The 57,424-nt window shown below is 60.3% G+C and carries 52 protein-coding genes and 1 pseudogene (1 of these 53 only partly in view); 28 read left to right on the forward strand and 25 right to left on the reverse strand.

Going from position 1 to position 57,424, the window contains the following annotated elements:
- Positions 1-69 precede the first annotated feature (69 nt).
- The 6 genes from RTCIAT899_RS30245 to RTCIAT899_RS30270 form a co-directional block, all read right to left on the reverse strand.
- Positions 70-774 carry a TfuA-like protein gene (locus RTCIAT899_RS30245; RefSeq protein ID WP_015343653.1) on the reverse strand — a complete coding sequence of 235 codons (705 nt, stop codon included), beginning with the start codon at positions 772-774 and terminating at the stop codon, positions 70-72.
- Entirely contained in the window at positions 771-1,943 is a 1,173-nt protein-coding gene (locus tag RTCIAT899_RS30250) for a YcaO-like family protein (RefSeq protein WP_015343654.1), read from the reverse strand. The genes RTCIAT899_RS30245 and RTCIAT899_RS30250 overlap by 4 nt, the downstream gene beginning before the upstream one ends.
- A gap of 14 nt (positions 1,944-1,957) precedes the next feature.
- A complete protein-coding gene (locus tag RTCIAT899_RS30255; RefSeq protein ID WP_015343655.1) occupies positions 1,958-2,176 on the reverse strand; it encodes a hypothetical protein in 219 nt (72 codons plus the stop codon).
- A 12-nt stretch (positions 2,177-2,188) separates the two neighbouring features.
- Positions 2,189-3,997, reverse strand: a complete 1,809-nt coding sequence (locus tag RTCIAT899_RS30260) for a tetratricopeptide repeat protein (protein ID WP_041678267.1) — start codon at positions 3,995-3,997, stop codon at positions 2,189-2,191.
- A gap of 9 nt (positions 3,998-4,006) precedes the next feature.
- Positions 4,007-4,447: a helix-turn-helix domain-containing protein gene (locus RTCIAT899_RS30265; RefSeq protein ID WP_135488172.1), complete on the reverse strand. Its 441-nt coding sequence runs from the start codon at positions 4,445-4,447 to the stop codon at positions 4,007-4,009.
- Positions 4,448-4,626: 179 nt separating this feature from the next.
- Positions 4,627-5,526 (reverse strand): GNAT family N-acetyltransferase, encoded by a 900-nt coding sequence (locus RTCIAT899_RS30270; protein WP_041678268.1) that lies wholly within the window; start codon positions 5,524-5,526, stop codon positions 4,627-4,629.
- A gap of 234 nt (positions 5,527-5,760) precedes the next feature.
- Between RTCIAT899_RS30270 and argE the strand changes: the two genes are divergently transcribed.
- From argE to RTCIAT899_RS30300, 6 genes are all read left to right on the forward strand, one after another.
- The gene (argE, locus tag RTCIAT899_RS30275; protein WP_015343659.1) at positions 5,761-6,885 is read left to right on the forward strand and encodes an acetylornithine deacetylase; all 1,125 of its coding nucleotides are present in this window, start codon (positions 5,761-5,763) and stop codon (positions 6,883-6,885) included.
- A gap of 27 nt (positions 6,886-6,912) precedes the next feature.
- Positions 6,913-7,836, forward strand: a complete 924-nt coding sequence (locus RTCIAT899_RS30280; RefSeq protein ID WP_015343660.1) for a 2-hydroxyacid dehydrogenase — start codon at positions 6,913-6,915, stop codon at positions 7,834-7,836.
- Between the two features lie 22 nt (positions 7,837-7,858).
- Positions 7,859-8,215, forward strand: coding sequence for a cupin domain-containing protein (locus tag RTCIAT899_RS30285; RefSeq protein ID WP_015343661.1), 357 nt, complete (start codon positions 7,859-7,861; stop codon positions 8,213-8,215).
- A 170-nt stretch (positions 8,216-8,385) separates the two neighbouring features.
- The gene (locus tag RTCIAT899_RS30290) at positions 8,386-9,849 is read left to right on the forward strand and encodes an aldehyde dehydrogenase family protein (protein ID WP_015343662.1); all 1,464 of its coding nucleotides are present in this window, start codon (positions 8,386-8,388) and stop codon (positions 9,847-9,849) included.
- Positions 9,850-9,860: 11 nt separating this feature from the next.
- Positions 9,861-10,901, forward strand: a complete 1,041-nt coding sequence (locus tag RTCIAT899_RS30295; RefSeq protein WP_041678269.1) for a tartrate dehydrogenase — start codon at positions 9,861-9,863, stop codon at positions 10,899-10,901.
- Positions 10,902-10,921: 20 nt separating this feature from the next.
- Complete coding sequence (locus RTCIAT899_RS30300; RefSeq protein WP_015343664.1) at positions 10,922-12,379, forward strand: NAD-dependent succinate-semialdehyde dehydrogenase; 1,458 nt, start codon at positions 10,922-10,924, stop codon at positions 12,377-12,379.
- Positions 12,380-12,468: 89 nt separating this feature from the next.
- On the opposite strand, the gene RTCIAT899_RS30305 is transcribed toward RTCIAT899_RS30300, so the two are convergent.
- Together RTCIAT899_RS30305 and RTCIAT899_RS30310 are read right to left on the reverse strand one after the other, a co-directional pair.
- Positions 12,469-13,743: an NAD(P)/FAD-dependent oxidoreductase gene (locus RTCIAT899_RS30305; protein ID WP_015343665.1), complete on the reverse strand. Its 1,275-nt coding sequence runs from the start codon at positions 13,741-13,743 to the stop codon at positions 12,469-12,471.
- 14 nt (positions 13,744-13,757) lie between these two features.
- The gene (locus tag RTCIAT899_RS30310; RefSeq protein ID WP_041678487.1) at positions 13,758-14,426 is read right to left on the reverse strand and encodes a haloacid dehalogenase type II; all 669 of its coding nucleotides are present in this window, start codon (positions 14,424-14,426) and stop codon (positions 13,758-13,760) included.
- A 323-nt stretch (positions 14,427-14,749) separates the two neighbouring features.
- On the opposite strand from RTCIAT899_RS30310, the gene RTCIAT899_RS30315 reads away from it, so the two are divergent.
- From RTCIAT899_RS30315 to RTCIAT899_RS30345, 7 genes are all read left to right on the forward strand, one after another.
- On the forward strand, positions 14,750-15,589 hold the full coding sequence (locus RTCIAT899_RS30315) for a GNAT family N-acetyltransferase (protein WP_015343667.1): 840 nt from the start codon (positions 14,750-14,752) through the stop codon (positions 15,587-15,589).
- A gap of 13 nt (positions 15,590-15,602) precedes the next feature.
- Positions 15,603-16,979 carry an aspartate aminotransferase family protein gene (locus tag RTCIAT899_RS30320; protein ID WP_015343668.1) on the forward strand — a complete coding sequence of 459 codons (1,377 nt, stop codon included), beginning with the start codon at positions 15,603-15,605 and terminating at the stop codon, positions 16,977-16,979.
- A gap of 231 nt (positions 16,980-17,210) precedes the next feature.
- Positions 17,211-17,927: an HAD-IA family hydrolase gene (locus RTCIAT899_RS30325; protein WP_015343669.1), complete on the forward strand. Its 717-nt coding sequence runs from the start codon at positions 17,211-17,213 to the stop codon at positions 17,925-17,927.
- A gap of 64 nt (positions 17,928-17,991) precedes the next feature.
- On the forward strand, positions 17,992-19,602 hold the full coding sequence (locus RTCIAT899_RS30330; protein ID WP_015343670.1) for an ABC transporter substrate-binding protein: 1,611 nt from the start codon (positions 17,992-17,994) through the stop codon (positions 19,600-19,602).
- A gap of 94 nt (positions 19,603-19,696) precedes the next feature.
- Entirely contained in the window at positions 19,697-20,647 is a 951-nt protein-coding gene (locus RTCIAT899_RS30335) for an ABC transporter permease (protein ID WP_015343671.1), read from the forward strand.
- Complete coding sequence (locus RTCIAT899_RS30340; RefSeq protein ID WP_015343672.1) at positions 20,644-21,495, forward strand: ABC transporter permease; 852 nt, start codon at positions 20,644-20,646, stop codon at positions 21,493-21,495. Before RTCIAT899_RS30335 ends, RTCIAT899_RS30340 begins: the two co-directional genes overlap by 4 nt.
- Positions 21,496-21,497: 2 nt before the next feature.
- Positions 21,498-23,153 carry an ABC transporter ATP-binding protein gene (locus RTCIAT899_RS30345; RefSeq protein WP_015343673.1) on the forward strand — a complete coding sequence of 552 codons (1,656 nt, stop codon included), beginning with the start codon at positions 21,498-21,500 and terminating at the stop codon, positions 23,151-23,153.
- 30 nt (positions 23,154-23,183) lie between these two features.
- Here RTCIAT899_RS30345 and RTCIAT899_RS30350 read toward each other — a convergent pair whose 3' ends face one another.
- Entirely contained in the window at positions 23,184-23,660 is a 477-nt protein-coding gene (locus RTCIAT899_RS30350; protein WP_015343674.1) for an Lrp/AsnC family transcriptional regulator, read from the reverse strand.
- A 225-nt stretch (positions 23,661-23,885) separates the two neighbouring features.
- Here RTCIAT899_RS30350 and RTCIAT899_RS30355 point away from each other — a divergent pair, with 225 nt between their 5' ends.
- Complete coding sequence (locus RTCIAT899_RS30355) at positions 23,886-25,211, forward strand: NAD(P)/FAD-dependent oxidoreductase (RefSeq protein WP_015343675.1); 1,326 nt, start codon at positions 23,886-23,888, stop codon at positions 25,209-25,211.
- A 59-nt stretch (positions 25,212-25,270) separates the two neighbouring features.
- On the forward strand, positions 25,271-26,170 hold the full coding sequence (locus RTCIAT899_RS30360; RefSeq protein ID WP_015343676.1) for a LysR family transcriptional regulator: 900 nt from the start codon (positions 25,271-25,273) through the stop codon (positions 26,168-26,170).
- 31 nt (positions 26,171-26,201) lie between these two features.
- Here the strand turns inward: RTCIAT899_RS30360 and RTCIAT899_RS30365 are convergent, their stop codons facing one another.
- Genes RTCIAT899_RS30365 through RTCIAT899_RS30380 form a run of 4 tightly spaced genes read right to left on the reverse strand, consistent with a single transcriptional unit; the run spans position 26,202 to position 31,965 of the window.
- Positions 26,202-27,572 (reverse strand): FAD/NAD(P)-dependent oxidoreductase, encoded by a 1,371-nt coding sequence (locus RTCIAT899_RS30365; RefSeq protein ID WP_015343677.1) that lies wholly within the window; start codon positions 27,570-27,572, stop codon positions 26,202-26,204.
- Positions 27,569-27,892: a (2Fe-2S)-binding protein gene (locus tag RTCIAT899_RS30370; RefSeq protein WP_015343678.1), complete on the reverse strand. Its 324-nt coding sequence runs from the start codon at positions 27,890-27,892 to the stop codon at positions 27,569-27,571. The genes RTCIAT899_RS30365 and RTCIAT899_RS30370 overlap by 4 nt, the downstream gene beginning before the upstream one ends.
- On the reverse strand, positions 27,889-29,877 hold the full coding sequence (locus tag RTCIAT899_RS30375; protein ID WP_015343679.1) for a hydantoinase B/oxoprolinase family protein: 1,989 nt from the start codon (positions 29,875-29,877) through the stop codon (positions 27,889-27,891). The genes RTCIAT899_RS30370 and RTCIAT899_RS30375 overlap by 4 nt, the downstream gene beginning before the upstream one ends.
- Positions 29,878-29,883: 6 nt before the next feature.
- On the reverse strand, positions 29,884-31,965 hold the full coding sequence (locus tag RTCIAT899_RS30380) for a hydantoinase/oxoprolinase family protein (RefSeq protein WP_015343680.1): 2,082 nt from the start codon (positions 31,963-31,965) through the stop codon (positions 29,884-29,886).
- A gap of 211 nt (positions 31,966-32,176) precedes the next feature.
- Between RTCIAT899_RS30380 and RTCIAT899_RS30385 the strand changes: the two genes are divergently transcribed.
- Positions 32,177-33,292 (forward strand): NAD(P)/FAD-dependent oxidoreductase, encoded by a 1,116-nt coding sequence (locus RTCIAT899_RS30385; protein ID WP_015343681.1) that lies wholly within the window; start codon positions 32,177-32,179, stop codon positions 33,290-33,292.
- Between the two features lie 44 nt (positions 33,293-33,336).
- On the opposite strand, the gene RTCIAT899_RS33610 is transcribed toward RTCIAT899_RS30385, so the two are convergent.
- Complete coding sequence (locus RTCIAT899_RS33610) at positions 33,337-33,522, reverse strand: hypothetical protein (RefSeq protein ID WP_154660814.1); 186 nt, start codon at positions 33,520-33,522, stop codon at positions 33,337-33,339.
- Positions 33,523-33,576: 54 nt separating this feature from the next.
- On the opposite strand from RTCIAT899_RS33610, the gene RTCIAT899_RS30390 reads away from it, so the two are divergent.
- Positions 33,577-34,773 (forward strand): IS256 family transposase, encoded by a 1,197-nt coding sequence (locus RTCIAT899_RS30390; protein ID WP_004110519.1) that lies wholly within the window; start codon positions 33,577-33,579, stop codon positions 34,771-34,773.
- A gap of 20 nt (positions 34,774-34,793) precedes the next feature.
- Positions 34,794-36,743, forward strand: a complete 1,950-nt coding sequence (locus RTCIAT899_RS30395) for a LysR family transcriptional regulator (RefSeq protein ID WP_244441524.1) — start codon at positions 34,794-34,796, stop codon at positions 36,741-36,743.
- A gap of 16 nt (positions 36,744-36,759) precedes the next feature.
- On the opposite strand, the gene RTCIAT899_RS30400 is transcribed toward RTCIAT899_RS30395, so the two are convergent.
- Genes RTCIAT899_RS30400 through RTCIAT899_RS30410 form a run of 3 tightly spaced genes read right to left on the reverse strand, consistent with a single transcriptional unit; the run spans position 36,760 to position 39,041 of the window.
- Positions 36,760-37,344: a UbiX family flavin prenyltransferase gene (locus RTCIAT899_RS30400; protein WP_015343683.1), complete on the reverse strand. Its 585-nt coding sequence runs from the start codon at positions 37,342-37,344 to the stop codon at positions 36,760-36,762.
- 27 nt (positions 37,345-37,371) lie between these two features.
- Positions 37,372-38,733, reverse strand: a complete 1,362-nt coding sequence (locus RTCIAT899_RS30405; RefSeq protein ID WP_015343684.1) for a UbiD family decarboxylase — start codon at positions 38,731-38,733, stop codon at positions 37,372-37,374.
- 11 nt (positions 38,734-38,744) lie between these two features.
- A complete protein-coding gene (locus tag RTCIAT899_RS30410; RefSeq protein WP_015343685.1) occupies positions 38,745-39,041 on the reverse strand; it encodes a M20/M25/M40 family metallo-hydrolase in 297 nt (98 codons plus the stop codon).
- Between the two features lie 189 nt (positions 39,042-39,230).
- Here RTCIAT899_RS30410 and RTCIAT899_RS30415 point away from each other — a divergent pair, with 189 nt between their 5' ends.
- Positions 39,231-40,679, forward strand: a complete 1,449-nt coding sequence (locus tag RTCIAT899_RS30415) for an aromatic amino acid lyase (RefSeq protein WP_015343686.1) — start codon at positions 39,231-39,233, stop codon at positions 40,677-40,679.
- A gap of 22 nt (positions 40,680-40,701) precedes the next feature.
- Here the strand turns inward: RTCIAT899_RS30415 and RTCIAT899_RS32775 are convergent.
- The 8 genes and pseudogenes from RTCIAT899_RS32775 to RTCIAT899_RS30455 all read right to left on the reverse strand — a co-directional run.
- Positions 40,702-40,779 (reverse strand): annotated as a pseudogene (locus RTCIAT899_RS32775) (short-chain reductase); the annotation flags it as partial.
- 116 nt (positions 40,780-40,895) lie between these two features.
- Entirely contained in the window at positions 40,896-42,257 is a 1,362-nt protein-coding gene (locus tag RTCIAT899_RS30420; RefSeq protein WP_015343688.1) for an LLM class flavin-dependent oxidoreductase, read from the reverse strand.
- Positions 42,258-42,274: 17 nt separating this feature from the next.
- The gene (locus RTCIAT899_RS30425) at positions 42,275-43,534 is read right to left on the reverse strand and encodes an SfnB family sulfur acquisition oxidoreductase (RefSeq protein ID WP_081598464.1); all 1,260 of its coding nucleotides are present in this window, start codon (positions 43,532-43,534) and stop codon (positions 42,275-42,277) included.
- Complete coding sequence (locus tag RTCIAT899_RS30430; protein WP_015343690.1) at positions 43,525-44,784, reverse strand: SfnB family sulfur acquisition oxidoreductase; 1,260 nt, start codon at positions 44,782-44,784, stop codon at positions 43,525-43,527. Before RTCIAT899_RS30430 ends, RTCIAT899_RS30425 begins: the two co-directional genes overlap by 10 nt.
- A 28-nt stretch (positions 44,785-44,812) precedes the next feature.
- On the reverse strand, positions 44,813-45,466 hold the full coding sequence (locus RTCIAT899_RS30435; RefSeq protein WP_015343691.1) for a methionine ABC transporter permease: 654 nt from the start codon (positions 45,464-45,466) through the stop codon (positions 44,813-44,815).
- Positions 45,447-46,604 (reverse strand): methionine ABC transporter ATP-binding protein, encoded by a 1,158-nt coding sequence (locus RTCIAT899_RS30440; RefSeq protein WP_015343692.1) that lies wholly within the window; start codon positions 46,602-46,604, stop codon positions 45,447-45,449. Before RTCIAT899_RS30440 ends, RTCIAT899_RS30435 begins: the two co-directional genes overlap by 20 nt.
- Positions 46,592-47,395 (reverse strand): MetQ/NlpA family ABC transporter substrate-binding protein, encoded by an 804-nt coding sequence (locus RTCIAT899_RS30445; protein WP_041678271.1) that lies wholly within the window; start codon positions 47,393-47,395, stop codon positions 46,592-46,594. The genes RTCIAT899_RS30440 and RTCIAT899_RS30445 overlap by 13 nt, the downstream gene beginning before the upstream one ends.
- A 335-nt stretch (positions 47,396-47,730) precedes the next feature.
- Positions 47,731-48,402 carry a GntR family transcriptional regulator gene (locus RTCIAT899_RS30455; RefSeq protein ID WP_015343694.1) on the reverse strand — a complete coding sequence of 224 codons (672 nt, stop codon included), beginning with the start codon at positions 48,400-48,402 and terminating at the stop codon, positions 47,731-47,733.
- Between the two features lie 338 nt (positions 48,403-48,740).
- Here RTCIAT899_RS30455 and RTCIAT899_RS30460 point away from each other — a divergent pair, with 338 nt between their 5' ends.
- The 9 genes in view from RTCIAT899_RS30460 to atzF are tightly spaced (at most 19 nt apart) and all read left to right on the forward strand, a layout consistent with a single transcriptional unit that may run on beyond the window.
- Complete coding sequence (locus tag RTCIAT899_RS30460; RefSeq protein WP_015343695.1) at positions 48,741-49,868, forward strand: BMP family ABC transporter substrate-binding protein; 1,128 nt, start codon at positions 48,741-48,743, stop codon at positions 49,866-49,868.
- 19 nt (positions 49,869-49,887) lie between these two features.
- Entirely contained in the window at positions 49,888-51,018 is a 1,131-nt protein-coding gene (locus RTCIAT899_RS30465) for an ABC transporter permease (RefSeq protein WP_015343696.1), read from the forward strand.
- The gene (locus tag RTCIAT899_RS30470; protein ID WP_041678488.1) at positions 51,018-51,944 is read left to right on the forward strand and encodes an ABC transporter permease; all 927 of its coding nucleotides are present in this window, start codon (positions 51,018-51,020) and stop codon (positions 51,942-51,944) included. Before RTCIAT899_RS30465 ends, RTCIAT899_RS30470 begins: the two co-directional genes overlap by 1 nt.
- An 11-nt stretch (positions 51,945-51,955) precedes the next feature.
- Positions 51,956-52,669: a biuret amidohydrolase gene (gene biuH / locus RTCIAT899_RS30475; protein ID WP_015343698.1), complete on the forward strand. Its 714-nt coding sequence runs from the start codon at positions 51,956-51,958 to the stop codon at positions 52,667-52,669.
- Complete coding sequence (atzD, locus tag RTCIAT899_RS30480) at positions 52,669-53,715, forward strand: cyanuric acid amidohydrolase (protein ID WP_015343699.1); 1,047 nt, start codon at positions 52,669-52,671, stop codon at positions 53,713-53,715. The genes biuH and atzD overlap by 1 nt, the downstream gene beginning before the upstream one ends.
- A gap of 1 nt (position 53,716) precedes the next feature.
- Positions 53,717-55,267, forward strand: a complete 1,551-nt coding sequence (locus RTCIAT899_RS30485) for an ABC transporter ATP-binding protein (RefSeq protein WP_015343700.1) — start codon at positions 53,717-53,719, stop codon at positions 55,265-55,267.
- Complete coding sequence (locus tag RTCIAT899_RS30490; protein ID WP_015343701.1) at positions 55,267-55,935, forward strand: cysteine hydrolase family protein; 669 nt, start codon at positions 55,267-55,269, stop codon at positions 55,933-55,935. The genes RTCIAT899_RS30485 and RTCIAT899_RS30490 overlap by 1 nt, the downstream gene beginning before the upstream one ends.
- Entirely contained in the window at positions 55,928-56,281 is a 354-nt protein-coding gene (locus tag RTCIAT899_RS30495; protein WP_015343702.1) for a cupin domain-containing protein, read from the forward strand. The genes RTCIAT899_RS30490 and RTCIAT899_RS30495 overlap by 8 nt, the downstream gene beginning before the upstream one ends.
- Positions 56,278-57,424 carry the 5' portion of an allophanate hydrolase gene (atzF, locus tag RTCIAT899_RS30500; protein ID WP_015343703.1) on the forward strand. 656 nt of this gene lie beyond the right edge of the window, so only the first 1,147 of its 1,803 coding nucleotides appear in the window; the start codon lies at positions 56,278-56,280; the stop codon falls past the right edge of the window. The genes RTCIAT899_RS30495 and atzF overlap by 4 nt, the downstream gene beginning before the upstream one ends.

A 57,424-nucleotide genomic window follows, 5' to 3' on the forward strand; every position in this document is an offset into this window, starting at 1 on the left:
TGGCATATTTCAAGTGGTGAGGTGCGTTGCAAAAGCGTTGCACACGCAAAGCCTGCATTAGAGAATCCGCTACATACGGCAAAATTGTGGGAAGAGTTCGCGCCACAGTGGAGTTGCATTGAAGGACCAGCCCGCCTTAGGTGCCGATGATGGTATCTCCACTATTGCGCGCATCAGCTCTATCGCATCCTGGCGCTTCCGATCACTCCACGCAGTTGCGACGAGAGCCCTAACCTGCCCTGTGTCCATATTGCTGGTTTCGGCAACACGCCTCCAGGTCCGGTCCTTGAAAAATACACGACGGGCTGCTTGAGAGAGCCGCAGAGCGACTTCTCCACCGATAACGCCTTGGTCAATTGCGGCTTCGATCGTCGCATCAACATTGACCAGCGGGACTGACAAGGCCGGATAACCCAGTTCCGCCGGGCCATGAAGGAGGGCGACATCCGCATCATCCACCCGGCGTCCGGAAGCATAGTCATCGAAGATCCTGCCAACGCCGACCATGCCGTAAGCCTGGCACTCCACTGCGCGGAGCGCTCCCATACTGGCTGCCCCGAACACTGGAACACCTCTGGATAAGGCAAAGAGCAACTCCTTATGCCAGACCGGCGCGACAAACTCGAACTGGCCGTCGACAAGGCCGATGGCCGTCGCCCCGTCCTCGAGGGCTCTGACGACGTCGCCCTGACGCGCCGGGGGCCGTATAATCATCGTGTCGTCTGCGAAAGCGTCGGCATCGGGCAGGCTCGGGCCTACAAAGATCACTTTCATAAGAGGCTCGCCGAGAATGCGCGACTGCCAAAACGAGTTCGGCGGTTCCCATCCGGATGTTCGAGTTGGGGCGCGAAAACCTTTGCGACCGATGCCGGCAGCCATTCAGGTGCGAGCTCGATTGCATAAAGCCGGTCGATACCGCGCTCCGACAGAGCCTCGACAAGATGGTCGAGCCCATCTTGCGCAGACCCGATAGGCGTCGATGGCAGTTCGTCGAGGTGCGTCGTATATCGCGCCCGGAACGACAGCAGGTGGGCTGGATCAGCGCGGCGTGAGAACAATTCCGGGACAAGATCATCTCTGGCACCGGCGATGAAGGTCATCCGCGACTGCACGGCCTCGGAAATTGCCCGGGCTGCGGCCACATAGGGGGACAAGGATGCGCCTGCCCCCATCGTCAAGTCGACATATCTGAGCGAACCGTCATCGCCTTTCGGCCGCAGCAACGCGACGACGGCGGCAACGGCCAGATCGCTCGTCACATCGAAAAGGGAGAGATCGAAATCGGCAGAGAAAACCTTCTCCAGCATCTCGCGAATATCGTTATCTTCGATGCTGCATGGATCTATCCGACGTGCATACCTCCGCGCCGGGTCGACAACGTTCCAGAGGACGCAGGCATCCCGCTCCAGCCTCTCCAGTAACCCGTGCAGGACCGCCTCATGCCAAGTATTGCCGGACGCCAACCCATCCGACGATATCCAAAAGCGCGGACTGACCTGGGTTCGGTCAAGATGAATGGCGTCGAAAGGTAGGAATATCGCTGCATTCTTCACCAAATCACGAGCCTGGGACCATCTGATCTGTTCGGCAGCCTCTATCGGCTGAGCACCCACCGCAAGTAGACCGTTTAAACAATCCGTTGCATGGCCGCTCGAGGTAAGATCGTTTTGAGTTGCCATCAGCGTTGAACAGTAAGGCTGGGTAGCCACCGAACGCTCGATCGCTTCCATCACCGCGGATGTCTTCGCGGAAACGTCGTCCCGACCTTTGCCCTGAGCTATGACGATCGCCCGGGAATTCGGGGCGTAAGCACACCAGACCGGAATACCTATTCGGTCGAGCTCGGTCTGGCGGCCGACACGGGTTATGCCAAGTCGTCCCAGATGAGGCGAAACCCTCGACAGGGTTTCGCCGGGAGAGCAAGCTCTAAAGTTGTTTGACACCAACCAACGAACGCCTAGCCTTCAAAAAGGCCTGACGCTACGCCGCTCGCTGATATCAAAGCCACAGCGAAATCGACATTTTTCTCCACTCTGATCCCTTTCGCCCGCCAGGATTCCGCCGCCGCCAGGTCGCCCGTCAGCGGCTGCGTGTATCGAACGACGGTCCCCTGTTGGAGGTCAGCCAACCAAAGACCCTCTTCGCCCTTAATCCCAATCAAAACTGCGCCTGCCATAATCTCTTCCTTTCAAAAGCCGGCCTTCAGCAGGCCTTCCCTGTAACGCTCCGTCTGCCACTTTTCCTTGATCGGAATCATGGCAAGCCATGCCTCAAGATCAAAATTCGGGTTATCGCGCAGTGCGCGCTGTCGATACATCTTCGCCTTGGCAAGGTTCCCCAGCATCGCCCAACTTGCCGCCGCAAGCCTGCTTGCCGGTCCTGGCTCTCTCATTCTGTCCAGATAGGCCAACGTTTCGGTATACTCCCCAAGGAAATAGCTGGCTCCCGCTGCGGTCCAGTAATAATAGTCCGGAGCAAGCGGATTAAGATCAAGGGCGGTGACAACCTTCTCCAATGCCGCTTTTGGATTGGCGCCATGGGTAAGACTGTCGGCATGACTACAAATGACATCCGCGTAGTGCGGACTTAGATCCTCGGCATTCGACAAGGCCTCCAGGCTACCGTCGATATTTCCGCGATAAAGCCGAGCGACCCCAATTTCCTTGAAACCTCCGGCAAACCGACTGTCATCGCGGATCGCATCCGCTGCCATTTTTTCCGCCTGACTCAACAGATCGCTATCGCCCCGGGCCGTCAAAACCCATTCCATGGTCAAGGTTCTGGCGATGCCCGCAAGTGCCGCCGCGAAACCGCGCTCGTGCTCAAGAGCTTCCCTGAAGTGCTTGCGCGCGCGGCGGACATTCTGAAGGCCCAGACGGGACAGGCATTGCACGCCCTCAAGATAGGCAAAATAGGCCTGAGGCTTGCAGCTGAAATCAGAAACTATGTGGTGGAAGGCGCCCACACGCTCGATGATGGAGTGCTGGATCGCAGTGGCGATCTCGTTGCGATGCTCCGTTATGGCCGCGCTATCCAATTGAACGCGCGTTGCCCAGACAATCTCGTCGCGCGGCATGAAAATCAGCTGCGCGAAAAGACTGTCGCCAGTCCTCTTCGTATCGAGCGCGTAGACCACATTATGTTGCCTGAGAAGCCCCGCCTTGTCGTTGGAAGACCGGATCTGCTCGGCCGTGTAGGGAGCGACCACGGAGACGCTTCGATCGACGCAAAGGCTGATCGTGAGGTCTTCGATGACCGCATTGGCAACCGAGCCGGCTCGCTCTGCTGCCTCCAGCGTCTCGGGAGGAAGCAGGGCGATACGGGGTACTCTGCTGTCGGCGGAGAGCGGAATCGTGTCTTCAGCCGGGTGGCTTGAAGTCGGATCTTTCGTTTCGCCGATCACCTGAATGTAAGAGGTGATTTTCTCGCCAAGCGCTATCCTGACCTCATCATCGGAGTGATCCCGGTCCAGCAGAAGCGTGGCTGCACGCTTCAATTCACCGCGATATTGAGGCGACGAGGGTTCATTCAGCACCTTGAAGAATTCGGTTCGCAGCTCTCCCGCGAGCCGCGCACGCACGTCGCGTACCCAAACGGCCACAGCTGCAGAGCCGCTGCCGTAAATGGGTAGAAAATTCTTGGCGACGGCATCGCTAAGGGCGCCAAGCTTGGCAACGCCGGACGTATTTTCGATGGTATCCAGATCGCAGCGCAGCGCGTCGAAATTCAAAGCGATGTTCGCAGCGACGCCGCTGGTCAGCGGCTTGGGGGATTTGGACGTCGCAATCGCCAAACGCAGCAGGGTCGATCTCAAGTTGACGCCGGCCGCTTGAAGATTGCCGGACCAGAGAAATGCTGCCAACTCCTTGCGTGGTATCGATTGCCGGCAATCATAAAGATAGGCAAGCATGAGCAGCGCCTGTTTCGGCACATTCACACGATCGCCCTTTTCATCGTAAAGGGCACAGCTACCGAGGGTCGTTAAATGAAATGTCATTTTACCAGATCAGCGCTCACTGCCAGATTCGCTTGATTGCACGAAGGCGAGGATCTTCGCCCGCAACCGCTTGTCCACGATCGCCGATAAGGCTGTTCGCAGAACGGCTTTATGATGCTTCCCAAATCGAAAACCAGCTAGCACCTCCTTGGAGGGAAGCGCCTCGTCCGATCCGCTTTCGAAGAAAAACATGATTGGGACATCGAGAATTTCTGAAATATGCAGAAGGCGACTGGCGCTGATTTTCTGAAAGCCGCATTCGTATTTCTCGAGCTCTTGGGGCCTTATGCGAAGCTTCTCGGCCAATACATCCTGCGTAATTGACAATTCCTCGCGGCGCAGCCGGATGCGCAATCCAAGTTCAACGTCGATTACATCCGGTTTTTTGTCCATAAAGAAACCATCAGAAGAAAAACTGCCTTCATGTTCGCAGGTTTCCCTCGAATTCACAATCTTCCAGCAAGGCACCCAAGATCAATTTTACACAACGTCAGGAGTTTCCAATCCGCTATATTATGCGGCTGCGAATTCGGAGACCAACCTTGGGCTATCGTTAAACCGACATCACCGGGAAAGCAGCTTCAGCTTCCACCGGCAGGGCTATTTAAAACTGAGGGGATCCCTTGCAATTAGCCGAAAGACTGCGACGCAAGTGCAAATACGATCGGAGAACCTGTGTTCGGGGCTCCATAGGAGGCCCTCTCAGAGGAAACCATGGTGGTCACGGTGTCAAAGACAGACATTCCGCTTTGCTGGATAAAACTGGCAAACAGTCCGGCACCAGAATGGGTGTCGAGGCGCAAAAAACTGCCGACATGGGCTACGACATGCGGATGAACGACAGCAATCGCGTCTTCCTCGCAATAAGCGACGACAGGACCGACGACGTGACCGCGGCCAAACCGGCGCCGCATGGAATAAGCCATTAGCTTGCCACCGTCATAAAGACCGTAGCAGATGGAGCTTTCAAACAATCGCTTGAGATGTTGATAGCGCAGCGTACCGAAAGCCGGCTCGTCCAGGGCCGCAACCGCATCCAGATCGCTGCGTTCGAGCCGCCTGAGATCAAGCCCCGGCCTGATATCGCCCACGTGAGGCACGGATAGAATTTCCCCCTGACACTGAAAGACTGTCTGTTTCGGCATAAATCCAAAAGTTGCACACATGCGGCGTGCCGCTCTTGTCGCATTCAACCGTATCCGTTCATGGTGGCATTCCTCCAACATCCGCTTAACCAGCCACTCCGCCGTACCATTCGTCTGCAGACGCGGTGCGGTTATCAGCATTCCGAATGTGGCGAAGCTCTCCTCGTGCGGGAACCACATGGTCGAGCCGGAAACCCTGCCGATTTCGTCAAGCGCCACGAAGCCGCGGCCGACATCCCGCAGGTGCTGCCAGTCCTGCGATCGATGCGGCCACCCGACCGACATCGAGAGAGCCTGAAGCTGCGACAAAGGGACCTCTGAGATGTCGGCAAAGCGCAGTTCGAATGCATCGACATGCAGTTTTTCGGGTATTTTTGTGTCCATTGGTGATCCAGACGCCATCCGATCCTCCCGGCTGCATATTCGCTCACGCCGGCATCTTTGGCGAGCTTAGCCGAGACTCAACGAAACATTTCACTGCCTATGCAAACGGCGGCGCAAGAATTCACCGTATGATCCATACTTTCGGCAGGTATTCTACTGATTGAGGCTTAACCTTCCTTTGATCAAGACGTCGCTTGCACAGACGAGGACGGCAATCGGAGATTGGCAACACCAATGCAGGCATCGGACATTCTGGCAAAACTGGTCGGCTTCGATTCCGTCGTTGGAACGCCCAATGCCGAGATTGTCGCGTGGATCGGCGCCTACCTGAAGTCCTTCGGCGCCACGGTTGATATCCTTGCTGGCCCCGAGGGCGACCGGTCCAATCTCTTTGCTACGATCGGCCCCCGCGATATACGCGGTTACGTCCTCTCCGGTCACATGGATGTCGTGCCGGCCAACGAGACGGGATGGGCGAGCAACCCCTTCGTGCTGCGGGCCGATGGAGATAGACTCTATGGCCGCGGCACCAGCGATATGAAGGGCTTTCTGGCTGCGTCTCTGGCGGCCGTACCAATGCTCGCTGCAAGCCCTCTGATGCGGCCGATCCATCTAGCCTTCTCCTATGACGAGGAAGCAGGTTGCCGTGGCGTACCGCATCTCATTGCGCGCCTGCCGGAGCTTTGCGAGGCGCCGCTCGGCGTCATTGTCGGAGAACCCAGCAACATGCGGGCCATCCTCGCACATAAGGGGAAATCAGCCGCCCGCCTCACCCTGAAGGGACGCTCCGGTCATTCGTCGCGGCCCGACCTCGGCCTCAACGCAATCCATGCCGCCGCCGAGGTTTTGCAGGCCGCAGTTTCGGCCGCGCATTCTCTGGCTCAAGGGCCATTCGAAACGGAGTTCGAGCCGCCTTATTCATCGATCTCGGTCGGCACCATTTACGGCGGGCAAGCCCTCAATATCATTCCGGATCTCTGCACCCTCGAAGTCGAAGCGCGGGCAATTTCCGGTGCGGATCCGGCAGCACTGCTCCTACCGGTGCACGAGGCCGCTGTCGCACTTGAGCGTCGGGGCTTTCAGGTGCAATGGGAGGAGCTGAGTTCCTACCCCGCCCTCTCCCTTCCGCGGACAGCGCATCTTGCCGGTCTGCTGGCCGAGCTGACTGGCATCGAACCGCTGGCAGCGGTTAGCTATGGCACTGAAGCCGGGCTCTACCAGCGTGCCGGCCTTGAGGCGATCATTTGCGGTCCGGGCGATATCGCTCGCGCACACAAGCCGAACGAATTCATCCTCACGCACGAACTCGACGCATGCCAGGCCATGATCGAGGCTCTAGGCCGTCGTTGCCTGTCGTGATGGCGTAAGACCGAAGGATAGAAGCCTATGACGTTCCTTTTCAATTCGGATGCCCGCCGCGGCCATATCTTCCACGAAGCCTTCGCCCGCGAGCTGCCGGATCTCCCCTTCTCCATGGATCCGACGTCCGTCGACCCGGATGCCGTACGTTATCTGATCACCTGGACGGTTCCGGACGACTTGCCGCGCTACCGCAATCTCGAAGTTCTGTTTTCAATCGGTGCCGGCATCGATCAGTTCGATGCGACACATGTCCCCGATCACGTAAAAGTCGTGCGTATGGTCGAAGACGGTATCACCCGCATGATGCAGGAATATGTGACGCTTGGCGTCCTCGCGCTCCACCGCAATCTGCCCTCCTATCTCAGCCAGCAGCACCGTCAGGTCTGGAATGCCTTGCCACAGGTTCAGGCCGCCGAACGCCGCATCGGCGTGCTGGGACTCGGGAACCTTGGTCAGGCTGTGCTCGAAAGATTGAAGCCGTTCGGCTTTGTGCTTTCCGGCTGGAGCCGCAATCAACGCGAACTGGAGGGCATTACCTGTTTTGCCGGCGAAGCTGGACTCCACGCCATGCTTTCCACGACCGATATCGTGATCTGCCTCCTGCCGCTGACCGACGAAACTCGCGGTTTTCTCAACGCCGATCTCTTCGAAAAACTGCCGCGGGGTGCAAGCCTTGTGCATGTCGGCCGCGGACCGCAGCTTGTTTCGGAAGACCTGCTGGCCGCGCTCGATTGTGGTCGACTTGCCGGCGCCGTGATCGATGTCACCGATCCCGAACCGCTGCCGACCGGACATCCGTTCTGGAACCACGACCGCATCCTGCTGACGCCGCATATTGCGAGCGTCACCCAGCCCCATAGCGCTGCACGCGCCGTCATCGACAACATCAAGCGGATCCGGGCGGACTTGGACCCGTTCGGCCTCGTCGACCGCCGCCGCGGCTATTGATCGCCAACCCGAAAGGAACCCCATGTCTCTCCTCAAGACGATTGACCCCAACCCATCCTTCGCACCGCGCGAAAACGTCGTCGCTGCGGAGCGACTGATCTCGGGCGATCCGAAGCTCAAGACCTGGGCACAGGACGTTGCCCGCAACGAGACTGTGCACACCGGCGTATGGGAAGCCACACCCGGTGTCAGCCGTTCGATCAAGGGTGAAACCTTCGAATTCTGCCATATTCTCTCCGGCGTCGTCGAATTGACACCGGAAGGCGGCGAGCCCGTCGTCTATAAGGCGGGCGACAGCTTCGTCATGAAACCGGGCTTCGTCGGAATCTGGAAGACGATCGAAACGGTCCGGAAGATCTACGTGACCGTCACCCCTTAAGCTTTGCTACCTCGGCGCGGCCTCTGAGCCCGCACCGCCTCTGACCTGACCAAAGAATACACTGCGGGACCTCCTCAAAACGGCTTTTTCCGCCGTGACAGCCGACGCGATCGGATCAAGCTACTTCGCCGATCCTATAGCATCTCGGTAAATTGACCGGAGGTATCATTATGGACCTGAGCTTCGATCCCGATAGTCTTTCGCTCCCCGTCGGGCATTTCATCGGCGAGCATTTCAGCGCCGCGAGCGGCGTCATTCCGATGCACCGTCCCTCCGACGGGAAAGCCTATGCCGAATGCCCGGTCGCGGACGCCTCCATTGTCGACCAGGCCGTTCAGACGGCCAAGGCCGCGCTGAAGCAAAGCAATTGGGGCGGCGTCCGCCCGCGCGAGCGCCTGAATGTCCTGCACCGTTGGGCCGACCTCATCGAGGAGGAAGCCGAAACGCTTGCCCGACTGGAGGCTGTCGCTTCGACACGACCCGTAGGCCAGCTTGTCGAGGGCGATATCGCGATTTCGGCAGAGCAGATCCGCTTCTTCGCCGAATTCGCCGACAAGGAAGGCAGCGATCTCGTGCCGACCGACGATGGCAATATCGGCATGATCATGACGGAGCCCTATGGGGTGGTGGGCGCCATCACGCCCTGGAACTTTCCGATCAACATGGCCGCCTGGAAACTTGGCCCGGCGCTGGCCGCCGGAAACGCCGTCGTCCTGAAGCCGTCCGAAATGACGCCGTTTTCATCCATCTATCTGGCAGAGCTCGCCGTGCGCGCCGGCCTTCCGTCCGGCCTGATCAATGTGGTGCTGGGTGATGGCATGACGACCGGCCAGGCGATCACCGGCCACCCCGACATCGCCAAGATCAGCTTTACCGGCTCGACCCGGGCTGGATCGGCCATCATGGAGAACATCGCCCGCACGGGGGTAAAGCCGATGACGCTGGAACTCGGCGGCAAGAGCCCCCAGATCGTCTTTGCCGATGCGGACCTCGACAAGGCCGCCGCTGCCGTAACGACCAGTATCGTCGGCAATGCCGGCCAGGCCTGCGTAGCCGGATCGCGGCTGATCGTCGAGAAAAAGATAGCGGCCGAACTGATCGACGCCATCCGAAATCGGATGAAGGGCGTCGCTCCTGGTCCCACCTGGGATGCCGCAAGCCGGTACTCCCCCATCATCTCGGAAAAGCAGAGACAGCGCATCGATACGATCGTCTCTGCCACCGTCGCGGTCGGCGGAGAATGCCTTGCCGGCGGCGCGATCATGGACGCACCGGGCTATTTCTACGCCCCGACACTGATGGCCGGAGTCGATCAGAATTCTCCAGCCATCATCGAAGAGATCTTCGGTCCGGTGCTGACACTCCAGACATTCGAGGACGAAGAGGAAGCCCTGCAGCTTGCCGACCATCCGAGCTACGGGCTCGCCGCAGGCCTCTTTACCCGCGACCTCTCACGCGCCATCCGGCTGACTCGCCGTCTGCAGGCTGGTACCATCTGGGTCAACCGCTATAACCGCTCACGTGACCACATCCTGCCGACCGGCGGCTACAAGCAGTCCGGTATCGGCAAGGATCTCGGCCGCGAGGCATTCCAGGCCAATCGCAAGAGCAAGAGCGTTTTGATCAGTCTTTAAGGACAGTGAACATGAAAACCTACAAGATCGCATTGATCCCGGGTGATGGCATCGGGCGCGACATGACCGCCGCCGCCTGGTCGGTTTTGCAAAAGGCCGCAGGCAACCGCGGTTTCATGCTCGACGGCACCGAATTTCCCTGGTCCTGCGCCTTCTACAAGGAAACCGGCACCATGATGCCCGCCGACGGCATCGCAACGCTGCGCGGTTTCGATGCCATCCTGCTCGGAGCCGTCGGCTGGCCGGCCGAAGTGCCGGATGCGGTATCCCTGCACGGGCTGCTGCTGCCGATCCGCAAGAACTTCGTGCAATATGCCAATATTCGCCCGCACAGGCTGCTGCCGGGTGTCCAGGGACCACTCAAGGCATCGGCCTTCGACATTCTCTGCATCCGTGAAAATACCGAGGGCGAATATTCCGGCGCAGGCGGCCGCATCCATCAGGGCACATCCGACGAAGTCGCGGTCGAGACGTCGATCTTCACCCGAAAGGGTGTCGAGCGCATTCTGCGTTTCGCCTTCGAGCAGGCAAGGACACGCCGCGGCAAGCTCGCCTCGGTGACGAAATCCAACGCCCAGAAGCATTCGATGGTCTTCTGGGATGAAATTACCCGGCAGCTTGCCCAGGATTATCCTGACGTCGAGGTCACGAGCTATCACATCGACGCCATGGCAGCCCGCATGGTGATGGCGCCGGAAACCCTCGACGTCGTCGTCGCATCCAACCTCTTCGGCGACATCCTCACGGATCTCGGCGCAGCAATCCAGGGCGGCCTCGGTTTTGCGGCATCGGCCAATATCAATCCGGAACGGAGCGCTCCATCGATGTTCGAGCCTGTGCATGGGTCCGCGCCCGATATCGCCCATCTCGGCATCGCCAACCCGATCGCAACTGTGTGGTCCGGCGCCATGATGCTCGAACATCTGGGCGAGCAGGATGCGGCAAATGCCGTCATGGCGGCGATCGAGGCGACAACCGCAAGCGGCATCGGCACGGTTCCGGGCAAGGACCGGACCGAGGCAATCACCACAGCACTGCTCGCCGCAATCTGAAGTCTTATCGAGGTTTGAACATGCAAAATCTGAAAGTGCCATCCCTGTTCCGTGAGCAGGCGCTGATCGGTGGCAGCTGGCTTTCCGCCCGCTCGGGCAAGACCGTTGCCGTGATCGATCCGGCAACGCAGGCTGTCATCGGAACGGTGCCGGATATGGGCGGTGATGAAACCCGGGCAGCGATCGAGGCCGCCGAGGCGGCTTATGGCTCCTGGAAGAAGCGGACCCATGCCGAGCGTGCGGCGCGGCTGGAAGCCTGGCATGATCTAATGCTCGAGCATATCGATGATCTCGCGCTGATCCTCACGATCGAACAGGGCAAGCCGCTCGACGAGGCCCGTGGCGAAATCCGCTACGGTGCCTCCTTCGTCAAATGGTTCGCCGAGGAAGCCCGCCGCATCGGCGGCCAAACCATTCCATCGCCGACGCCCGACCGCCGCATTCTCGTGCTGAAAGAGCCGGTCGGCGTTTGCGGCATCATCACGCCCTGGAACTTCCCGAATGCGATGATCACGCGCAAGCTTGCGCCAGCGCTCGCAGCCGGCTGCACGGTCGTGGTGAAGCCTTCCGAATTCACCCCATACTCTGCGCTGGCGCTCGGCGTGCTTGCAGAAATGGCCGGCATTCCGGCAGGCGTCATCAATATCGTCACCGGCATGCCCTCCGAGATCGGCGCCGAGATCCTCGCCAATGCAACCGTGCGCAAGATTTCCTTCACCGGCTCCACGCCCGTCGGCTCATTGCTGATGCGCGGAGCAGCTGCCAGCATCAAGCGGCTTTCCCTCGAGCTCGGCGGCAATGCCCCCTTCATCATCTTCAATGACGCGGATCTCGACCTTGCGGTGGAAGGAGCTATCGTCTCCAAATTCCGCAACGGCGGACAGACCTGCGTCTGCGCCAACCGCATCCTGGTCCAGGCCGGTGTCTATGATACTTTCGCCAAAAAGCTCGCCGCCCGCGTCGACGCCATGAAGGTTGGCCCGGGCACCGAAGCCGGCGTTGCGATCGGTCCGATGATCAACGAAGCGGCGATCGCCAAGATCAACCGGCATGTCGAAGACGCGCTCTCGAAAGGCGCAACGATCGTCACAGCCAAGCGGGAACTGCCGGCTGGCCCGCAATATACGACGCCGATCGTCCTGACCGGGGCCACCACCGCCATGCAGCTCGCCGCCGAGGAGACGTTCGGACCGGTCGCGCCGCTCTTCCGCTTCGAGACGGAAGATGAGGCGATCACTATTGCCAATGGCACGCCCTACGGGCTTGCAGCCTATTTCTATACCGAGAGCCTGAAGCGCGCATGGCGGGTGGGCGAAGCGCTCGAATTCGGCATGGTCGGCCTCAATACCGGCTTGATCTCCACGGAGGTCGCGCCGTTTGGCGGTGTCAAGCAATCAGGCCTCGGGCGCGAAGGCTCGCAGCTCGGAATCGAAGAATATCTGGAAACAAAGGCCTTCCATATCGGTGGCCTTAACTGAGTTGTCACGTCTCAGACTGGAAAAGGGGTCGCAAGCGGGACCCCTCTTTTTATGCTGCTGATTTCGTTGAGGCCTGGCACCGGCTGATATCACTGAAATCTGTCGAGCGTTTTGTAATACAAGCCGACCAAGGGCAGGAACCAGGGCTTGCCGAAATGGCCGGGGACGGCCGGCCAATCGAGCCCCTTGAGCGGGTTGCGGTCGGGCCTTCCCAGAATCGCATCGGCAATGGTCATGCCGAGATGTGTGGAAAGTTGCGCGCCATGGCCCGAATAGCCCATGGCGTACCAGATGCCGTCGTGATAGCCAGCACGCGGATAGCGATCCTTGGTGATATCGACCAGACCGCCCCAGCAATAGTCGATCTCAACCTTGGCGAGCTGGGGAAATATATGGGCGAGGCTTTCGTGCAGGATCTCGCCGCTTCTGGCGTCGGAGCGCTGGTCCGATGTTGCGGAGAAGCGGGCCCGCCCTCCGAAGATCAGCCGGTTATCCGGTGACAGGCGCCAGTAGTTGCCGATGTTCATCGTGTTCACGCAGGTGCGATTGCCGGGCATTGCCGAGGCGACTTCAGCGTCGGTCAAAGGCCGGGTCGCGACGATGAAACTGCCGACCGCCATGATGCGGCGGCGGAAGTAACTGAAATTGGCTGTCGTATAGGCGCCGGTGGCGATCATGACATGGTCCGCCGTGACGGTGCCCTTGGTGGTCTTGAGAACGTGCCTGCCGCCAGCTTGGCTGCGCTCCGTCACGGCAGCGCCTTCCACGATGACCGCTCCGCGTCGCTTGGCCGCCTCGGCCAATCCGGCGACATAGCGGCCCATATGCATCATGGCGCTCTTCTTCGACAGCATCGCGCCATGAAACGGCGAACCGACCTCATTCTTGAGATCGGCGGCGGACAGCAGCGCGGTGTCGCGATCGACCTCGGCATGCACTGCCTCGAAATTCCTGGCCAGGCCTTCGAAATGCTGTGGCTTGGAGGCAAGCTTCAGCTTGCCCGCGCGGCGGAAATTGCAGTCGATCCCCTCTTCCGCGATAATCGCTTCGAGCGTGTCGATCGAGGCGTCCAGCGCATGGTAGAGGGCGATTGCCCGCTCCTTGCCCAATTCCGCCTTGGCCGCGATGTAACTATGCGCCAGGCCGTTGTTCAGATGACCACCATTGCGACCGGACGCGCCGAAGCCGACGGTCTCAGCCTCCAGAACGAGGACCTTCGCCCCCGCCATGGCAAGCTGCCGGGCGGCGCCAAGCCCGGTGAAGCCGCCGCCCACGACGACGACGTCATAATGCCCTTCGACGGGGCCGGCGGCGGCACCCGCAAAGCGGGGCGCCGTGTCGTGCCAATAAGAGGAATATTTCATCTGGCTGCCCTTTCTCAGAGCCCCACAACACCGGGCAGACCGGAAATATCGGCGATTTCGACATAGCCATAATAAGGATTGGCCGGCTCGTGACCACGGTTGACCCAGACCTTGTTCTTGATGCCGAGATCATGGGCCGACATGAGGTCGTAGCGGAAGGAGGACGAGCAGTGCAGGATGTCTTCCGGGCCGCAACCGAGCATGTCGAACATGTATTCAAAGGCCTGGAAGCGCGGCTTATAGGCATTGGCCTGCTCGGCCGTATAGACGGCATGGAAGGGTGCGCCGAGCTTTGCGACATTCGACATGATCTGGCTATTCATCGCATTCGAGAGGATGACAAGCGGAATTTCCTTCGCCACCTTGGCAAGGCCTGCCGGAACGTCGGCATGCGGCCCCCAGGTGGGGACGCGTTCATAAACCACCCTGGCATCTTCCTCTTTGAAGGCAACGCCGTTGCGCTTGCAGGCCCGCTCGAGCGAATTGTGCACCACCTCTGCATAAGGCTTCCAGTCGCCCATGATTTCATCGAGCCGGTAGGCAGCGAAATTTCTGATGAACTGCAGCATGGCCGGCTCGTCGAGGCGATCGCCATAGAGGTCACGGGCAGCTTCCGCCATCTGAAAATTGGTCAGCGTGCCGTAACAATCGAAGGTGATATATTTCGGGCGGAAGGTGGTCATGCGCTTCATCCTTACATTCTGCCCCTCGAGGCGATTGGTGGAGAACACAATAATAGGATTGCTTTCGGCGCGTGAGCCCACTGATTTTGCGAGGTTCGGAGCAGAAAGTTTCGTATAGCGGCGTTCGTTTGGCATTTGCTTGCAAGAACGGACGATGAAGACGCCTTTCGCTTACACTTTCGCGACTGCCGTCAGTGGCGTGACGGCATAAGATGCGGCGAGGGCGAGCAGCTACGGCGAAAGATACCGTCAACGACATCGCCTTCAGATAATCTTCCGGCCCCGACGCTCCGACACTCGAACAAAGAAATGCGAGGAGTGCCATGCAGGAGCGACAGATAGAAATCAGGCCTTTCGGTCCCGACCATTTGGACGCCGCGGTCCGCCTGTCGCAGGAGGCCGGCTGGCCTCATCGCCTGGAGGACTGGAAAGTCGCCCTCGGCCTAAGTAACGGTGTCGTTGCGATCACCGCTGATGACGAGGTTGTCGGTACCACGCTCCTCACACCTTACAAAACGGACTGCGCGACGATCAACATGGTGATCGTCGCTGCAAGCATGCGCGGACGCGGGCTGGGACGCCGTCTCATGGAGGCTGCCTTGGCTCTCGCGGATGACCGCCCCCTGCGCCTCACCGCGACCTCCGATGGCCTGCCCCTCTATGAAAAGCTGGGATTTTGCCAGACCGGCGCCGTCGTTCAGCACCAAGGCCTGGTCGCGGCAGTTGCGAAACCGGCAAACACCGAAGCGGCGACCAAAGCCGATATCTCGGCAATTACAGCTCTCGACCGCGAAGCGTTTGGCGCCGACCGTTCCGCCCTGATTGAACGATTAGCGGATCTGGGTGAATTTGCGATCATCCGCCATAACGGCAAGGTCGCCGCCTTCGCCTGCCTTCGTCCCTTCGGCCGAGGCGAGGTCGTAGGGCCGGTCGTCGCCCCAGACATTGAAGATGCGAAATCGCTTCTATCCCACTTCATGAGCCGGAAAACCGGTGCGTTCCTGCGTGTCGACACCGGTGCGGAAACCGGCCTTGGACCATGGCTGGCCAGCCACTCGCTTGTCCATGTCGGCGGCGGCATCACCATGGCGAACCCCGTTATCAAGCGCAGCAATTCCTCGACAGTCACTACTTTCGCCCTCGCCAACCAGGCGCTCGGCTGATCCGGAGAAGACCATGTACAGCAATTCCCTCATCGAGCTCGATCGCGCCCATCTGGTGCATCCGGTCGCCTCCTATCGCGGCCATGAGCAACAAGGCGTGCGGGTGCTCTCATCCGCCAAGGGAGCAACGATCACCGATGCTCAAGGCCGCCAGTTGATCGATGGCTTCGCGGGGCTTTGGTGCGTCAACGCCGGCTACGGTCACGAAACGATCGTGGAGGCGGCGGCTCGCCAGATGCGCGAGCTTCCCTATGCGACAGCTTATTTCGGCCTCGGCAGTGAATCGGCCATCCGCCTTGCCGCCGAGCTCGCCGAACGCGCGCCCGGCGACCTCAACCACATCTATTTCACGCTAGGCGGCTCTGACGCCATCGACAGTACCGTCCGCTTCATCCGGTACTACTGGTTTGCCCGCGGCCAACCGCAGCGCGATCAGTTCATCTCGATCGAGCAGGGTTATCACGGCTCTTCCACGGTCGGCGCGGGACTGACCGCCCTGCCCAACTTCCATGCCGGCTTCGGCGTTCCGCTCGACTGGCAGCACAAAATTCCGTCGCCCTACCCCTATCGCAATCCCGTCGGGCAGGATGCGAACGCCATCATCCAAGCGTCTCTCGCAGCACTCAGAGCGAAGGTCGACGCGATCGGAGCAGACCGGGTTGCCGCCTTCTACGCCGAACCGATCCAGGGCTCCGGAGGCGTGATTGTCCCACCGAAGGGATGGATGAAGGCCATGCGGGAACTCTGCAAGGAACTCGACATTCTCTTCGTCGCCGACGAAGTGATTACCGGCTTCGGCCGGACAGGCCCGCTTTTTGCCTGTTCCGAAGACGAGATCGTTCCCGATTTCATCACCACGGCGAAAGGGCTCACCTCCGGTTACGTTCCGATGGGCGCGGTCTTCATGGCGGATCACGTCTATCAGGTCATTGCCGATGGAGCCGGAGCCTCTGCCGTGGGTCACGGTTACACCTATTCCGCCCACCCCGTCAGCGCGGCCGTTGGGCTGGAAGTCTTGAAACTCTACGAGGGCGGACTGCTCGAAAACGGCAGAAGAGCCGGCGCGAGGCTGATGGCGGGCCTCGAGAGCCTGAGAAATCATCCCCTGGTGGGCGATGTCCGCGGGCGCGGCATGCTGGCTGCGATCGAGCTGGTCGTGGATAAGGTCGCAAAAACGCCGCTGCCGGCGGAAGCCCAGCCCTCACGCCGGATTTTCGACCGGGCTTGGGAAAACGGCCTGGTGGTCCGCGCGTTCGCCAATGGCGTGCTGGGGTATGCTCCGCCGCTTTGCTGCACGGACGCCGATATCGATGCGATCATCGAACGAACGGAAAAGACGCTTGATCAGACGCTCGAAGATCCCAACGTCCGCCGGGCGCTGAAGGACTGAACCGGCCGAGGGCCAGGATCGATATACCGCGCGCAGGCGTTTTTCAGAATTTTGTGCCGCATCGCTAGTCCGATTCGGCGCAAACGGCGCGGTCGAAGTGCCAAACTTATCCTTAATGAAGGTCCATCCCGGCAAATTCGGGAGCGTCAGAAAACTAAGTGGACCTGGGAACAGCATAATCTTCCGCAAGGCGGCCGCCCGGCGCCGCCAGCAAGCAGACTGGGGTAAGATATGACTAAGTCGTTGGCAGAATTCAAATATATGAGCTTCGACGTTGTCGGAACTCTGATCGACTTTGAAGGCGGCCTCAAAACCTGCCTCAACGAAATTGCAGCTGAAGCGAAGGTGACGATCGACGGCGAGGAGGCGCTCGCGCTCTATCGAGCCGCACGCTACGCCGATGATGCCGATCTGTTTCCCGACGATCTCGTACGTGTCTATCTCGCCATCGCCCCAAAACTCGGTTTGCCGGCCGAAGAGGCCTATGGTCGGCGCCTGCGCGATTCCGCCAGACTATGGAAAGCCTTTCCCGACAGTGCCGAAACCCTGGCGCAGCTTGCCCGCAAATATCGGTTGATTGCCATGACGAACGCCCGCCGCTGGGCCTTCGAACATTTCTCGGCGGAACTTGGGCACCCGTTCCACGCTGCCTTCACCGCCGACGACACCGGCACCGAGAAGCCCGATCCGGCCTTCTTTCACAAGGTCTTCGACTTCGTGGCAGGCGAGAATGCCAGCAAGGACGATATTCTCCACGTAGCGCAGAGCCAGTACCACGATATCGGGGTCTCCCGGCAATTGGGGATGACGAATTGCTGGATCCAGCGCCGTCACGCACAGGCCGGTTACGGCGGCACGATCGAACCGGCCGAATTCACCACGCCGGACTACCACTTCAAATCCATGGCTGAGCTTGCCGAAGCCGTGAGGGCGCTGGAGGCGGCCTGACCAGCCGTCATCATCGTCGCATGCAATAAAAAGCAGACTGCCAACCAGAAAAAAGGGGAATGACATGAACGACAAGATCATGAACTGGACCGCCTCGGATGACGCGATGGTCGAGAACGCCATTCGTCGAGGCGCCACCCGCCGCGAACTTCTCACCATGCTTCTGGCAGGCGGTGTCGCCATGTCGGCGGGCGGCCTGGTGCTCGGCCGGGCATCGAATGCCGTCGCGGCCACGCCCAAATCCGGAGGCAATCTGAAAGCGGCCGGCTGGTCGTCCTCGACCGCCGACACGCTTGACCCTGCCAAGGCATCGCTGTCGACGGACTATGTACGCTGCTGTTCGCTCTATAATCGCCTGACCTTCATCGACAAGGCCGGCGTGACGCAGATGGAGCTCGCCGAAAGCATCGAAAGCAAGGACGCCAAGACCTGGACTATCAAGCTGCGCAAGGGCGTGACATTCCATGACGGCAAGGAGCTGACGGCCGATGATGTCGTCTTCTCGCTCAAACGCCATCTCGATCCCGGCGTTGGCTCGAAAGTCGCCAAGATCGCTGCGCAGATGACCGGCTTCACGGCCGTCGACAAGTCGACGGTCGAAATCACCCTGGCCAACCCGAATGCCGACTTGCCGACCATTCTCGCCCTGCATCACTTCATGATCGTCGCCAACGGCACGACGGACTTCTCGAAGGGCAATGGCACCGGAGCCTTCGTTCTCGAAACCTTCGATCCGGGCAATCGCTCAGTCGTGGTGAAGAACAAGAACTACTGGAAGTCCGGCCAGCCCTACCTCGAGTCGTTTGAGTTCTTTGCGATCAGCGATGACAATGCCCGGGTCAATGCGCTGCTTTCGGGCGACATTCACTACGCCGCTTCGATCAATCCCCGCGCCATGAAGCTGATCGACGGACAGTCGGGCTTTACGCTGTCGAAAACGACGAGCGGCAATTATACCAATCTGAACATGCGCCTCGACATGACACCAGGCAACAAGAAGGACTTCATCGATGGCATGAAGTCGCTGGTCAATCGCGAGCAGATCGTCAAGTCGGCCCTGCGCGGCCTTGGCGAAGTTGCCAATGATCAGCCCGTTTCCCCCGCCAACATCTATCACAACAACGATCTGAAGCCGAAGACCTTCGATCCGGACAAGGCGAAGTTCCATTTCCAGAAGGCCGGCGTGCTCGGACAATCCATTCCGGTGATAGCCTCCGACGCTGCAACTTCGTCGATCGACATGGCGATGATCATCCAGGCGGCCGGCGCAAACATCGGCCTGAAGCTCGATGTCCAGCGTGTTCCTTCCGATGGTTATTGGGATAATTACTGGCTCAAGGCACCGATCCATTTCGGCAACATCAATCCGCGCCCGACGCCGGACATCCTGTTTTCACTTCTCTACGCTTCGAATGCACCGTGGAACGAAAGCCAGTACAAGTCGGAAAAGTTCGACAAGATGCTGATCGAAGCCCGCGGCTTGCTCGATCAGGCCAAGCGCAAGCAGATCTACGCCGAAATGCAGGTGATGATCGCTGAAGAAGCCGGCACCATCATCCCGGCTTACATCTCGAATGTGGATGCACTTTCGGGCAAGGTGCACGGATTGGAAGCCAACCCGCTCGGTGGCATGATGGGTTATGCAATGGCGGAGTATCTGTGGCTCGATGCCTAGCGGCAGCTGAGCCCCCCGGACGGCGCAAACCCGTCCGGGAACCTCCGTTTCGCGAACGCCGTTCGTGTCGTAGATCGCCGCAGGAGCATTGCCATTGAGATCCGAGGTCTCCAATCTCATCCTAAACCGGCTCTTCATCGCGCTCATCACCTTGCTGATCGTGTCATTCGCCGTCTTCTTCGCAACCAGCATGCTGCCGGGAGACACGGCGTCCATCCTGCTCGGCCAGGCAGCGACGCCAGAAGCGGTTGCGGGCCTGCGCAAGGCAATGCATCTCGACGAGCCTGCGATCCTGCGGTTCCTGGAATGGCTTCTGGGCCTGATCAGGGGTGACCTCGGTACGTCCTATGCAAACAATATGCCCGTCGCGGAACTGATCGGCCGCCGCCTGGTTGCGACGTTGGAGCTTGCCGCCATTACGACGTTCGTCTCAGTCCCGCTTGCACTCCTGCTTGGTATTACTTCGGCCATGCTTCGCGGCTCTTATTACGATCGGATTGTCACGATCATTTCCATCGGCGTCATATCGGTGCCGGAATTCATGGTCGCAACGCTTGCGGTGCTGCTGTTCGCCGTCTATCTGCGCTGGCTGCCGGCACTGTCCTCCATCAGCCAGGTGCATACGGTCTTCGATCTTCTGAAGATCTACGCCATGCCCGTCATCACGCTCACCTTCGTCATCTCAGCCCAGATGATCCGCATGACCAGGGCAGCCCTGATCGAGACGCTGAAGACGCCCTATGTGGAAATGGCCCTGCTCAAGGGCGCCTCGCGCGGCCGCATGGTGTTCAGGCACGCATTGCCCAACGCGCTGGGGCCGATCGTCAACGCGGTCGCACTGTCGCTCTCCTATCTCGTCGGCGGCGTGATCATCGTCGAGACCATCTTCAACTATCCGGGTATCGCCAAATTGATGGTGGACGCCGTAGCGACCCGCGATCTCCCGCTCATCCAGAGCTGCGCGATGATCTTCTGCCTCGGTTATCTCCTGCTGATCACCATGGCCGATATCATCGCAATCCTGTCAAATCCGAGGCTGCGATGACCATGAACAGCTTGGCTTCCCGCACCCCTTCCCTTCTCGGCTATAATGTCAGCCTTGTTGGCGTTGTGGCCTTTGCCATAATCCTTGGCTGGACGATCGTCGCATTGTTCGCGCCCTACATGCTCCCCTATTCCGTCGGCGATATCGTCGATACCGACTATTTCGGCCCTATAAGCCGGCAATTGTGGCTCGGCTCGGACTATCTCGGCCGTGACATGTTCTCGCGCGTTTTGATGGGCGCGCGCTATACGGTCGGCATTTCATTGGCTGCGGTCACGCTCTGCTGCTTTTGCGGCGTGACGCTCGGCATGACCGCCGCAGTTGTCGGTGGATGGTTCGACACGATCCTGAGCCGGTTTCTCGATGCTTTGAACTCCATTCCAAGCAAGCTTTTCGGCCTGGTCGTCGTCGCCGCCGTCGGCTCGTCCATTCCGGTGCTGATCATCACGCTTGCCGTCATCTATACGCCCGGCGCCTATCGCTTTGCCCGCGCGCTCGCGGTCAATATCAACACGATGGATTTCATCACGGTTGCCCGCACCCGCGGCGAGCGGGTCGGCTACATTATCGGTTCGGAAATTCTGCCGAACATCATCCGTCCCGTTCTGGCGGATTTCGGTTTGCGCTTCGTCTTCGTCGTTCTCCTGCTGTCCGGTCTATCCTTTCTCGGCCTCGGCTTGCAGCCGCCCTACGCCGACTGGGGAGCCCTGGTCCGCGAAAATATCGGCGGACTGCCCTTCGCAGCACCGGCCGTGATCGTGCCCTCCTTTGCCATTGCCAGCCTCACCATCAGCGTCAACCTGCTGATCGACAACCTGCCGCGCAGGATCAGAGACAGGAGCGCATGACGATGGCCAATCTCGTTGAAATCAAGAATCTGAAAGTCGAGGCGACGACCGATTCCGGGCGTATCGTTGAAATCATCAAGGGCGTCAGTTTCAATATCGCCAAAGGCGAGATTGTCGCGCTCATCGGCGAAAGCGGCTCGGGCAAGACGACGATCGCGCTGACGCTCATGGGGCATGCGCGCGAGAGCTGTCGCATCTCCGGCGGGGAGATCCAAGTCGATGGGCGGGACATGGCCGCCCTTTCCGAAAACGAGCGTTCGAAGGTCCGCGGCACCACGGTTGCCTATATTCCTCAAAGTGCAGCGGCAGCCTTCAACCCGGCAACGAAGATCATGGAGCAGGTGATCGAGGTCACTCGTATTCACGGGTTGATGCCGCCCGAACAAGCGCGCCGGCGCGCGATCGAGCTATTCCGAGCGCTGTCGCTGCCGAACCCCGAAACAATCGGCGAACGATATCCGCATCAGGTCTCGGGAGGCCAGTTGCAGCGGTTGGCCGCAGCCATGGCTCTGATCGGCGAACCCAAGCTGGTCATTTTCGACGAACCGACGACCGCGCTCGATGTGACGACGCAGATCGATGTGCTGAAGGCATTCAAGTCCGTCATCCGTGCCGGCGACATTGCCGGCGTCTATGTTTCACACGATCTGGCGGTCGTCGCCCAGATCGCCGATCGCATCGCCGTGCTCAAGGGCGGCGAAATCCAGGAAATCGCGGAGACGGAGACGATCCTAAGACGGCCGAGCCATCCCTATACGCGCGAGCTGCTCGCCGCCGTCGAGCCGAAACAGGCCTTCCGCAGCAGCGGCGTGGGTGGCTCGATCGCACCGGTGCTTAGCATCGACGGCCTGATAGCGGGCTATGGCGATATCCAGGCCAACGGGCTGCCGGCGGTGTGCGCGGTTCAATCCGTAAGCCTTCAGGTGGAGAAGGGCAGAAATCTCGGCATTATCGGCGAATCCGGATGTGGAAAATCCACACTGGCGCGCGCAATCGCCGGCATATTGCCGGCCATATCAGGCACCATCGGCTTCAATGGCAGCGAGATGAATCGCGCCGCGAAATTGCGCTCGCGCGATCAATTGCGGGAAATGCAGATCGTCTTTCAATATGCCGATACGGCGCTCAATCCGGCAAAGTCTATTGCCGATATTCTCGAGCGGCCCCTGGCCTTCTATCACGGGATGGACCGCAGAGCTCGGGAGGCCAGGGTCGACGAATTGCTCGACATGGTGCGATTGCCGCGTACGCTTCGCTATCGCTATCCGTCGGAATTGTCAGGCGGACAGAAGCAGCGCGTGAATTTTGCGCGCGCGCTTGCGGCAGAGCCACGGCTGATCATTTGCGATGAGATCACATCCGCGCTCGACACGGTGGTTGCGGCGGCGATTATCGACCTTCTTAAGGAACTGCAGCGGGAGCTGCATCTGTCCTACATCTTCATCAGCCACGATCTGTCGGTGGTCGAAGCGATCTGTGATGAGATCGTTGTGATGTATGGCGGCAAGAAAGTTGAACAGATCACACGCGAAGCCGCAGATGCGCCGCGCCACCCCTATTCCCAGTTACTGTTCGGATCCGTTCCCAAGCTCGATCCGGCTTGGCTCGACAATCTCGTTCAGGACCCGGAACTCAAGCGCGAGTATGGCCACGGTTAGCCGGACGCAGCCCGGAAATGCCATTGGACGCTACATGGGAAACAGGCTGGTCAAGGGCATGTGCGCCTTGACGATCGGCGACTTGAGCACCACGAAGCTGAAATACTTGTCGATGCCGATATCCAGGTCGGTCAGGCGTTCCATGATCGTCTGATATTCTCCGATCCCAGCCGTCACGAACTTCAGCATATAGTCGTAGCCACCCGAAACGAGGTGGCATTCGATGACCTGATCGACCTTTTCGACTGCCGACAGGAAACGGGCGAAGTCGATCTGTCGATGGTTCTTGAGTGTGACTTCCGTAAACACGGTCAGCGTCTGGCCGAGTTTCCCGATATTGATCTGGGCCGAGTATCCCTCGATATAGCCTTCCTGCTGCAGTTTCTTGACCCGCATCAGACAGGGGCTCGGCGACAGGTTGACCAGCTCTGCCAATTCGACATTGGTGATGCGGCCGTTCTTCTGAAGTTCGTACAGGATCTTGATGTCGATACGGTCGAGCTTCATCGGCAGATCTTCCCATTTTAAGGCGGCATTTTATGCTGCGAATTCTCGAAGATCGAGCATAACACCATGGCTCATCTTGTCTATTTCATTCTGCAGGAATCGAACCGGCACAATCAGCCGCTTGGTTCCCTATGAGCAGAATCTTATGCTGCATGGCGCGGTTGTGCGGCAGCTTCATGTCCGATCGTTTCGCTATGCTGTCGGCTCGATAGGAGACCCGCATCCATGCCCGCACCGCTTGCCCTTGTCGAAAACTCTCCCGAATTGCCGACGTCCGCCGATGTCGTCGTCATCGGGGCTGGGATTGTCGGCGTTTTTACCGCCTATTATCTGGCAAAGCGGGGTCTCAAGGTCGTTCTCCTCGAAAAGGGTCGCGTCGGCGCCGAGCAGTCCAGCCGCAACTGGGGTTGGTGCAGGCAACAGAACCGCGACGCCCGCGAGCTGCCGATGGCAACGAAGAGTCTCGAGCTCTGGGACCAATTCGCCGCAGAAACGGGAAAGGACACCGGCTTTCGCCGCTGCGGCCTCTTCTATCTGAGCAATAGCGAGGAAGAGCTTGCAGGATGGGCCCGCTGGCGCGATTTTGCCCGCGGCGTCGGTGTGACCACGCATATGCTCGATAGCATTCAGGCCAGCGAGCGCGGCAAGGCGACTGCTCGCATCTGGAAGGGCGGCGTCTTTTCCCCGACCGATGGCATTGCCGATCCGGCCAACGCTGCACCGGCGGTCGCTCGCGCCCTGATGAAACTGGGCGGCTGCCTGCGCCAGAATTGCGCGGCGCGCGGCATAGAAACCGAAGGCGGGAAGCTCTCCGCCGTCGTGACCGAGGAAGGCACGATCAGGACGAGGATTGCCATCCTGTCCGGCGGTGCCTGGGCTTCGTCCTTCTGCCGCCAGCTCGGTATCCGCTTCCCGCAGGCGTCGATCCGCTCGTCGATCCTTTCCGTCAGCGCCGGCGACGGCGAACTCCCGGATGCTCTTCATACTGCGTATGTTTCGGTGACGCGCAGAGGCGACGGCGGCCATACGCTCGCCATCAGCGGCCGTGGCCGCGTCGATCCCACGCCACAGAACATGCGGTTCGGGGCACAGTTTCTCCCGATGTTCGTTCGCCGCTGGCGCGCGCTCTCTCTCGGCGGCTTCGAGGGCTTTCGCAGCGGCCACGAAAGCCTGTCGCGCTGGCGTCTGGACCAGCCGACGCCGATGGAGCGGATGCGTATCCTCGATCCAGTCGTCGATAGAGGCACGATCCAGCTTACCTACGACCGTGCGCGCGAATTGCTGCCTGCCATCGCAAACCGCCGCATCACCGCAAGTTGGGCTGGCTACATCGATTCGACCCCTGACGGCGTGCCCGGCATCGGCGAGATCGCATCCATACCGGGCTTTGTGCTGGCGGCCGGTTTCAGCGGTCACGGCTTCGGCATCGGACCGGGTGCCGGCCACCTGATCGCCGATATCGTCACCGGTGCCACGCCGATGGTCGACCCGAAACCCTATCACCCCGACCGTTTCCTGCAATCCGCATGGGGCAAGGTAGCCGACTTCTGAAATGGCTCGTCCGTGCTAGACTTCGCCGGCAACCGAACCAGACCAAATGGATTTTCCTGATGCAGGCCCGTCAGCTCGAAGTCTTCTGCATGCTGATGCGATCCGGAACGGTGACCGGCGCTGCCGCCATGCTCAACATCACGCAGCCGGCGCTGAGCCAGATATTGCTGCATGCCGAAGACCAGCTGGGGTTCAAACTCTTCAACCGCGTGCGTGGCAAGCTGGTCCCGACGAGAGAGGCTGAAGAACTGTATCCGGAGGCCGAGCGCATCTTTTCCGAGCTCGGAGCGCTGCGGCGCCGAACGACCGACATGCGCTTCGGGCGGACCGGCTTGATCAGGATCGCGGCCACGACACCACCGGCCATGTCGATCGTACCCAAGGCGCTTCTCGCCTTCAGGACGACCTATCCGGATATCGTCGTCCGCTCGCTGATCGCGCCGCTGATCAATGTCGTGGATATGATCCGCAATGGCGATGCCCCGCTCGGCATCGTCATGAACAACATTGCGCGGCCCGGCATCGATGTCGAAACGCTCGGATATGCCGAACTCATCTGCATCGTGCCGGAAGGGCACCATCTTGCCGCGCGCGATTGCATCACCTTCGCCGATCTTCAGAACGAGACGTTGATTTCCTACCGCGCCGATACCTTCCCCGGCCAGCTGCTTGCCAATGCCGCAGCTTCGGAAAACCAGGCGTTCAATCCCGCGATCGAGATCGATATCTCCATTACCGCCTTGCCTTTTGTCCGCAATGGTTTCGGTGTCGCGATCGTGGATGGTCTGCTGCCGTGGGAGCAGTTTCCCGGCCTCGTGCGCCGGCCGCTGTTGCCACGAAAGACAGTTCCGATCGCGCTGCTGACCAGCCGGGACCGCCCCCTGACGGGCAGCCACCTTATGATGCGCGATTATTTGCGCCAGGCCTGTGCCGGCGCGCTGAAGGATGGCGCGGAGTAAAATCGCGCCCATACGGTCAAAGCTAACATGGTCAGCTCTCGTTTATCCAGGCTCCGATCGGCAGCGGACGAACAGGCGCCTGCTCACGCAGGCTGCCGACCTCGCGGACGGGGATTCCCGCACGCTCCGCAATCAGTTCGGCGCCGGCGAGCTGACAAAACCGCCCCTGGCATCGTCCCATGCCCACCCGCACCACTGACTTCACCCGGTTTGCCTCACCTCCGGTATAGTCGACACTTCCACGCAGATCGCCGGCGCTGATGCCCTCGCAACGGCAAACCATCGTTTCATCGGGAACGGATCGGACCATGCCGGCAGGCCAGGGGAAAGCGCGGGCGATTGCGCGAGCAAAGCGTTCGTAGCGGGCGAGCCGACGGAGGTCCCGTGCCGGATTTGGATAAGGCAATCCCATATCGGCAAGGCAGGCGCTCGCGGCAAGCCGCCCCGCAACTTCCGCGCCATCGGCGCCAAGAATCCGCAGGCCGTCGCCGGCGAGATAGACACCATCTGCGGAGCGGCCCATCCGGTCCGCCTGCGGCAGCCATTGAGCCCAGCCCGGATCGTAATCGAAGCTGCATTGGGCCAGGCCGGCAAGCTGCGTTTCGGCTCTCAGGTGCCAGCCAATGCCGACCATATCGCATTCGGTATGACGGTCGCGCCCGTCGGCATCCCGCCAGCGAACGGCCGTCGGGCCGCTCTCGTCGCTGACGATATCGGTCAGTGTCACGCCTGCATGATATATCAGGCCGAGTTTCAGTCGCATTGCCAGGCCCCGCAGAACCAGGACCGGTCTTGCCATCATGTCCGGAAGGGCAAGGATCTGGTTTCGAACCGAGGAGGTATCGAGAACGGCTGCGACATTCGCTCCTGCCTTCACGAGCTGGATCGCAACGAGGGTCAGCAGGGGGCCGGAGCCCGCGAGAACGATCCTTCGCCCCAAGGCGACGCCCTGCGCCTTCAGGGCGATCTGCGCGGCCCCGAGACTGTAGACGCCAGGCGCCTGCCAGCCAGGCAGCGGCACCAGCCGGTCGGTCGCACCGGTCGCCAGGATCAGCCTGTTATAGGCGACCTCCCGGCGGCCGGCTGATGTCAGCACCTGCAGCACATTGGCGGCGAGCGCCATCGCTGAGCTTTGAGGATGGTATTCGACCTCGCCGCGAGCGACCATACGATCGAAGAGGGAATGAAGGGCAAGGGCTTTGCCGGCCTCCGAACCATAGAGCTGCTGGGCTGACCGCGTAAAACCCTCCGGGGGGCGACGATATATCTGGCCGCCGGCCCTCATCCCCTCGTCGATGACGACGGGCCGGATACCGGCGGCCACCAGAAGCTCGGCTGCGCGGATGCCCGCCGGACCGGCACCGACAATCACTATTGCCTTCCGGTCATTCGCCACCGTCATGGCCAATCTCCCGGCGCCTGGGTCGTCAGGGACATGCCGTTGCCGACGAGGGTCGAACAGGCGCGCAGTCGGGTTCCATTCTGCTGCCAGACCCAGCAATCCTGGCAGGCGCCCATCAGGCAGAAGCCCGCGCGTCCCTCCGGCCCGAATTCGGATCGCCGAAGAACCGGTGAGAATGTCAGCATGGCCGTCAGTACCGTGTCGCCGGCCAAGGCTTCCCGTTCGATGCCGTCGAGCAGGAAGCGAACGGGTGCCCGGCCTTGCTCGGCGAGACGGACGATGCGCCCCGCTTCTCCGGCCAGACGCGGACCTTTGCTCATTCCGCCGCCTCTTTGATTTGAAGACGAACCTCGGGCATTTCCGGGAACCGGGCGCGGACATCGGCAAAAGCCGCGGCAACGCCCTCATGTCCCGCACGTCCCTTCATTCGGCGGAAAATCTCCGTCTTGGTGAAGAAGCGCCAATGGATCGGGAGACAGGCGAGAATATCCGTGAGCAGGTTATAGGCCGCGGGTGTCCATTGCGCCTCGTAGCCTTCACGCTCGTCACCGTAGTGAAAGTGGGCCGCTGGACTCGTACGCGATGCCCTGAGACGGGATGTTTCGGCTTCGTCCACCTTGCCGTTGCGAATGACTACACCATAATCGCGCTCGGCCACTTCCACGGAAACATAGCCGCGCTCCACATCCTGCAGCACGCGCCAGGCCTCGCGCTCAAGCGGATTTCCGCGACCGCCGCCTCCGGCCGAACGAATCTCGAGGACATCACCCGGCTGCAGGACGGCGGTATCGATATTGCCGAGCCGGTGATAATCCTCGCGCCCGGGGTTCAATACCATGTCGGAAAGCCCTGCAGCCTTGCCGCCGAGCAGTCCCCAGGGACGGAAGAAACTGCGGTCGCGGTTGCGGGCGGTGATACGGCTCCCTGGCGCGAAAACGCGGAACGCCATTTCGGTCGCCAGGCCTCCACGCCAGCGGCCGGCGCCGCCACTGTCTCTGGCAAGCCCGTATTTGACGAACTCGATCGGCACTTCGGTTTCCGTGATTTCGATCGGCGTATTCTTCAGATAGGCAGCATCGGCACCCGAACCGTTGGTTCCGTCACGATGCGGCATCCCGCCGCCGCCGCCGACCACCGGGTTGACGGCGGCGATTACGCTGCGGCCCGTCCGCTCGTCCGTGGTCATGACGTTGACGATGCAATTGTTGCCGGCCGGCGCGGCGGGCAGCAATTCGGGAACCGCCTGGCAGAAGGCGCCGAAGATCACGGACCGCAAGCGCGCGCAGGTGAGCGAACGCATACCGACAGCCGCCGGCGATACCGGATTGAGAACGCTCCCCTGGGGTGCAATGCAGGTAAAGGGGCGGGTCAGCCCGGTGTTGAGCAGGGTCTTGGGGTTCAGCGTGTAGAGAATGTAATAGACGCCGACCAGCAGCATGGTGTGGCGCGGATCGCCGCCCGAGGGAACGTTGAGCGACGAGCCAAGCTGCGGATCGGAGCCGGTAAAATCGAGGATCGCCTCATCGCCCCTGATCGTCAGCGTCAGCTTCAGCCGGCATGGATTGGCCTCGACGGAATCCTCATCCGCATAATCGACGAATTCCCACGTGCCATCAGGCATTGTCCGCAGGAGATCGCGCGCCTGCGCTTCGGCGTGATCGAGAAGCAAGTCGGCGCCTTCGAGAAACGCCTGCTTGCCGAATTTCTCGACCATGGCCAGGATCTTGCGCTCGCCGGTGTTGAGCGCTCCGACCAGCGCCTTGATGTCGCCGATGTTGAGGTCTGGTTTACGCACATTCGTGGTCATGATTTTCAGGATGTCTTCGTCGAAGACGCCTTCATTGACCAGCTTCATCGGCGGAAAACGAATGCCTTCCTGATGGATCTCCGTCAACGCGCGCGACAGAGAGGCCGGCACGGCGCCGCCCATATCGGTGTTATGGATATGCCCGCCGGTCCAGGCGATGATCTCGCCGTCATAGAAAACCGGCTTCCAGAGATGCGTATCCGGTGCGTGCGTGGCGACGAAGCAGGAATAGGGATCGTTGGTAAAGGCGACGTCGCCCGGCTTGTAATCCCTAATCATTTCGATGGCGCGGGTATAGGTAAGTCCCGGATACCATGTCGCGCCAAGGCCCATCGGGACGCCGAAGGTTTCCCCCTTGCGATTGATCAGCATGACGGTGAAATCCTCCGTCTCCTTGACGAAGGCCGAATGGGCTGTGCGCTGCAGCGTATAGGCCATGTTTTCGGCGGCGGCCCGGGTGTGGTTGGCAAACACTTGAAGGTTCGAACGGTCGAACATGGGCCGCTACTCCGAAAATGTGAGATGAAGGTTCAGGTGGCGATCGATCGTTACCTGCGTGCCAGCCGGAATGGCGAAGGTCGTATCGTCCTGGGCTACGACGGCGGGCCCGCTGAAGTGTCCGCCCGGATGCAACTGGTCTCGCCGGTATAGTCCGATCCATTCGAACGCCTTGCCGGTATAGACCGGTATTTCGCGTTCGGGTTCGGCCATGCCGACAATCTCGCCGAGGCCGACGGTCGTTTGCGGCGCCGGTCCGGCGCCGATGGCGGACAGACGGAGATTGACGATCTCGATCCTGCCGTCCGGATCGGCAAAATCATAGAGGCGGGCGTGCATGGCATGGAACGCCTCTTCCATTGCGGCGAGATCGCCTTCCGCTACCCAGGCCGCCCGCAGCGGCACTTCGATTTCAAAGCTTTGGCCGACATAGCGCATGTCGGCGGAAATCCGCAGTTCGGCAGGTCCTTCATAGCCTTGCTTGATAAGCCAGCTTCGTCCTTCGGCCGACAGCGCTTCCGAAGAGCCGCGCAGCAACGGCACGGCCTCCGGCGACAGATGCGTGAAGATCGTTTTGATGAAGTCGCCGCGCAGATCCGCGACCAGACCGCCGAGAGCCGATACAACGCCCGGGCGCGGCGGCCCGATGACCTTCGCCATGCGAAATTCGCGAGCGAGGAACGCGCCCAACATGGGGCCGCCGCCGCCGAACGGCATGAGGGTAAACTCCCGCAAGTCGACGCCGGCCCGCGATGCGAGCTTTTCCACCTCGACGAACATCTCCGAGATCGCAATGTCGAGAATGGCCTGGGACACCTCTTCAACCGAACGCCCGATACGCTCGGCAAGCGTTGCGACGGCTGTGCGTGCCAGCCCGACATCGACCTGCAACTGACCGTAGGCCATCTCGCTATGCCCGAGCCAGCCGCAGACGGCCATGGCATCGGTCACGGTCGCTTGCGTGCCACCGCGGCCATAACAGGCGGGACCGGGTGTGGAGCCGGCCGATTCCGGCCCCACCCGCAAGACGCCATGGGCATCGATGCTGGCAATGGAGCCTCCGCCGATGCCGATGGAGCTGACGGAGACCGAGGGAATGTGAAGCGGAAACTCGCCGATCAATTCGCCTGTCCCGAATTGCGGCTCGCCGTTGATGATCAACGCGAAGTCTGCCGAGGTGCCGCCGATATCGAGGGTGAGGACATGTTTCTCACCGGCGAGACGCGCCAGCCAGGCGGCGCCGATCACGCCAGAGGCCGTGCCGGAAAGCAGCATCTGGACGCAGGAACGCTTTCCTTCCGCCGCGTTCATCACGCCGCCGTTCGATTTCGTCAGCAGCGCCGGCGCCTTCACCCCTCGCGATGCGAGCTTGTCCTCAAGAGCCGTCAGGTAACCCGAAACCCTCGGATGGACGTAACCGTTGAGGATCGCGGTCGTCGTGCGCTCATATTCGCGGATGACCGGCCACACTTCCGAGGAGGTGAAGACGAAGAGGTCGGGCGCGAGCTTCTCGATTTCGTTCTTGACCGCGGTTTCCTGGGCATCGTCGCGCCAGGAGTGCAGGAAGGAGATGATGATGCCCGCCGCGCCCTTGGCCCTTGCGGCTGCTACGGCCGCGGCAACCGCCTTCATGTCCGGTGCCTGCGCTTCGCTGCCATCGGCCCGCAACCGCGCGGGGATACCGAAGATCATGTCGCGTGCGATGAGCTGTTCCGGCCGCGAGCAGAACAGAGAATAGACGTCAGACATTCTCAGCCGGGCCAGTTCGATGACATCCTCGAAACCGGCATTCGTCATGAGCGCGAGCGACACACCGCGCCTCTGGATAACGGTGTTGATACCGACCGTGGTGCCGTGAACGAAGCGGCTGATGGCCTCCGGCTCCAATCCCTCGCGCTCGGCAAGCAACGAGAGCCCGGTCATCAATTCGGCACCCGGATCATCGGGCGTCGTCAGCACCTTGAGCGAAGCGACGCGACCGGAGCGGCTTTCCAGCGCGCAGAAGTCGATGAAGGTGCCGCCGATGTCGACACCGATCTTCCAATCCTGCTGCGAAGCCCCTCGAGCCTGCCCTGCCGCGTCCGCCATGTCCGTTCCTTTCCGTTGTCTGTCATGAAACTGGCACGGACGGATCGGCAAGGTCCAAGAGCGAAAATGCCAAAGGTCATAAGCCGGACTTATGCCATGACGATCGGCAAACCCATAGGCTGGACTTATGGGCGTTGCGTAATCCCGACTTTGACAGCGGCAAGCCGGCTCGGACAAGCTGGAGGTTGTTTTCAGCCTCTGGAGATCCTCAATGGATGCTATCGTGCTGGGCGGCGGGCTCATGGGAGCTGCTTCCGCCTTTTTTCTCGCCCGGCGCGGCATTCGCGTGACGCTTATCGAACGCAATCGCGTCGGAAGCGCCGCGACGGTGGCGTCCTTCGGCAATATCAGGCGAAGCGGCCGATATATACCGCAATTGCCGCTTGCTCACCGCTCGCTTGCCCTGTGGGGACAGGCCGAGGCCATGCTCGGACGCGACGTGGAATTCCGCGCAACCGGCCATCTGCGGCTGGTATTCAGCCAGGAAGGACTTGCGGCGATGCGGTCCTTCGTCAAGGAGGCCCGGCCGTGGGGACTGGAGCTGGAGGAGTTGACCGCGGGGGAGGTGCGATCTCGCTTTTCGGGTCTTGGCCCCGATGCGATCGCGGCATCCTTTTCTCCGAACGATGGAAGCGGCAATCCGCGTCTTATCGCACCGGCTTTCGCTCATGCCGCTCGAAAATTGGGCGCCGACATCGTCGAAAATGTCGGCATCGGCGCTATCAGAAAAAGTGCCTATGGATTTCAGGTCGAAACGTCGAAGGGCTCGCATGAAGCCTCAATGTTGCTGAACACCACTGGTGCCTGGGGTACACGCGTCGCGAGCCTGTTCGCAGAGACGGTTCCGATCGTTGCCAAAGGTCCGCAAATGGGCGTAACGGAACCTCTCCCCTATCGCATTCTCCCGGTCGTCGGCGTCTGGGCGCATGATCACGGCGGCGGGTACCTGCGGCAGGTGGAACGGGGCAACATCGTCTTCGGCGGCGGCGCCGAACGCACCGACGTGTCGCTCGATACCGGATACGCCAAGGCGGACCCTACTCGCTTGCCGGGACAGCTTCGTTCGCTGCTGCCGATCTTGCCGGCGCTGAAAAACGTTGCGGTGATACGCACTTGGTCGGGTTGCGAGGGCTATGTCGAGGATGGCCTTCCGGTGATGGGACGGTCATCGACGACACCGGGGCTCTTCCATGCATTCGGCTTTTCCGGCCATGGTTTCCAACTCGGACCCGGTGTCGGCGACGTCATGGCTGAGATCATGGCGACAGGGAAAACGGATATTCCGCTACAGGATTTCCGCATCGAGCGCTTCGCAAAGCCGAATTGACTTTCAGGCCGATTTGCCTCGCCGGCCTGCAATCAAAGCGCGATCTACCGCTTAGCGTTTTCAGATACCGTAAAAACACCAAACATTGGCGAATTTTTCGCGCGATATGAGTGTGCATAGCCTTTGCCGTCATCATATCTTGATACGCCAATTTGTTGTATTTTAATATCAATGGAAACGGCGCAACTGATCGTGTCCCATGGAGTGGTGTAGCTTGATTTCATAGCCATCGGTGATTTCCGGTAGGGTCGGGTTGCTTAGAGCCAACCTGAGGGACACCACCGATGACCGACGACATGATGAACCTGCGCTCACTCGTTGAGAAGAGCGCTGATGCCGATTTGCTGCGGGAGATGATCGGCTTTGCTGCCGAGAAGCTGATGGCGCTGGAGGTCGGCACGAAGACCGGCGCGGCCTATGGCGAGAAGAATGGCTTCCGGCTGGCCCAGCGTAACGGCTATCGCGACCGGGATTGGGAGACACGGGCGGGCACCGTCGAGCTGCGCATTCCCAAGCTTCGCACCGGCAGCTACTTCCCGAGCTTCCTGGAGCCGCGCCGCATGGCCGAGAAGGCTCTGACGGCGGTCATCCAGGAGGCTTATATCCAGGGTGTTTCGACCCGCTCTGTTGATGACCTCGTCAAGGCCATGGGCATGTCGGGCATCTCCAAAAGTCAGGTGTCCCGGCTCTGCGAGGAGATCGATGAGAAGGTGAAGGCCTTCCTCGACAGGCCCATCGAAGGAGAATGGCCCTACCTGTGGATCGATGCGACCTACCTCAAGGTTCGGCGCGGTGGTCGTATTGTCTCCGTCGCCGTAATCATCGCCGTCGGCGTCAACACCGATGGCCGACGCGAAGTGCTCGGCATGGAGATCGGCACGTCCGAGGCCGAGGCGATCTGGACCGAGTTTCTTCGAAAGCTGATCAGGCGGGGGCTGCGCGGCGTCAAGCTCGTCGTCTCCGATGCCCATGAGGGCATCAAGGCCGCAGTATCGAAAGTGCTTTCCGCCACCTGGCAGCGCTGCAGGGTGCACTTTATGCGCAATGCCTTGGCCCATGCTGGAAAGAGCGGACGCCGGGTTGTCTCCGCGTTCATTGCAACGGCCTTCGCTCAGGACACGCCGGAGGCCGCAAGCACTCAGTGGCGCAACGTCGCCGACCAGATCAGGCCAAAGGTACCGAAGCTCGCCAGTCTCATGGACAGTGCCGAGCAAGACGTGCTCGCCTACATGACCTTTCCCAAGCAGCATTGGGCCAAACTTCACTCGACCAACCCCATTGAGCGATTGAACGGTGAGATCAAGCGGCGCACAGAGGTCGTCGGCATTTTCCCCAACGACGACGCCATCGTGCGCCTGGTCGGTGCGCTGCTGCTCGAACAGAACGATGAATGGGCCGTCCAGCGATCCCGCTACATGACACTTGAGACAATCGCCACAATGAGCGATGATCCGCTCATCAGCCTGCCAGCAGCAAGCTGATACTCATCCGACCCTCTGGGATGAGCCGTGGTCGTCTAAGCTACACCACGTCCTGGGACATGATCGCGCAACTCTCCTACTTCATCCTCGCATGCCAATTCAAGAACCATGCTGAGGCTGCGGCAAGTTCAAAAATTTCACCATCGGCCATCAGTGAGAACATCGATTCACTGGAGCGCGAGTTGGGAATCACCCTGTTCGAGCGAGGCCCCAACGGACATTTTCCGACGGAGGCGGCCCGCTGGCTTTATCAATCGGTCGAACCTCTGCTTCAAGCAGTGGAGGCGGCTGAACAGATCCTCCGGGCCAGGCCCTTCGACTTCATAAAGCGGCTTGAGATCACTTCACCACTGCAATTTATGGCGGGTCGGCTGTCGCGCGCGGCGAGCCTCGCAATCCGCTCCATTCGGGAAAGCAATCCCGATATCATCGCCACCACGCGCTTCATGCTCGGGAGGGCACCTTACGTCCATGCGCTGGAATGGAACGCCAGCGAGCGTGTGCAGCACGGTCCCGCTGACGCGCTGAACGAATGTACCCGCATCACCGTGGACTATGCGCAGGATGAAGAAGCGCGGGACAGCATCGTGCTGTTCCGGGACGAGTGGATCTCGATTGGCGGCGGCGGCAACCGTCAAGCCGACATGAACGGCGTGGTAAGTTTTGCGGCCTTGCGGGAGATGCCGCTGTTCCTGCCGCCGCTCGGCGACACGCAGCTTCGTCACGTGCGCGCCTACTGTGCGAAACACGAACTTCCGGACCCCATCGTCATCGAGGAGGATGTCGGAACCTTTGCCCGGCTTTCCCGGGAGCTCGCACCCTTTCATCTCCTCGCCCCGCAAAGTCTCGTCATGGCAAGCGTTTCCCGTCTCAACCTCCCCTATGCCAGGTTGCCGATCGACCTGGTAAGTCCGGTTGTCGCGCGTTTTTCTGCCGATGAACCTGCTGCACTCGCCTACGTCGAAGAGCTCCGGAAGGCGCTGCAACTCGCCAACACGGTCGTTCACTACAAGCCTAGCATCACTCTGAAACAGATCCGCTATTTTCTGGCGATTTCCGAACAATTGAGTGTCACCAGGGCGGCCAAACGCCTCAGCGTCGCCCAACCCGCCCTTTCCAACCAGCTCCGCAAACTCGAAGCCACTGTCGGGCGAGACCTGTTTACTCGCCAGAGGACCGGTCTTCAGCCGAACGAACACACCAACACGCTAATCTCTCTTTTGGCGCCGGCGGCAGAAGCTTGTGATGGCATCGCCGCCAATGCCGCGCATTATGCAACGGCGCGGCGAGAACGGTTGGCCATCGGCGTGATACCCCTCGTCCATCCCGAAGGCGCCCTGGCTCGCGCGCTCGCTGCCGCGGTGGAGGAGTGGTCGGGCCATTATCCGAAGGTTAAGCTGAAGATCATGGAGGGCTCCGCCGAGATGCTGCGACAGCGCGTGGACGCTGGCGAGATCGGCTTCGCGCTGGTCGAGGCGCAAGTTTCCCGATCATGGCAGGACGAACTGGCGACCGAGGATCAGCTCGGGGTCGTGTCAAATCCGGCGAGACCCATCCTTCCACCGGGCGAGGTCCCGCTGGGCAATGCGCTGAAGCTGCCGTTGGCGCTTCCAGGCGATGATTTTGGACTGAGGCAAGTCCTTGACAAGGCAGCAGCCGAACTGGGCGGACACCTTACACCGCAGATGGAGGTCAACTCCCTGACGGCGCTGCTGGCGATGGTCCGGCGCATGCGCCTTGTGACGATCTTGCCGCAATCCTCGGTCCAGAATTTCGTGGAGACAGGCGCGCTTCAGTTCAATCCCATCTCGGAACCGGCCATTCGGCGCCGCCTGTCTATCCTCTTCTCGCCCGAGCGAGTATTGACGGAGATGGAACGATCTCTGATCAATGCCTTGAAGCATCAACTGCCCTTGATGGGTCTGGGCAGGCAAACATCCGTGTCGCGAACGATCCATCCGTCAGAATGATGCGGCAAGCCTTGCGCTATTTGCGAACATCCGCAGATGGCTCCTTCCAGCGCTTGAACCGGCCGCTGTCGAGATCGAAAAGGTCAAGCGCGCGGCCAACGGTATGGTCGACAATTTCGTCGATGGTCGCAGGCTTTGGATAGAAAGCCGGCACAGGAGGCATGATGATGGCTCCGATCTCCGTCACCGTCACCATATTTCTTAAGTGGCCGAGATGCAGCGGCGTCTCGCGCAGCATCATGACCAACCGCCGCCGTTCCTTGAGGACGACATCGGCAGCACGCGAGACAAGCGTTCCGCACGCACCCGAGGCGATTTCACCCAGCGTCTTGGTGGTGCACGGGGCGATGATCATTCCACGCGTCCGAAAGGATCCGCTGGAAATCGGCGCCGCCACATCATCATTGCCGTGAACGCAATCGGCCAAGGCATGAACGTCCTTCAGCTTGAGATCGGTTTCGTGAGCAAGAGCGACAATGGCCGACCTCGACATGACGAGATGGGTTTCCAGGCCCAGTTCACGCAGCGTCTCGAGCAATCGTATGCCATAGATGTGGCCGGATGCTCCGGTAATGGCAACAATGAAGCGTTCTTTGGACAAGGAAAACTCCCGGATCAATTCGACGGATCAGTAAAGATGGAGCTCTTTTCGAATGCGCTCGAAGACGTCCTGGGGCGGCCTTACGAATTCGGAACGACCGCCGGCATCACCGTCGCCGGGCCGGGTCGTGGCGACCATGCCGATCTTGGTGACGACGAGATTCTCATGCAGGGGATCGCAGCGGTCCGCGCGAACGCCGGGCAGAACAAGCAGATCCTCGTGACCGCGGAAGCGCGCTGCAAGCGACCATTCGACTTGGCGGGGGTCCTCCGGATCGACGTCATCCTCCACCACGATCACAAGCTTGAGAAGGTTGACGAGACCCATTGCCAGCATGATTGCGCGCTTGCCCTCGCCGAGCCGCGGCTGATGCATCGTGATGATTGCATGCAGCCGACCCATCCCCCCATCCGTCACAAGCACACGACGGACAGCCGGAATCGATCGCTGCAGATCGCGCGTCAATGTCGCACCGATGGCTACAGCGCCTAGCAGGCAGTGCTCCGGCGCATAGCCGGGCAGGATGGCCTGATAGATGGCGTCCGATCGATGCGTGACACAGTCGATCTCGACGGCAATTCCGGGACCATAATAGACATAGAAGCCGGGAAATTCGGACACGGTTCCCTCTTCGATAAGATCGGCCGGCCGCAAACGGCCTTCGAGAACGATTTCCGCATGCGCAGGAACTTCCAAGTCGACCGTCTTGCATTTCACGAGCTCAACGGGCTCGCCGAGCAATCCCCCGACAATATCGAATTCGTCATCGCCGAGGCCGACATACATCTGCGAGCCCAGTAGCACGGCTGCGTGGTTGCCGATCGCGACGGCGATTTCGAGATCATGCCCTCTGTGATGGGCCTTCTCCGCGATCCGCGCCAGATGATGGTTCTTTGCGATCCCGGCCATCAGCCGGCAACCGCCTTCCAGTCTCAGCCGCGCGATCGAGACATTGCGCCGGCCCGTATCCGGATCCTTGGCGACGATGACCCCCGCCGTGATATAGGGCGCAGCCTCCCGCTCGAACCAATGCGGCACCGGCAGAAGGCGACCGATGTCCAGCGGCTGGGAATGTACGATCTGCTGAACCGGTCCGTCGTCGACCATTCTGGGCGCAATGGGTCGCTCCAGCGCCGACAGGCACAGAGAATCCAGCCTCTCCCTCGGAATGCCAAGGGCCGTAGCGAACCGCCCTCTGTCATTATAGAGATTACCGACAACAGGCATGGCGCCGTCATTCACTTGCGTAAACAATTGCGCCGGACCACGCTCCCGCAGGGAAAGGATGGAAGCGATCTCGAAGCGGGTATCGACATGCCGATCGACGCGATGCAGGTCACCGCTGTTTTCCAATGCGGCCAGAAAGCCGCGCATGCTTTGGTCGGTCACTGCTGTACTCCTTAAATCGAGAGCCCGGTTGGCGAATGAATGTCGAGTGTCTTGTCGAGTCGCGTGATTGCTTCCAGCATTGCCGAGGCTCCCGCTGCAATTGCGTCGGGTTCCGCCCGTTCGTCCGGTGTATGGCCACGCCCGTCGCGGCACGCCACGAAGATCATCGCGCTCGGAGCAAAGGTCGCGATGAAGGCCGCATCGTGACTGGCGCCGGATGCCATCTCGAGGGTCCAAAAGGCAAGTTTTCCACCAACTATCGGGCCTTCCGCGCAAAACGTAAAACGACTTTCGGCGAAGTCAGTCATATCGAACAGCGAAGCGCCGTGCGGAGACCATCAGCAGGAATAGCGGATGCCAGGGCGAGAGGGATCGTGCGCGGCGAATAGCGCCATAGCAAGCGGCGAAGGTGCCTGTCGCCGCTTGACGCCCCCGGTGAGCGATGAACAATTCGCGCTCAAGCACCACGCAATTCCCGCCTACCTCAAGGAACGAACATGACAGTCACTTTGACGAAAAGGGCAGATATCAATCTCCAGTCCGTTCTTCGCGTCGCCTGGCAGGGGGAGAATGTGAAAATCTCCGACGCGGCCATCGCCGAGATTGCCCGTTGCCGTGAAGCATTCCTGCTGCTGATCGACAATGATCCCACGGTCATGATCTACGGTGTCACGACGGCGATGGGAGAGCTGGCAAGCACGCGTCTTTCCCGGGAAGAGCGCGACCGCCACGCGCGGATCAAGGCGTTTGCCGCCGCGACATCCTTCGGCGATCCCTATCCCGAACGTGTCGTCAGGGCGATGGTGTTTGCCCGCCTTGCGAATTTCATCGAAGGCAACGCCGCGACCACCCCACGCATCACGCTGGCGGTCGCCGACATGCTCGATGGCGCTCCGTTGCCGACGGTCGCATCGTCAGGGCAAGGCGGCGCCGGAGAAATTCTTGCGCTCTATCCACTGTTTGCCGAGCTGACGGCCCGCTTTGACCTCGAAGTCAAGGAAAGAGGATCGCTCATCAACGGCTCGCCCTGCGCCGCTGCCCTTCTGGCGGATGCCGCCCTGGCAGCGCGGCGGCGTCTTCATCTGGTGGAACAGGTCTTCGCCCTGTCGATCGAGGCGTTCCGCGCGCCGATGGAGCATTATGACGCCGCGCTCGAGCAGCTCTGGGGCGACGAACATGAAGCAGCAGCCCTTCGCGCATTGCGCACGCTTCTCGCGGGCGCCGGCACCGATCGCCGCAACTATCAGGCTCCGGTGAGCTATCGCATCGTGCCTCGTGTGCTGGGCCATGCCCATCGCGCCGTCTCCGCCGCCGAGCGCGCCGCAAATCTGTCGCTTGCCTCGGCCTCGGACAACCCGGTCTACATTCCGCCCGACGAGGAGCATCCGCTCGGCCGATGCATCAGCACGGGCGGCTATCATAACGCGATGGCCGCGCCGGCGCTGGATGATCTTGCCGCCATCTGGGCCGACATCTGCCTCCTGTGTGACCGCCATGGTTCCAAGCTCCTGAACGGCGCGGTGTCGCATCTGCCCAACATGCTGATGGTCGGCCGTCATCCGAGCGACAGCGATGGCCACGGCAGCCTCGGCTACGTGCCGATGGCGACAACCGGATATCTCGAACAGGCGAAACTCGCTGCACAGCGGACCTTCATACCCGGCACGGAATCGGCAGGATCAGGTCAGGACGATGTTGCCGCCACTGCCTTCCTGGCCTGGGCCAAGGAAGAACGAGCGGGCCGTTGCCTGGACGCCTGCCTGGCGAGTCTTGCCGTGATCGCTTCGCAGGCACTCCACGTTACCGGCCGTCAGGCGCCGGCTGCATTGCGTGATTTCGTTTCGGAGGTGCGCGGCGTCGTGCCTCCGGTCGATGACGATCGCGTTCTCGGGCCGGAGTTGTCGCGCCTGGCAGCACTGTTCACCTCAAAGGCATTCACACCCTGACGCCCGTGCGTCTTCGCACAGTGACGCTGCCGCCTTCACCCAGATGCGGCGCAGCCGCCTGGGTAGCCAGAAGCAGACCAAGCACATTGATGTCGAACATTTTGATGCGGCCATACCGGCGACGTAAGCTGCTGGCTAAAGGAGCAATCATGCCCTTTCGTGGACGGTACCGACCTCAACACGCGTTCAGCGTTTGCTCGTGCCCGATCTGGCTGATCATGGACGGCGAAAGGATGCCGCTATGTGACGATCCGGCAATCTGTCACCTTCGCCAAAAAGCTTTCTGCGAAGCGAGCCCTGTTCATAAGCGGTTTTGTAGAGGCCGCGCTCCTGAAGCGCCGGCACCACAATGTCGATAAAGTCCTCGAAGCTCTCCGGCACGACCGTGCGGGTAAGATTGAAACCGTCGATCTCGCCTTCATCCATCCATGATGAAAGCTCATCGGCAACCTCCGTGGCATCGCCGACGACGACCGGGTAACGCCCACCCATGGCAAGCTCCTGCAGCAACTGCCGCTTTGTCCAGCCGCGTTGCTGAGCGATCTGCGTTGCCGATTGGCTGGCATTGGACTTGCCATAGGTGATGGCCTCATCGAGATCGTACCTGGAAAAATCGATGCCCGTGCTGGCCGAGAAATGAGCAAGTCCCGCCTCCGGATTGGCATAGTGCAGATATTCTGCATGCTTCTCCCGTGCCGCGGTAGCGGAGCGATCGGTTATGACTGTCATGCCGAGGAAGATCTTTATGTCTTCCGGCTTTCGGCCGGCAGCGACGACCGCCTCGCGCAACGAACGGGAGGCCGCGCGGGCTGAGTTCTTGTCAGGCGCTGCGATGAAGACGCATTCTGCATGGCGCGCTGCAAACTGCTTCCCACGGCCGGACGTTCCGGCCTGATAAAGAACCGGCGTGCGCTGGGGCGACGGTTCGGCCAGGTGATAGGCCTGCGAGCGGTAAAACGGCCCTTGATGGTCGATCACATGCACCTTTGATGGATCGGCATAGATACGCCTTTCCTTGTCGGTCAGGACCGCGCCATCCTCCCAGCTTCCCTCCCACAGCTTGTAGAGCAGGTCGAGATAGTCATCGGCGCGATCATAGCGGATGTCATGCTCGATCTGGTTGTCAAGACCCAGACCGCGCGCTGCGCTGTCGAGATAGCCCGTCACGATGTTCCAGCCGACGCGGCCATCGGTCAGATGATCCAGGGTCGAGATTCGCCGGGCAAAGATATACGGCGCGTCAGCACTGGCATTGACGGTAATACCGAATCCAAGGTGCCGGGTCACGGCCGCCATCGCGGAGACGAGCAGGAGAGGATCGTTGACCGGCAACTGAATGGATTCACGAAGCGTCAAATCGGCGGAGCCCTGATAGACGTCGTAGACGCCCAAAATGTCGGCAAGAAAGATGCCGTCGAACAGCCCACGTTCCAGCGTGGCGGCAAGCGAGGTCCAATAGTCGAGTGTCTTGTAGCGATGCGACTGATCCCTGGGATGCGCCCATAGTCCGTGATTGATGTGCCCGACGCTGTTCATGTTGAACGCATTGAGCAGTATGTGTTTTTTCCTCGTCGCCATCTTCAGCTATTCCGATTTCAGATCGCGCCGTGGCGCGGTGGCCGTTTGCCATTGAGATAATAGTTGCCGATGGCCTGATACTTCCAGCGCACCGGGTCATGCAGCGTATGGGTGCGGGCGTTGCGCCAATAGCGATCGAAGTTGTCATCCGAAAGCGTCGATGACGTGCCCGACAGCTCGAACAGCTTGTTGGCAGCAAGCAGGCTTGCCTTGGTCGTCAATATCTTCGCTTCCGCAACGGCGATCGAGGCGCGGGCAACGCTGTCCTCGGTCATATCGGCGCGAGCCGCATCCGTTGCCTCTGCGGCTCGCTTCAGCAAAGCTTCCGCGGCCCGCAGCCGCAGCCAGACATTCCCGACGTTTTGCAGCGTCAGAGGATCTTCCGAGGCGCGTTCGACCTTTGAATCCAGCCAAGGTCGGGCCCGTTCGCGGATAAACCGCAACATTTCCCGATAGGCACCCTGCCCTATGCCAAGATCGATGGCCGCATGCATGATCTGAGCGATCGGACCGATCGTCGTCGGGCGCTCAAAGGAAGACTGAAATGGCACGATCCATTCCGGCTCGATCTCTACCTGATCGAATCCGACCGAGCCACTTCCGGTAACCCGCTGCCCGAAGCCGTCCCAATCGTCGACAATTGTCACCCCGGGCGCATTGCGCGGGATGAAGGCGAGATAAGTGACGTCCCTTGTCTCCTCCTCAGCAACAATAAGGGTCGGAATCCAGTGCGCGTAAATGGCGCCAGTGCAGTAAAATTTTTGGCCCTGAACGACCCACTTTCCCCGCTCGCGAAAAAGCCGGGTACGCCGCTTGAAATCGCGCTGGCCGATTTCCGCCAGCGCGTTGCCGAAGCGGTCGCCCGCCAGCACACGCTCAAAAAAGAAGCGTTGCTGTTTGGCTGAAGCTCCGACGCGCAAGACTTCAAGCGCGTAAAAATGATTTTGCGGAATCTGCGACAGCGATCCATCCGCGGCACCGATGATGGCGATCACCTGAGCCAGCGTGTGCGTCGACACGCCTGCACCGCCGAATTCGCGCGGCACGGTAATGCCCCACAAACCAGTTTCGCTGAAACGCTCCAGTTCATGCCATGGCAGGATGCGATCCCTGTCCCTTTCGGCGCTACCGGCGGCAAATTCTGCCGCCAGCACGGTTGCAACCGCGATCGCCTGCTCGTCGTCGGATATGAGATCGGGTCGCCGCAGCGGCGGCGGTGCGGGTTCGACGGGGATGCGAAAGTCGGTATCAGTCACGGTTTTCCTCGCTAGTTCCATTGATGGCGGGCCGGGAATATGCCGTTGAGCTGATAATTGCCGAGCAGATGATATTTCCAGCGGACGGGGTCGTGAAGCGTATGCACGCGCGCATTTCGCCAATGTCGATCCAGATTGTGGGCAGCCCGCGTCGCCGCGGACCCCGCGACATCGAAAAGCGTTTCAGCCGCCTTCAGCGCAACTTCCGTCGTCAATATCTTGGCTTCGGCAACCGCAACGGAAGCTCTGGCGCTCTCCGCCTCGCTGACAGGCGCCTTTGCCACCTCGTCGATGACGGCCGCCGCTTCATAAAGAAGCGCTTGCGCCGCGTGCAGATCCGCATGGAGATCGCCGATTTCATGCAGGATCGTCGGATCCTCACAGGCTGACTGAAGGCCGGAATCCATCCAAGGTCTTGCGTGATCGCGGACAAAGGTCACGGCATCGGCAATCGCGGCCGCCGCTATGCCGGAATCGATCGCCGCCTGAATGAGCTGCGAGATGGGACCGGAGACACCGGGCCTGTCCGCATAGGACCAGATCGGGAAAACCAAAGCTTCTTCCACCGGCACGTAAGTAAACTCTACCGAACCGCTGGCCGTCGTGCGCTGGCCGAAAGAAGACCAATCGTCGATGACGCGCACGCCCGGCGCGTCATAGGCAGCCCAGACCTGGACCGCACGCCCGTCATCGTCGACGGCGCGCGTCGGAATCCAATGAGCGAAGATGGCACCCGTGGAATAGAAGCGCCGCCCGGTCAATCTTAGTCCATCTGCCTCGCGCGTCAGGCGAGTTGAGCTGTGGTTGACCGCCTTCTGGCCACGCTCCGGCCCTGCATTGCCTATGCGATAACCGGCAAGGATATCGCCGTAGATACGGGCTTTCTGCTGTGGCGATCCCACATCGCGCAAGAGCGCCAGCACGCCGAACTGGTTCTGCGGAATCTGACCGAGTGCAGGGTCGGCTGCGCAAAGGATTTCGAAGACCTTGGCAAGCGTTACGCAGGAGACGTCGGCGCCTCCGTATTCCTTCGGCACAGTAATGCCGCCGAGGCCGCTTGCGGTATATTCCTCGACCTCATCCCAGGGAAGACGACGAACACGGTCCCGTTCTGCGGCACCCGCCGCGAAACGAACTGCAAGACTATCGGCAATCTCCAGCGCCTCGGTATCCGAGCGGATCAGATGCGGAGTACGCGGTGGCAAGGGGCGCCTGATGGCGCTTTCTTCTTTCAAGCCGGACGCAGCCGGCACGGCATCAGGTTCAGTCATGGAGCTACTCCGGATATTGTCGCTGATATTAGCGCGCTCGCAGGCGCCGCACGGCATGGTCGCCCGCGAACTGCACCAAACAGACCATGGCAATGAGCACAGCGATGACAACCGCCATGACGGTGGTATCGAAGCGCTGATAGCCATAGCGGATCGCCATATCTCCGAGACCGCCCGCGCCAACCGCGCCTGCCATGGCCGAGGCGCCGATCATGCTGACGATGGTGATGGTGAAGCCGCCGACGATGCCCGGAAGCGCTTCTGGCAGGAGCACATGGCGCACGATGTGCCAGCGGCGGCAGCCGATCGCCTGGGCAGCTTCGATCAACCCGCCATCGACCTCGCGGAGGCTGACTTCGGCGATGCGCGCAAAAAACGGCGTCGCGCTGATGGAAAGCGGCACGACGGCGGCCCATACACCGATCGTCGTTCCGGTGAGCCATCGGGTCAACGGCAACAACGCCACCAGGAGAACGATGAATGGCGTAGCCCGAAAGCCGTTGATGATTGCGGCGAGAATGCCATGCAACCGCGGCGCATGAATGAGGCCGCCAGACGCTGAAAGCACCAGGAAGACGGCAAGAGGAATGCCGGCGATAAATGCAATGAGAGCGGAAGCACCGACCATCGCAATCGTATCGAGAAACGCCTGCCACAGGCGTTCATACATCATGGTCGACATAACCCAGTACCCTGACTTGATGAGCAAGATCGGCAAATTGCGAACGAACCGTCGGGTTGCTCCCCGCCCAGCGTACTGCAATCAACAGCCGGCCGTGAACGCGACCCTCAATGCGGTCGAGCGAACTCTGCAGCAATCGAACGGAAGCGCCGGTTGCACTGGCTATTCTGGAAAGGTCGGGTTCCAAGCCACCCTCACCCGTATAAACCAGTTCCCAAATAGCCTGCGAGTGCTCGTCGCTCGGCGAAGATCGCAGATACCTGGCTATATCCTCCGGGATATCGCGGTTGAGGGGCCGCAAGAGCGCCTGCGTGGCAGAATGCTGCGGATTGCCGAAAATGCGCCAGACCGGCCCGGCTTCGGCAATCTCACCCTGATCGAGAACAAGCACGTGATCGCAGATCTCACGGATGACGCTCATTTCATGAGTGATGAGAATGATGGTCAGCTTGAGACGGCGATTGATGTCCTTGAGTAGGCCCAGGATGGAAAGCGTCGTCTCCGGGTCGAGCGCCGATGTCGCCTCATCGCAAAGGAGGATTTCCGGCCTATGAACAAGTGCGCGCGCAATGCCCACGCGTTGCTTCTGACCACCGGAAAGGCGCGACGGATAGGTGCTCTCCTTGCCCTCCAAACCCACCAGCGACAGGACTTCGGCCACTCTTTCTTCGATCTGCCGGCGCGGCACGCCTGCAACGATCAACGGCAAAGCGACATTGCCCCAGACAGTCTTGGCTGAGAGAAGGTTGAAGTGCTGGAAAATCATGCCGATGCGTCGTCGCAATGCGACCAGCGCATCCTCATCGAGCACCGAAATGTCTTGTCCGTCGACCAGGACCTTTCCGTCTGTCGGCTTTTCCAGGCGGTTTATAGTCCGCAGCAAGCTGGATTTTCCAGCCCCGCTTCGACCAATGATGCCATAGATCGCACCGGCCGGCACATCGAGACTGATGTTCTTGAGGGCATGGACCGGACCAGCCGCCGACGAATAGATCTTCTCGACACCGTCAAAAGCTACCGACCCTATCGGAGAGCCCGGCAGCGGCTGAGCGACAGCGGCGGCGTGCCGCAAGGTGCCGCCGCTCGCCGCCGTCTTGTGTTCCGGATCCTGCCTTGTCCGCTCGATCAATTCAGCCATGGGAGCGTATAAAGCTTCTGATCATTGGCGAATGCTTTGCTGATTGCCGCTCGGACAGCCGGCGAATTCTGATAAAGCGCCACGAGCTCCTTAATCCCGGCATCATCTACCTTTTGCTTTTGTACCGCAAAAATGATGGCAAATTGCTTGTCGTCCACACCGGAATAGATAAGGCCCGAGCTCGGATCGAAGGCCTTGGATGCGACGATGAAGTGCGGATAGCCCTGGGCCAGATCGACATCGCCAGTCACGCGCGCAAGCTGCGGACCCTCGACCTCGTTGAAGGTCAGCTTCTTCGGGTTATCGACGATATCATCGAGCGTGCCCTTGAAGCCCACGCCGTCCTTGAGCTTGATGAGACCAGCCTTTTGCAGCAGGAGCAGTCCGCGACCCTGATTGACGGGATCATTGGCGATCGCAACCTTTCCGTTCTGCGGCACATCGGCAAAATTCTTGTACTTCAAGGAATAGATACCGATATTGGCGAGAACGCCGATACCTGCACTGCCAAAATCATAGCCCCGTTCCTTGATTGCATTGTTCAGGAACGGCTGATGCTGGAAATAGTTGACATCGATATCACCGGATTGAAGTGCGATGTTTGGCGTCGTCCAATCACTGAATTCGACAACCTGGATATCCAAGCCCTTGGCCTTGGCCTCGGGGATCACCGCTTCGATCGAGTCGGCATAAACGCCCGGCACAACACCAACCTTGATTGTCTCGGCCTGTGCGACCCCAGTCGCTGCGAGTAGAATTGCGGAAAAAAGACCTGCAATATGAATTCTCATGTCATCCTCTCGGTTCAATGACATGGAAGATAAAGACCACAAATTTTATAGGCAAAGACGGAAATACCCACCAACGAGCCTATATGGAATATTTTTTCTCCAGTCCGCCCGATTTGCCATGATGTCTCTCAAAACTGCTTGGGCAAAGCCGCAATCCCTCTTCTGCGCCCTATTGCATCGGAAGCGGGAAAAGATGGGCTAGCCGGTCGGCTTCGGCAATGCGGACGATATCACGTCCCGGCTTCGCGATCGCTTCTGGCCATGATGGATGAGACGTTTCCGCATCTACGATGACGCGCTTGCCGTTGTGTCCTGTGACTTGGGTTGGCGGTCACCTAACGATGTTCGACAAAAGCAACGCTGGCATCGCTGACGATGGCGACATGCGAATAGGCCGCCTGTCTGGCCGCTTGGGCGTCTGCGCGCATGATTGCGGTGACGATGATGTCGTGCTCATCGAAGGACTTGGCGAGACGTCCGGGAAGGCGGAATTGTGCGCGACGGAAGGGGGCAAGCCGGGCGCGCGTTTGCGTCACAAGCTCGAGGATATGGTCGTTATGCGCGCCGCGATAGAGCTGGTTGTGAAACTCGACATTGTATGTGGCATAATCTTCTTCGGCGCCGGCACGCACCAGCCGGGCGGAAGCGTGATGTTGGCGCTCGAGGGTGCGACGTTCATCGACGGTCATTCGTTCCGCCGATAAGCGCGCGCAAATGGCTTCGAGCTCCGCCATTGCCTCAAACATCGAATGCAGATAGGCACCACTAACATTCGTCACAACAGCACTGCGGTTCGGTTCGCGGCCGACAAGCCCCATCGCGCCAAGTTCACGCAGCGCTTCGCGAACGGGGGTCCGTGACACCTCGAAGCGGGCCGCGAGGGTGATTTCGTCAAGCTTCTCGCCAGGCAGGAGCGCTCCCGTTACAATCATATCAGCCACAGCCCGCACCATCTGCTCGACGGTCGTTCCTGGCCTCACAACTTCCCTACGCTTGATCTGCTTCACAGAAATAGGCGAATCCTCAACATCTTGCATACAGATGTATGCACGAACGATCCAAAGTCAATTGGCAATTTAATTTGTTGTTTTTCAATGATATTTTTCAACAGAAAATCTCTATCGGATTGGTCATTGCGGCGTACCTCGCAAAATAAAGACTAAAAAAAGTGCACTGCTTATTTCAGGGCATTATTTCAACAGAATCTGCATACACTTTTTGCTTTCAAGACTTCGCTGAGACTTTAGTCCAATAATATCAAACTATTAATATCTGGCATGACGATTGCATACACTTTCATGTGATCCTTTTTACGAACCGGGCTCCAGCCCCAAGGAGCATTCCCATGACCAGACTCCTTCACATGACTCGCCGCAACTTTCTCCAGGCTTCGGCTGCAGGTGCGGTCACCAGTATCGCGCCGGGCCTTCTGTCATCTCGCGCCTACGCCCAAACCGCCCTCACCGTCGGCTTCATCTATGTCGGCCCAAAAGATGATTATGGCTACAACCAGGCCCATGCCGAAGGCGCTGCCGTTGTGAAGGCGCTTCCTGGCGTCACCGTAGTCGAAGAGGAAAACGTCCCTGAAACCGTCGATGTTCAAAAGACGATGGAATCGATGATCAACCTTGACGGTGCCACGCTGGTCTTCCCGACCTCATTCGGTTATTTCGATCCGCATATGCTGGCCATGGCCGCCAAATATCCCAACATCCAGTTCCGCCACTGCGGCGGCCTCTGGCAGGCCGACAAGAACCCGGTCAATACCGGCTCCTATTTCGGTTACATTTTCCAGGGTCAATATCTGAACGGCGTGACCGCCGGTTATGCCACGAAGAGCAAGAAGATCGGCTTTGTTGCAGCCAAGCCGATCCCGCAGGTCTTGCAAAACATCAACGCCTTTCTGCTCGGTGCGCGCTCCGTCGATCCGGCCATCACCTGCCAGGTGATCTTCACGGGCGAATGGTCACTGGCTGTCAAGGAGGCCGAAGCGACCAACGCGCTGATCGACCAGGGCGCGGATGTCATCACCTGCCATGTCGACAGCCCGAAGGTTGTCGTCGAAACCGCCGCCGGCCGCGGTGCCTTCGTCTGTGGCTATCACGCCAACCAGAGTCCCCTTGCACCGGCGAAGTATCTGACTGGCGCGGAGTGGGCCTGGGGGAATGTGTACTCCGATTTCGTCAAGAAGGCACAGGCCGGCGGAAAGCTCGGCAATTTCGTTCGCGGCGGCCTAAAGGACGGCTTCGTCAAGATGAGCCCGCTCGGCCCCGGCGTTTCGGATGAATCCCGCAAGAAATTCGAGGCGACGCTTGCCGAGATGATGGCGGGAAAATTCTCGGTCTTCAAAGGCCCGATCAAGGACAACAAGGGCAATGTTGTCATCACCGCGGACAAGAGCTTCGCCGAGGACGCAATCGAACTCGAAAGCATGAACTATCTCGTCGAAGGCGTTGTCGGCTCCACGGCCTGATTATCGAGGGAGAACCGTCATGACGGTTGAAGTCAACGAGTCCGCATTGTCGATCGTTCAGCAGAGCCGGGCGCAGCTGCGCCCGGCCCTCAAATGGCTCGCGCGACGGGCCGAGCCTGTGGTGATCACGCTTGGCGCAATCCTGGTCGGCCTCGCACTGTTCTCCCTCTTCATCCTGACGGTCGGCAAATCGCCGGCCGACCTCTTTCGCTTCATGTATGCCGGCGGCTTCGGCAGCTGGTTTTCCATCCAGAACAGCTTGAGCCGCGCCTCCCCCCTGCTACTCACTGCGCTTTGCGTTGCGCTGCCAGCAAGACTCGGTCTCGTCATCATCGGTGGCGAAGGCGCCGTCGTCCTCGGCGGTGTGGCGGCCGCGGCGATCGCATTGCCGATCATCGGCCTGTTATCGCCGATCATCGTTCTTGTCCTCATGGCGCTTGCCGCCATGACAATCGGCGGCATTTGGATCGGTCTTGCCGGCTTCCTTCGCCATTATCGCGGCGTCAACGAAACCATCTCCTCACTACTGCTCGCCTATATAGCCATCGCGTTGATGAACCAATTCGTCGAAGGACCGCTGCGCGATCCGGCAAGCCTCAACAAGCCCTCCACCAAGCCACTGCCACACGACTATATGCTCGGCAATATTCCAGGCATGGACGTGCATTGGGGCCTCGTCATCGGCATTATCGCCTGTGTTGTCTCGTGGATATTGCTCGAGATGACCAGTTACGGTTTCGCCGCCCGCATCGCTGGCGGCAATGTTCGCGCCGCGCAGATCCAGGGCTTGCCAGTGGGGCGGCTGATTGCCGGTTTCACAGCAATTGCCGGCAGCTTCGCCGGCCTTGCCGGCATGATCGAGGTCGCCGCGGTCCAGGGCAGCGCCAATGCTTCGCTTGCCGCCGGCTATGGTTATACCGGCATCCTTGTCGCTTTCCTGGCACGTCACAATCCGCTCGCGATCATACCGGTCGCCATCCTTCTCGGCGGTATCGACGCATCCGGCGGCCTGATCCAGCGCCGCATGGGCCTGCCCGACGCGACCGTCCTCGTACTGCAGGGTACGCTCTTCATCGTCATCCTTTTTGGCGAAACCTTCTATGGCCGCTTCAAGATCTTCAATCCCGACCTTTGGAAAAGGGGCGCATGATGGACGATACCGCAATCGGTCTATGGGGCGTACCCCTTGCCATTCTGGCCGGCGCGATCCGTGTCTCGACACCCTTCATCTTCGTCAGCCTGGGCGAGACGATCACCGAGCGTTCCGGCCGCATCAATCTCGGCCTTGAAGGCACGCTCGTATTCGGCGCCATGACGGCCTATGCGGTCGCCGTGATGAGCGGTTCGGCCTGGCTCGGCGTCGTCGCTGCGATGGCGAGCGGGGCTCTCTTCGGCGCGGTGCATGGCTGGATCTGCAAATGGCCCAAGGTCAACGACATCGCCATCGGCATCGCCATGATGCAATTCGGCCTCGGCCTCGCTTTCTTTCTCGGCAAGTCCTTCATCCAGCCTGCCGCGCCGCACCTGCCGGCGATCCCCTTCGGTTTCTGGTCAAACCTGCAGCCGGTACAGGCAGCGTTGAACATCAATATCCTTTTTATTCTCGGTGCAGCTCTCGCCCTCGTCCTCTGGTGGGCATTCAGGAACACCAGGATCGGCCTCATGCTGCGCGTCGTGGGTGACAGCACGGACGCGGCACGCGCCATGGGCATCGACCCCGATCGTGTCCGGCTGCTGGCAACCGCTGTCGGCGGTTCGCTGGCTGCGATCGGCGGCGCCTATCTATCGCTCTACTATCCAGGCTCCTGGAACGAGCGCATCTCCTCTGGACAGGGCCTGATGGCCGTGGCGCTGGTGATCTTTGCGCGCTGGAATCCGATCGGCTGCTTCGTTGCCGCACTTCTCTTCGGCGGTGCCGGCGCGCTTGGCCCAGCTTTGCAATCCGTCGGCGTGACGCAGGGATATTATCTCTTCTACGCCGCTCCGTACGTGCTGACGCTCGTCATCATGATCATCACCTCCTCGCCCACCCGTGCGCTGAGCGGCGCTCCCGGCGCGCTTTCGCTCACCAAATAGGAAGATCAGCCATGAACAGTCTCGCAGCCGCAGCCATAGGGCAGAAACTGAGCTATATCGATGCCGATCCCTATAACTGGCCCTATAATGGAGCCCTCAGACCGGACAACACAGCGCTCATCATTATCGACATGCAGACGGATTTCTGCGGGCCTGGCGGCTATGTCGATCACATGGGCTATGATCTATCGCTGGTACGCGCACCGATCGAGCCGATCAAACGGGTTTTGGTCGCCATGCGCGCCAAGGGCTATCATATCATTCATACACGCGAGGGTCATCGCCCCGATCTTGCCGACCTGCCTGCCAATAAGCGCTGGCGCTCGCAGCGCATCAATGCCGGCATCGGCGACCCCGGCCCCTGTGGCCGCATCCTCGTGCGCGGCGAGCCCGGCTGGGACATCATCGAGGAACTGAAACCGATCGATGGCGAGACGATCATCGACAAACCCGGCAAGGGTTCCTTCTGTGCTACAGATCTGGAGCTGATCCTGAACCAGAAGCGCATCGAGAACATCATTCTCACCGGCATCACGACCGACGTCTGCGTTCACACCACCATGCGCGAGGCTAATGATCGCGGCTTTGAGTGCCTGTTGCTCGAAGATTGTTGTGGCGCGACCGATTATGGAAATCACCTTGCCGCCATCAAGATGGTGAAGATGCAGGGCGGCGTCTTCGGCTCGGTTGCCAATTCCCAGGCCTTGATCGAGGCATTGCCCTGATGCCTTCGCTACGCGCCCATGTCTATCGCGTCGCTGCGCAAGGACCGGACGATACCTCCGGGGTCGAAGCGCTTTTTGCTGCCGGCCTGGCGGCCAAGAATGTCGTAGCTATACTCGGCAAGACCGAGGGCAATGGCTGCGTTAACGATTTCAGCCGCGGCTATGCTACCCGCAGCTTCGAAACACTCTTTCGACAGCATGGCGCCGATGGCGTCTCGCTCGTCATGTCCGGGGGGACGGAGGGGGCGCTCTCGCCGCACTGGACGGTGTTTGCGCGAGAAGTGGTCGATGCGCCGGCCGAACGCGCACTGGCGATCGGGGTTGCGCGCACGCCTTCACTGCCAGCCCAACATCTCGGACGGCGCGAACAGGTTCTGCTTGTGGCTGAAGCTGTGCGTGTTGACGCCGGCATCGACGACCCAAGCGATGTCCATTTCGTCCAGATCAAATGCCCGCTCCTCACGCTCAGCCGCATCAGCGCGGCTGAAGCCGAGGGAAAGACACTCGCTACCCGCGACACGTTGAAATCGATGGGCCTGTCGCGCGGCGCATCGGCGCTCGGCGTGGCGGTCGCGCTCGGCGAGGTTGACGGAGGAACACTCCGCGACACCGACATCTGTTACAGCCATGAACTCTTCTCGCACCGCGCCTCCGCTTCGGCCGGCGTTGAATTGACGGATCACGAAATCATCGTGCTCGGCATGAGCGATCGATGGTCGGGACCGCTGGCGATCGACCATGCGGTAATGCGTGATGCCGTCGATGTAGCCGCTGTGCGTGAGGCATACGAACGCCTGCCGGCCAACAGCCGCCTTGCTGCCGTTCTCGCCAAGGCCGAACCGGATCCCACCGGAAAGATTCGTGGCAAGCGCCATACGATGCTGGACGATTCCGATATCTCAGGCACGCGCCATGCGCGCGCCTTCGTTGGCGGCGTGCTCGCCGGCCTCTTTGGCATCACGGATCTCTACGTCTCCGGCGGCGCCGAACATCAAGGGCCTCCCGGCGGTGGTCCCGTCGCCATCATTGTCGAAAAGGAGCATTGAGGTGAGCATAATTCGCGATACCCCTCTTCCACAGGCCGGCAAGGCGGTCGGCATCGAAACGCTCGACATGACCATGCGCTTTGGCAGCTTCACAGCACTCGACCACGTATCCGTAAGTATCCCTGCAGGTAGCTTCCACGCGCTGCTCGGCGAAAACGGCGCGGGGAAATCGACGCTCGTCAAGTGCATCATGGGCTTCTATCACCAGACCTCAGGTTCCCTGTCCGTGGACGGTCGCGAGGTGGCAGTCGCCTCCCCGAAGGATGCAGCTACTTATGGTCTCGGCATGGTTTACCAGCATTTTACGCTGGTGCCGTCGCTGACAGGTGCGGAAAATCTCGTCATCAGCCGTACCGAAGTACCCGCTATCGTCAACTGGGCCAAAGAGCGTAAGGCGCTTGCGGCCTTCATGGAGCGGATGCCCTTCAAGATCCCGCTCGACCGGCGGGTCAGCGAGCTTGCCGCCGGCGAAAAGCAGAAGCTCGAAATCGTCAAGCAGCTTTATCTTGGCCGCAACTTCCTCGTACTTGACGAACCAACCTCCGTGCTGACGCCGGCGGAGGCAGATGAAATGCTCGGCCTCGTGAGGGGCATGACCGAACGCGGCGAGCTGACCGTTTTGATGATCAGCCACAAATTCCATGAGGTGACGAAATTCGCCGACGCTGTCTCGATCCTGCGACGCGGCAAGCTTGTCGGCGGCGGCAAGGTCGGCGAACTCTCAACGGCGGATATGGCGGCGATGATGATCGGTGACATCAAACTCGCTGACCTCGATACTCGCATTCCCGTCACAGATACAGCAAAACCGGTGTTGCAAGTCGAACGGGTCAAGGCTCCTGACCGTTCCGGCCTGAAGACGATCGAGATCGACAAGCTGACGGTACGTTCCGGCGAGATTGTCGGCATCGCTGGCATTTCCGGCAATGGCCAGAAAGAACTCACGGAAATTCTCGCCGGGCAGCGACCGACCGAGGCTGGAGCGATCAGCGTCAACGGCGAGATCTACGGTGCAACGCGGCGCGAAACACGAAAGAACAACGTCCGCTTCATTCCGGAAGAGCCGCTGCAGAATGCCTGTGCGCCGCGCATGACCGTCAGCGAAAATCTCGCCTTCCGCACCTTCGACCTGACGGAGACCGGCACTGAGGCGATCTGGCTAAACAGGAGCCGGATGAAGAAGCGTGCGACATCGCTGATTTCCGACTTCAAGGTGAAGACAGCATCATCCTCTTCGCCGATCGCGGCGCTTTCTGGCGGCAATGTTCAGCGTGCCGTGTTGGCGCGGGAGCTGACGGGCGACGTTGATCTGTTGATTGTCTCCAATCCCTGCTTCGGCCTCGATTTTTCTGCCGTCGCCGAAATCCGCGCCCGTATCATGCGTGCCCGCAACGCCGGGGCGGCTGTGCTGCTTTTGTCGGAGGATCTCGACGAACTTCTGGAAATGTCGGATCGCATCATGGTGATCTCCGAAGGCAGGCTCGTCTACGAAACATCGGCGCAGACCGCCGATGTCTCGGTGATTGGCGCTCACATGGCGGGACATCACTGATGACCGATATCAAAGCTCAACCGTTCCCCTTCCCGCTGCAACGCGAGGCCGCGGCATTGATCGTCATCGACATGCAGCGCGATTTTGCCGAGCCCGGCGGCTTCGGCGCCAGCCTCGGCAATGATGTCAGCCGCATCACGAGGATCATCCCCGATGTGAAGCGGCTGATCGCGGGTTTCCGTTCAGCCGGCCTGCCCGTGATCCATACGATGGAATGCCATAGACCTGACCTTTCCGACCTGCCGCCCGCCAAGCGCGACCGCGGCAATCCTTCGCTCAGGATCGGTGACAAGGGACCAATGGGCCGTATCCTGATTGCCGGCGAGCCTGGCACGGCAATTCTTCCCGAGCTCGCACCCATCGATGGCGAGATCGTCATCGAAAAACCCGGCAAGGGCGCCTTCTACGCCACCGGACTCGGCGACATCCTGATGCGTAAGGGTATCAAGCAGCTCGTCTTTGCCGGCGTCACCACCGAGGTCTGCGTCCAGACCACCATGCGCGAGGCCAACGACCGCGGCTATGAATGCCTGCTCGTCGAAGAAGCAACCGAAAGCTATTTCCCCGAATTCAAGTCTGCAGCGATCGCAATGATCCAAGCGCAGGGCGCTATCGTCGGCTGGACGGCGCATATCGATGACATACTGGAGGCCATCAACCATGCCTGAAACGACTCGCGAACTGTTGACGGCGGGTGGCTGGAAAGAACTGGAGTTCGGTCCCTTCCGACCTGACGTGACGATCCACTGGATCCGTCCCTTCGAAGGCGACCAGCCCGGCGTGGCACTGCTGAAATACGAGGCCGGAGCCTCGGTGCCGCGCCATCGCCACGAAGGGCTCGAAACCATCCTGGTGCTTGAGGGCACCCAATCCGACGAGGCCGGCGACTACGGCAGGGGCAGCTATGTGGTGAATGTTGCCGGCACCGAACATTCGGTCTGGAGTGACACCGGTTGCGTCGTGCTCATCCAATGGGACCGGCCCGTCAAAATACTCGAAGAGAAAACAACATGAGAGCGGGACCAGCTTTCGACATCGCCTCCCTACACGCAGCCTACCAGAACGGTCTGACGGCCGCCGACATGATCGGCACGGTGTTTGCGCGCATTGCTGAGGTGAACGATCCCGGCATCTTCATCCATCTTGTCGACATAGGGGATCTGCTCGTCGAAGCTGAAGCGCTAGGCGCCTTCGACCCGGCGACAAAACCGCTTTGGGGCATCCCCTTTGCCGTAAAGGACAATATCGACGTCGCCGGCATGCCGACGACCGCTGCGTGCCCCGACTACGCCTATATGCCCGACACGGATGCCACCGTTGTTCGCCTGCTGAAAGAAGCCGGTGCTCTGGTAATCGGTAAGACGAATCTCGATCAATTCGCAACTGGCCTCGTCGGTGTCCGCACTCCGTATCCCGTTCCGCGCAACGCCATGGATGCCGATTTGGTGCCAGGCGGATCGAGCTCCGGTTCAGCCGTGGCGACGGCGCAGGGTATCGTCAGCTTCGCGCTCGGCACCGATACCGCCGGATCGGGTCGCATTCCAGCCGGCCTCAACAATATCGTCGGCATGAAACCCAGCCTCGGCGCATTGTCGACAAGCGGCGTTATTCCCGCCTGCCGCACGCTGGATTGTGTTTCAATCTTCGCGCTGACGGTCGACGACGCCTGGCGGGTATTCGAGGTTGCCGGATGTCCCGATGCCAAGGACGCCTATTCGAAAACCATTCCGGCCAATGGGTTTAGGCAAGCACCGCCGGTCCTGACCATCGGCGTGCCGGCGAAGGCCGACCGGCTGTTCTTCGGTGACGCCGTCATGGAGGCGGCCTATGACGATGCCTTGCGCATGTTGACGAAACTGGGCCATCGCCTCGTGGAAGTACCGTTTGGCGATTTCTACAAGGTGGCAAACCTGCTTTATGAAGGCGCCTGGGTGGCGGAGCGCTATGCGGCGGTCAAGGATTTCTTCGACGCCACGGAGGCGAGCTTCCATCCCGTCACCCGCGGGATCTATGGCGGCGCCAGGCAGCTTTCGGCCGCGGATGCCTTCAAGGGTCTCTATGCGCTGCAGGCCTTGAAACAGAAGGTTGCTCAGCTGATCGCATCGGTTGATCTCTTCTGTGTACCGACGGCGCCGACACATTACACACGTGCCGACC

The sequence above is a fragment of the Rhizobium tropici CIAT 899 genome (assembly GCF_000330885.1).
Lineage (GTDB): Bacteria > Pseudomonadota > Alphaproteobacteria > Rhizobiales > Rhizobiaceae > Rhizobium > Rhizobium tropici.

Coding starts and splice junctions, on each gene's coding strand:
- RTCIAT899_RS30320 (WP_015343668.1), top strand. CDS start 15,603: ATGTACAGCAATTCCCTCATCGAGCTCGATCGCGCCCATCTGGTGCAT.
- RTCIAT899_RS30430 (WP_015343690.1), bottom strand. CDS start 44,784: ATGACTGAACCTGATGCCGTGCCGGCTGCGTCCGGCTTGAAAGAAGAA.
- RTCIAT899_RS30410 (WP_015343685.1), bottom strand. CDS start 39,041: ATGACTGACTTCGCCGAAAGTCGTTTTACGTTTTGCGCGGAAGGCCCG.
- RTCIAT899_RS30460 (WP_015343695.1), top strand. CDS start 48,741: ATGACCAGACTCCTTCACATGACTCGCCGCAACTTTCTCCAGGCTTCG.
- RTCIAT899_RS30375 (WP_015343679.1), bottom strand. CDS start 29,877: ATGTTCGACCGTTCGAACCTTCAAGTGTTTGCCAACCACACCCGGGCC.
- RTCIAT899_RS30370 (WP_015343678.1), bottom strand. CDS start 27,892: ATGAGCAAAGGTCCGCGTCTGGCCGGAGAAGCGGGGCGCATCGTCCGT.
- RTCIAT899_RS30310 (WP_041678487.1), bottom strand. CDS start 14,426: ATGACCACCTTCCGCCCGAAATATATCACCTTCGATTGTTACGGCACG.
- RTCIAT899_RS30380 (WP_015343680.1), bottom strand. CDS start 31,965: ATGGCGGACGCGGCAGGGCAGGCTCGAGGGGCTTCGCAGCAGGATTGG.
- RTCIAT899_RS30270 (WP_041678268.1), bottom strand. CDS start 5,526: ATGGACACAAAAATACCCGAAAAACTGCATGTCGATGCATTCGAACTG.
- RTCIAT899_RS30495 (WP_015343702.1), top strand. CDS start 55,928: ATGCCTGAAACGACTCGCGAACTGTTGACGGCGGGTGGCTGGAAAGAA.
- RTCIAT899_RS30350 (WP_015343674.1), bottom strand. CDS start 23,660: ATGAAGCTCGACCGTATCGACATCAAGATCCTGTACGAACTTCAGAAG.
- RTCIAT899_RS30435 (WP_015343691.1), bottom strand. CDS start 45,466: ATGTCGACCATGATGTATGAACGCCTGTGGCAGGCGTTTCTCGATACG.
- RTCIAT899_RS30365 (WP_015343677.1), bottom strand. CDS start 27,572: ATGACGGTGGCGAATGACCGGAAGGCAATAGTGATTGTCGGTGCCGGT.
- RTCIAT899_RS30490 (WP_015343701.1), top strand. CDS start 55,267: ATGACCGATATCAAAGCTCAACCGTTCCCCTTCCCGCTGCAACGCGAG.
- RTCIAT899_RS33610 (WP_154660814.1), bottom strand. CDS start 33,522: ATGGCTATGAAATCAAGCTACACCACTCCATGGGACACGATCAGTTGC.
- RTCIAT899_RS30330 (WP_015343670.1), top strand. CDS start 17,992: ATGAACGACAAGATCATGAACTGGACCGCCTCGGATGACGCGATGGTC.
- RTCIAT899_RS30305 (WP_015343665.1), bottom strand. CDS start 13,743: ATGAAATATTCCTCTTATTGGCACGACACGGCGCCCCGCTTTGCGGGT.
- RTCIAT899_RS30395 (WP_244441524.1), top strand. CDS start 34,794: ATGAGCCGTGGTCGTCTAAGCTACACCACGTCCTGGGACATGATCGCG.
- RTCIAT899_RS30295 (WP_041678269.1), top strand. CDS start 9,861: ATGAAAACCTACAAGATCGCATTGATCCCGGGTGATGGCATCGGGCGC.
- RTCIAT899_RS30385 (WP_015343681.1), top strand. CDS start 32,177: ATGGATGCTATCGTGCTGGGCGGCGGGCTCATGGGAGCTGCTTCCGCC.
- RTCIAT899_RS30300 (WP_015343664.1), top strand. CDS start 10,922: ATGCAAAATCTGAAAGTGCCATCCCTGTTCCGTGAGCAGGCGCTGATC.
- RTCIAT899_RS30440 (WP_015343692.1), bottom strand. CDS start 46,604: ATGGCTGAATTGATCGAGCGGACAAGGCAGGATCCGGAACACAAGACG.
- RTCIAT899_RS30245 (WP_015343653.1), bottom strand. CDS start 774: ATGAAAGTGATCTTTGTAGGCCCGAGCCTGCCCGATGCCGACGCTTTC.
- RTCIAT899_RS30290 (WP_015343662.1), top strand. CDS start 8,386: ATGGACCTGAGCTTCGATCCCGATAGTCTTTCGCTCCCCGTCGGGCAT.
- RTCIAT899_RS30345 (WP_015343673.1), top strand. CDS start 21,498: ATGGCCAATCTCGTTGAAATCAAGAATCTGAAAGTCGAGGCGACGACC.
- RTCIAT899_RS30315 (WP_015343667.1), top strand. CDS start 14,750: ATGCAGGAGCGACAGATAGAAATCAGGCCTTTCGGTCCCGACCATTTG.
- RTCIAT899_RS30420 (WP_015343688.1), bottom strand. CDS start 42,257: ATGGCGACGAGGAAAAAACACATACTGCTCAATGCGTTCAACATGAAC.
- RTCIAT899_RS30325 (WP_015343669.1), top strand. CDS start 17,211: ATGACTAAGTCGTTGGCAGAATTCAAATATATGAGCTTCGACGTTGTC.
- RTCIAT899_RS30415 (WP_015343686.1), top strand. CDS start 39,231: ATGACAGTCACTTTGACGAAAAGGGCAGATATCAATCTCCAGTCCGTT.
- RTCIAT899_RS30470 (WP_041678488.1), top strand. CDS start 51,018: ATGGACGATACCGCAATCGGTCTATGGGGCGTACCCCTTGCCATTCTG.
- RTCIAT899_RS30255 (WP_015343655.1), bottom strand. CDS start 2,176: ATGGCAGGCGCAGTTTTGATTGGGATTAAGGGCGAAGAGGGTCTTTGG.
- RTCIAT899_RS30285 (WP_015343661.1), top strand. CDS start 7,859: ATGTCTCTCCTCAAGACGATTGACCCCAACCCATCCTTCGCACCGCGC.
- RTCIAT899_RS30280 (WP_015343660.1), top strand. CDS start 6,913: ATGACGTTCCTTTTCAATTCGGATGCCCGCCGCGGCCATATCTTCCAC.
- argE (WP_015343659.1), top strand. CDS start 5,761: ATGCAGGCATCGGACATTCTGGCAAAACTGGTCGGCTTCGATTCCGTC.
- RTCIAT899_RS30260 (WP_041678267.1), bottom strand. CDS start 3,997: ATGACATTTCATTTAACGACCCTCGGTAGCTGTGCCCTTTACGATGAA.
- RTCIAT899_RS30360 (WP_015343676.1), top strand. CDS start 25,271: ATGCAGGCCCGTCAGCTCGAAGTCTTCTGCATGCTGATGCGATCCGGA.
- biuH (WP_015343698.1), top strand. CDS start 51,956: ATGAACAGTCTCGCAGCCGCAGCCATAGGGCAGAAACTGAGCTATATC.
- RTCIAT899_RS30340 (WP_015343672.1), top strand. CDS start 20,644: ATGACCATGAACAGCTTGGCTTCCCGCACCCCTTCCCTTCTCGGCTAT.
- RTCIAT899_RS30425 (WP_081598464.1), bottom strand. CDS start 43,534: ATGGAACTAGCGAGGAAAACCGTGACTGATACCGACTTTCGCATCCCC.
- RTCIAT899_RS30445 (WP_041678271.1), bottom strand. CDS start 47,395: ATGAGAATTCATATTGCAGGTCTTTTTTCCGCAATTCTACTCGCAGCG.
- atzD (WP_015343699.1), top strand. CDS start 52,669: ATGCCTTCGCTACGCGCCCATGTCTATCGCGTCGCTGCGCAAGGACCG.
- RTCIAT899_RS30390 (WP_004110519.1), top strand. CDS start 33,577: ATGACCGACGACATGATGAACCTGCGCTCACTCGTTGAGAAGAGCGCT.
- RTCIAT899_RS30465 (WP_015343696.1), top strand. CDS start 49,888: ATGACGGTTGAAGTCAACGAGTCCGCATTGTCGATCGTTCAGCAGAGC.
- RTCIAT899_RS30355 (WP_015343675.1), top strand. CDS start 23,886: ATGCCCGCACCGCTTGCCCTTGTCGAAAACTCTCCCGAATTGCCGACG.